Annotated in this window: 53 protein-coding genes and 1 riboswitch (2 of these 54 only partly in view); of the genes, 40 read left to right on the top strand and 13 right to left on the bottom strand. The window is 69.7% G+C overall.

The features are described 5' to 3' along the window. Window positions 1-661 carry the 5' end (the start) of an MFS transporter gene (locus ABZ348_RS16980; protein WP_358933696.1) on the bottom strand. The gene continues 935 nt to the left of window position 1, outside the view, so 661 of the gene's 1,596 nt are visible here — the first part of the coding sequence; the start codon lies at window positions 659-661; its stop codon lies beyond the left edge, outside the window. 189 nt (window positions 662-850) lie between these two features. On the opposite strand from ABZ348_RS16980, the gene ABZ348_RS16975 reads away from it, so the two are divergent. The 7 genes from ABZ348_RS16975 (at window position 851) to ABZ348_RS16945 (ending at window position 9,812) form a co-directional block, all read left to right on the top strand. Beyond that, a complete protein-coding gene (locus tag ABZ348_RS16975; RefSeq protein WP_358933694.1) occupies window positions 851-2,068 on the top strand; it encodes an MFS transporter in 1,218 nt (405 codons plus the stop codon). A gap of 319 nt (window positions 2,069-2,387) precedes the next feature. Continuing rightward, window positions 2,388-3,443, top strand: coding sequence for a ketoacyl-ACP synthase III family protein (locus ABZ348_RS16970; protein WP_358933692.1), 1,056 nt, complete (start codon window positions 2,388-2,390; stop codon window positions 3,441-3,443). Further along, window positions 3,440-5,023: a class I adenylate-forming enzyme family protein gene (locus tag ABZ348_RS16965; protein WP_358933690.1), complete on the top strand. Its 1,584-nt coding sequence runs from the start codon at window positions 3,440-3,442 to the stop codon at window positions 5,021-5,023. The genes ABZ348_RS16970 and ABZ348_RS16965 overlap by 4 nt, the downstream gene beginning before the upstream one ends. Next, window positions 5,013-6,611 (top strand): phosphopantetheine-binding protein, encoded by a 1,599-nt coding sequence (locus ABZ348_RS16960; protein WP_358933688.1) that lies wholly within the window; start codon window positions 5,013-5,015, stop codon window positions 6,609-6,611. Before ABZ348_RS16965 ends, ABZ348_RS16960 begins: the two co-directional genes overlap by 11 nt. Before the next feature lie 102 nt (window positions 6,612-6,713). Further along, window positions 6,714-7,757 (top strand): ketoacyl-ACP synthase III family protein, encoded by a 1,044-nt coding sequence (locus ABZ348_RS16955; protein ID WP_358933687.1) that lies wholly within the window; start codon window positions 6,714-6,716, stop codon window positions 7,755-7,757. 133 nt (window positions 7,758-7,890) lie between these two features. Beyond that, window positions 7,891-8,310: a hypothetical protein gene (locus ABZ348_RS16950; RefSeq protein ID WP_358933685.1), complete on the top strand. Its 420-nt coding sequence runs from the start codon at window positions 7,891-7,893 to the stop codon at window positions 8,308-8,310. A gap of 257 nt (window positions 8,311-8,567) precedes the next feature. Further along, window positions 8,568-9,812, top strand: a complete 1,245-nt coding sequence (locus ABZ348_RS16945; RefSeq protein WP_358933683.1) for a cytochrome P450 — start codon at window positions 8,568-8,570, stop codon at window positions 9,810-9,812. A 73-nt stretch (window positions 9,813-9,885) separates the two neighbouring features. On the opposite strand, the gene ABZ348_RS16940 is transcribed toward ABZ348_RS16945, so the two are convergent. Together ABZ348_RS16940 and ABZ348_RS16935 are read right to left on the bottom strand one after the other, a co-directional pair. Further along, the gene (locus tag ABZ348_RS16940; RefSeq protein WP_358933681.1) at window positions 9,886-11,148 is read right to left on the bottom strand and encodes an FAD-dependent oxidoreductase; all 1,263 of its coding nucleotides are present in this window, start codon (window positions 11,146-11,148) and stop codon (window positions 9,886-9,888) included. A gap of 93 nt (window positions 11,149-11,241) precedes the next feature. After that, window positions 11,242-11,697 (bottom strand): SRPBCC domain-containing protein, encoded by a 456-nt coding sequence (locus ABZ348_RS16935; RefSeq protein WP_358933679.1) that lies wholly within the window; start codon window positions 11,695-11,697, stop codon window positions 11,242-11,244. Window positions 11,698-12,265: 568 nt separating this feature from the next. Here ABZ348_RS16935 and ABZ348_RS16930 point away from each other — a divergent pair. The 4 genes from ABZ348_RS16930 (at window position 12,266) to ABZ348_RS16915 (ending at window position 20,004) form a co-directional block, all read left to right on the top strand. Further along, complete coding sequence (locus ABZ348_RS16930) at window positions 12,266-14,464, top strand: efflux RND transporter permease subunit (RefSeq protein WP_358933677.1); 2,199 nt, start codon at window positions 12,266-12,268, stop codon at window positions 14,462-14,464. Window positions 14,465-14,621: 157 nt separating this feature from the next. Beyond that, window positions 14,622-16,088, top strand: a complete 1,467-nt coding sequence (locus tag ABZ348_RS16925; protein WP_358933676.1) for a Gfo/Idh/MocA family oxidoreductase — start codon at window positions 14,622-14,624, stop codon at window positions 16,086-16,088. Between the two features lie 194 nt (window positions 16,089-16,282). Next, complete coding sequence (locus ABZ348_RS16920) at window positions 16,283-18,202, top strand: ABC transporter ATP-binding protein (protein WP_358933674.1); 1,920 nt, start codon at window positions 16,283-16,285, stop codon at window positions 18,200-18,202. Next, entirely contained in the window at window positions 18,199-20,004 is a 1,806-nt protein-coding gene (locus ABZ348_RS16915; protein WP_358933672.1) for an ABC transporter ATP-binding protein, read from the top strand. The genes ABZ348_RS16920 and ABZ348_RS16915 overlap by 4 nt, the downstream gene beginning before the upstream one ends. A gap of 172 nt (window positions 20,005-20,176) precedes the next feature. On the opposite strand, the gene ABZ348_RS16910 is transcribed toward ABZ348_RS16915, so the two are convergent. Further along, window positions 20,177-20,968, bottom strand: coding sequence for a metal-dependent hydrolase (locus ABZ348_RS16910; protein WP_358933670.1), 792 nt, complete (start codon window positions 20,966-20,968; stop codon window positions 20,177-20,179). A 99-nt stretch (window positions 20,969-21,067) separates the two neighbouring features. On the opposite strand from ABZ348_RS16910, the gene ABZ348_RS16905 reads away from it, so the two are divergent. The 4 genes from ABZ348_RS16905 (at window position 21,068) to ABZ348_RS16890 (ending at window position 25,456) form a co-directional block, all read left to right on the top strand. Beyond that, window positions 21,068-23,641: a DUF3516 domain-containing protein gene (locus ABZ348_RS16905; protein ID WP_358933668.1), complete on the top strand. Its 2,574-nt coding sequence runs from the start codon at window positions 21,068-21,070 to the stop codon at window positions 23,639-23,641. Between the two features lie 33 nt (window positions 23,642-23,674). Beyond that, window positions 23,675-24,553, top strand: a complete 879-nt coding sequence (locus tag ABZ348_RS16900) for an acyl-CoA thioesterase II (protein WP_358933666.1) — start codon at window positions 23,675-23,677, stop codon at window positions 24,551-24,553. 23 nt (window positions 24,554-24,576) lie between these two features. Then, complete coding sequence (locus tag ABZ348_RS16895) at window positions 24,577-25,068, top strand: glutathione peroxidase (RefSeq protein WP_358933664.1); 492 nt, start codon at window positions 24,577-24,579, stop codon at window positions 25,066-25,068. Between the two features lie 193 nt (window positions 25,069-25,261). Next, on the top strand, window positions 25,262-25,456 hold the full coding sequence (locus ABZ348_RS16890; protein ID WP_358933662.1) for a superinfection immunity protein: 195 nt from the start codon (window positions 25,262-25,264) through the stop codon (window positions 25,454-25,456). Window positions 25,457-25,468: 12 nt separating this feature from the next. On the opposite strand, the gene ABZ348_RS16885 is transcribed toward ABZ348_RS16890, so the two are convergent. Continuing rightward, window positions 25,469-26,695: an acyl-CoA dehydrogenase family protein gene (locus ABZ348_RS16885; RefSeq protein WP_358933660.1), complete on the bottom strand. Its 1,227-nt coding sequence runs from the start codon at window positions 26,693-26,695 to the stop codon at window positions 25,469-25,471. A 168-nt stretch (window positions 26,696-26,863) separates the two neighbouring features. On the opposite strand from ABZ348_RS16885, the gene ABZ348_RS16880 reads away from it, so the two are divergent. Next, window positions 26,864-27,511, top strand: a complete 648-nt coding sequence (locus tag ABZ348_RS16880) for a TetR family transcriptional regulator (protein WP_358933658.1) — start codon at window positions 26,864-26,866, stop codon at window positions 27,509-27,511. 160 nt (window positions 27,512-27,671) lie between these two features. Here ABZ348_RS16880 and def read toward each other — a convergent pair whose 3' ends face one another. Further along, a complete protein-coding gene (gene def / locus ABZ348_RS16875; RefSeq protein WP_358933656.1) occupies window positions 27,672-28,241 on the bottom strand; it encodes a peptide deformylase in 570 nt (189 codons plus the stop codon). A 115-nt stretch (window positions 28,242-28,356) separates the two neighbouring features. Between def and ABZ348_RS16870 the strand changes: the two genes are divergently transcribed. The 6 genes from ABZ348_RS16870 (at window position 28,357) to ABZ348_RS16845 (ending at window position 34,206) form a co-directional block, all read left to right on the top strand. Next, complete coding sequence (locus ABZ348_RS16870; protein WP_329015168.1) at window positions 28,357-29,595, top strand: MurT ligase domain-containing protein; 1,239 nt, start codon at window positions 28,357-28,359, stop codon at window positions 29,593-29,595. A gap of 63 nt (window positions 29,596-29,658) precedes the next feature. Beyond that, window positions 29,659-30,387, top strand: coding sequence for a glutamine amidotransferase (locus ABZ348_RS16865; protein ID WP_358933654.1), 729 nt, complete (start codon window positions 29,659-29,661; stop codon window positions 30,385-30,387). 229 nt (window positions 30,388-30,616) lie between these two features. Continuing rightward, the gene (locus ABZ348_RS16860) at window positions 30,617-31,642 is read left to right on the top strand and encodes a 6-phosphofructokinase (protein WP_358933652.1); all 1,026 of its coding nucleotides are present in this window, start codon (window positions 30,617-30,619) and stop codon (window positions 31,640-31,642) included. A gap of 104 nt (window positions 31,643-31,746) precedes the next feature. Continuing rightward, entirely contained in the window at window positions 31,747-32,757 is a 1,011-nt protein-coding gene (locus tag ABZ348_RS16855; protein ID WP_358933650.1) for a cytochrome c oxidase assembly protein, read from the top strand. 100 nt (window positions 32,758-32,857) lie between these two features. After that, on the top strand, window positions 32,858-33,025 hold the full coding sequence (locus ABZ348_RS16850) for a hypothetical protein (RefSeq protein ID WP_358933648.1): 168 nt from the start codon (window positions 32,858-32,860) through the stop codon (window positions 33,023-33,025). Between the two features lie 473 nt (window positions 33,026-33,498). Continuing rightward, on the top strand, window positions 33,499-34,206 hold the full coding sequence (locus ABZ348_RS16845; protein ID WP_358933715.1) for a lysophospholipid acyltransferase family protein: 708 nt from the start codon (window positions 33,499-33,501) through the stop codon (window positions 34,204-34,206). Between the two features lie 142 nt (window positions 34,207-34,348). Here the strand turns inward: ABZ348_RS16845 and ABZ348_RS16840 are convergent, their stop codons facing one another. Next, a complete protein-coding gene (locus ABZ348_RS16840) occupies window positions 34,349-34,639 on the bottom strand; it encodes a type II toxin-antitoxin system Phd/YefM family antitoxin (RefSeq protein WP_358933646.1) in 291 nt (96 codons plus the stop codon). 180 nt (window positions 34,640-34,819) lie between these two features. Here ABZ348_RS16840 and ABZ348_RS16835 point away from each other — a divergent pair, with 180 nt between their 5' ends. From ABZ348_RS16835 to ABZ348_RS16825, 3 genes are all read left to right on the top strand, one after another. Beyond that, the gene (locus ABZ348_RS16835; protein WP_358933644.1) at window positions 34,820-35,467 is read left to right on the top strand and encodes an ATP-dependent Clp protease proteolytic subunit; all 648 of its coding nucleotides are present in this window, start codon (window positions 34,820-34,822) and stop codon (window positions 35,465-35,467) included. Between the two features lie 5 nt (window positions 35,468-35,472). Next, complete coding sequence (locus ABZ348_RS16830) at window positions 35,473-35,784, top strand: hypothetical protein (protein WP_358933642.1); 312 nt, start codon at window positions 35,473-35,475, stop codon at window positions 35,782-35,784. Between the two features lie 371 nt (window positions 35,785-36,155). Beyond that, window positions 36,156-36,313: riboswitch (cyclic di-AMP (ydaO/yuaA leader) on the top strand. A 2-nt stretch (window positions 36,314-36,315) separates the two neighbouring features. Then, on the top strand, window positions 36,316-36,792 hold the full coding sequence (locus ABZ348_RS16825) for a C40 family peptidase (protein WP_358933640.1): 477 nt from the start codon (window positions 36,316-36,318) through the stop codon (window positions 36,790-36,792). Between the two features lie 138 nt (window positions 36,793-36,930). On the opposite strand, the gene ABZ348_RS16820 is transcribed toward ABZ348_RS16825, so the two are convergent. Continuing rightward, entirely contained in the window at window positions 36,931-37,362 is a 432-nt protein-coding gene (locus tag ABZ348_RS16820) for an ATP-binding protein (RefSeq protein WP_358933638.1), read from the bottom strand. Between the two features lie 250 nt (window positions 37,363-37,612). Between ABZ348_RS16820 and ABZ348_RS16815 the strand changes: the two genes are divergently transcribed. Together ABZ348_RS16815 and ABZ348_RS16810 are read left to right on the top strand one after the other, a co-directional pair. Then, window positions 37,613-38,470: a helix-turn-helix transcriptional regulator gene (locus ABZ348_RS16815; protein WP_358933636.1), complete on the top strand. Its 858-nt coding sequence runs from the start codon at window positions 37,613-37,615 to the stop codon at window positions 38,468-38,470. A 9-nt stretch (window positions 38,471-38,479) separates the two neighbouring features. Next, window positions 38,480-38,686: a DUF397 domain-containing protein gene (locus ABZ348_RS16810; RefSeq protein WP_358933634.1), complete on the top strand. Its 207-nt coding sequence runs from the start codon at window positions 38,480-38,482 to the stop codon at window positions 38,684-38,686. Here the strand turns inward: ABZ348_RS16810 and ABZ348_RS16805 are convergent. Beyond that, the gene (locus tag ABZ348_RS16805) at window positions 38,679-39,845 is read right to left on the bottom strand and encodes an 8-amino-7-oxononanoate synthase (RefSeq protein ID WP_358933633.1); all 1,167 of its coding nucleotides are present in this window, start codon (window positions 39,843-39,845) and stop codon (window positions 38,679-38,681) included. The two genes, ABZ348_RS16810 and ABZ348_RS16805, sit on opposite strands and share 8 nt — an antisense overlap. Window positions 39,846-40,284: 439 nt before the next feature. On the opposite strand from ABZ348_RS16805, the gene bioB reads away from it, so the two are divergent. From bioB to ABZ348_RS16780, 5 genes are all read left to right on the top strand, one after another. Then, window positions 40,285-41,481 carry a biotin synthase BioB gene (gene bioB, locus ABZ348_RS16800; protein WP_358933631.1) on the top strand — a complete coding sequence of 399 codons (1,197 nt, stop codon included), beginning with the start codon at window positions 40,285-40,287 and terminating at the stop codon, window positions 41,479-41,481. Further along, window positions 41,474-42,793: an adenosylmethionine--8-amino-7-oxononanoate transaminase gene (locus ABZ348_RS16795; protein WP_358933629.1), complete on the top strand. Its 1,320-nt coding sequence runs from the start codon at window positions 41,474-41,476 to the stop codon at window positions 42,791-42,793. The genes bioB and ABZ348_RS16795 overlap by 8 nt, the downstream gene beginning before the upstream one ends. A 137-nt stretch (window positions 42,794-42,930) precedes the next feature. Then, a complete protein-coding gene (bioD, locus tag ABZ348_RS16790) occupies window positions 42,931-43,644 on the top strand; it encodes a dethiobiotin synthase (protein WP_358933627.1) in 714 nt (237 codons plus the stop codon). 99 nt (window positions 43,645-43,743) lie between these two features. Next, window positions 43,744-44,097: a VOC family protein gene (locus ABZ348_RS16785; RefSeq protein ID WP_358933625.1), complete on the top strand. Its 354-nt coding sequence runs from the start codon at window positions 43,744-43,746 to the stop codon at window positions 44,095-44,097. 30 nt (window positions 44,098-44,127) lie between these two features. Next, complete coding sequence (locus tag ABZ348_RS16780) at window positions 44,128-44,790, top strand: class I SAM-dependent methyltransferase (protein ID WP_358933623.1); 663 nt, start codon at window positions 44,128-44,130, stop codon at window positions 44,788-44,790. Between the two features lie 45 nt (window positions 44,791-44,835). Here the strand turns inward: ABZ348_RS16780 and ABZ348_RS16775 are convergent, their stop codons facing one another. Both ABZ348_RS16775 and ABZ348_RS16770 read right to left on the bottom strand, forming a co-directional pair. Beyond that, window positions 44,836-45,207, bottom strand: coding sequence for a fic family toxin-antitoxin system, toxin component (locus tag ABZ348_RS16775; protein WP_358933621.1), 372 nt, complete (start codon window positions 45,205-45,207; stop codon window positions 44,836-44,838). Next, a complete protein-coding gene (locus ABZ348_RS16770; RefSeq protein WP_358933619.1) occupies window positions 45,204-45,575 on the bottom strand; it encodes a toxin-antitoxin system HicB family antitoxin in 372 nt (123 codons plus the stop codon). The genes ABZ348_RS16775 and ABZ348_RS16770 overlap by 4 nt, the downstream gene beginning before the upstream one ends. 422 nt (window positions 45,576-45,997) lie before the next feature. On the opposite strand from ABZ348_RS16770, the gene ABZ348_RS16765 reads away from it, so the two are divergent. From ABZ348_RS16765 to ABZ348_RS16735, 7 genes are all read left to right on the top strand, one after another. Next, window positions 45,998-46,465 (top strand): GNAT family N-acetyltransferase, encoded by a 468-nt coding sequence (locus ABZ348_RS16765; RefSeq protein WP_358933617.1) that lies wholly within the window; start codon window positions 45,998-46,000, stop codon window positions 46,463-46,465. A gap of 166 nt (window positions 46,466-46,631) precedes the next feature. Then, window positions 46,632-48,056, top strand: a complete 1,425-nt coding sequence (locus ABZ348_RS16760) for a hemolysin family protein (RefSeq protein WP_358933616.1) — start codon at window positions 46,632-46,634, stop codon at window positions 48,054-48,056. After that, entirely contained in the window at window positions 48,053-49,066 is a 1,014-nt protein-coding gene (locus tag ABZ348_RS16755; RefSeq protein WP_358933614.1) for a hemolysin family protein, read from the top strand. The genes ABZ348_RS16760 and ABZ348_RS16755 overlap by 4 nt, the downstream gene beginning before the upstream one ends. 143 nt (window positions 49,067-49,209) lie before the next feature. Next, window positions 49,210-49,989, top strand: a complete 780-nt coding sequence (locus tag ABZ348_RS16750; protein ID WP_358933612.1) for an SGNH/GDSL hydrolase family protein — start codon at window positions 49,210-49,212, stop codon at window positions 49,987-49,989. Window positions 49,990-50,084: 95 nt separating this feature from the next. Beyond that, entirely contained in the window at window positions 50,085-51,527 is a 1,443-nt protein-coding gene (purB, locus tag ABZ348_RS16745; RefSeq protein WP_358933610.1) for an adenylosuccinate lyase, read from the top strand. Continuing rightward, on the top strand, window positions 51,524-52,072 hold the full coding sequence (gene mug, locus ABZ348_RS16740) for a G/U mismatch-specific DNA glycosylase (RefSeq protein WP_358933713.1): 549 nt from the start codon (window positions 51,524-51,526) through the stop codon (window positions 52,070-52,072). Before purB ends, mug begins: the two co-directional genes overlap by 4 nt. A 341-nt stretch (window positions 52,073-52,413) precedes the next feature. After that, window positions 52,414-53,571, top strand: coding sequence for an ROK family transcriptional regulator (locus ABZ348_RS16735; RefSeq protein WP_358933711.1), 1,158 nt, complete (start codon window positions 52,414-52,416; stop codon window positions 53,569-53,571). 82 nt (window positions 53,572-53,653) lie between these two features. On the opposite strand, the gene ABZ348_RS16730 is transcribed toward ABZ348_RS16735, so the two are convergent. After that, entirely contained in the window at window positions 53,654-54,418 is a 765-nt protein-coding gene (locus ABZ348_RS16730; RefSeq protein ID WP_358933609.1) for a GntR family transcriptional regulator, read from the bottom strand. Between the two features lie 257 nt (window positions 54,419-54,675). Continuing rightward, window positions 54,676-55,578: an RNA polymerase sigma factor SigJ gene (sigJ, locus tag ABZ348_RS16725; RefSeq protein WP_358933607.1), complete on the bottom strand. Its 903-nt coding sequence runs from the start codon at window positions 55,576-55,578 to the stop codon at window positions 54,676-54,678. A 159-nt stretch (window positions 55,579-55,737) separates the two neighbouring features. Here sigJ and ABZ348_RS16720 point away from each other — a divergent pair, with 159 nt between their 5' ends. After that, window positions 55,738-56,232: the 5' portion of an alpha/beta fold hydrolase gene (locus ABZ348_RS16720; RefSeq protein WP_358933605.1), read on the top strand. It continues 339 nt past the right edge of the window; the window shows 495 of its 834 coding nt (coding positions 1-495); its start codon is at window positions 55,738-55,740; the stop codon falls past the right edge of the window.

Below are 56,232 nucleotides of genomic sequence, written 5' to 3'. Positions count from 1 at the left end.
AGACCAGGCCCACCATGGCCGCGGTGCCGAGCAGCGCGCCGATCGGGTCGGGCCGGCGGGGTGCGGCGTTGGACGACTCCGGCAGCAGTAGTGCGCCGGCCACCAACACGACCGCCACCGGCACCAGGTTCACCAGGAAGATCGACCCCCACCAGAAGTGGCCGACCAGGAATCCCCCGATGACCGGGCCTGCGGCGACTCCGAGGGCCGATGCACCGCTCCAGATGCCGATGGCGCGCGCCCGTTCGTCCGGCGGGAAGACGTGGACGAGTACGGCGAGGGTGCCCGGCATGATGAAGGCCGCGCCCAGGCCCATCAGCGCGCGGGCCGCGATGAGTTGTCCGGGACCGTCGGCGACAGTGCCCACCAGCGCCCCCGCACCGAACACGGTGGTGCCGGTCAGCGTGGCGAGCTTGTGGCCGTAGCGGTCGGAGAGCGTCCCCGCGGTCAGCAGGGCTCCGGCGAGGACCAGCGCATAGCTGTCCACGATGAACTGGACCTCGCTGATGTCCGCGTCCAGGCCGCGCATCATCTCGGGGATGGCCACGTTGAGCAGGCCGTTGTTGAGCACGATCGCGAACAGCGCGAGGGAGAGCACCCCGAGCATCCACCAACGGCGGGGGTCCTCGGGTCTCGTGCCGTCCTGGGCGGTCGGGTGCATCTGTCGGTCCTCCGTCGTTCCGGGACACGCTGGGCACCGCCAGATTTTCGGTCCGCGCTGTAGGGCTGCTTGTGCCCTCGCCCCGTACGAGGGGTTCGGGCCGGCCGCTCAAGCGGCGCTACAGCGGCGCTCCATACCTTCGCCCGGTGCCGTGCTCGTCCCGAGGCGGCGATGCCCGAAGGGGGTGCCATGGAGATCCCGCTGCGACTGCGGCAAGCCCGGTCAGCACTGTTGCTGATCTTCCTCGTCCACGGAGCGGTCTTCGCCCTGCTGGTCACCCGGATCCCCGCGATCCAGGACCGGTACGGGCTCAGCGACGCCGCGCTCCCCGCGTTCTTGGCCGCCGTGCCGATCCTCGCCGGAGTGGGCAGCCTCAGTGCCTCCCGACTGGTGCGGCGGGTGCCCGCGCCGATGGTGGTGCGGGTGCTGCAACCGGTGATCTGTCTGACGCTGGTGGGGGTGGGTGCCGGGCAGGCGGTGTGGCACCTCGCCCTGAGCCTGGCCGTGTTCGGGCTGATGGTGGGCGCGTTGGAAGCGACGATGAACATGACGGGCGTGGGCATCGAACGCGGCTACGGCCGCAGCATCATGCTGCGCTTCCACGGTTCCGCCAGCCTCGGTGGCATCGTCGGTGCGCTGCTCGCCTGGGCGGGTGCGCACTGGGACGTCTCGCTGTCGGTCCTCTACACGGTCTCGGTCGCGGTGTTGCTGCCGATCGGTGTGGCGGCGGGTCCGCGGATGTCCGCGGTGGAGCTCCGAGGGGAGGGCGGCGCAGCGCGGGCTTCGGCGACCGAGCGGCGTCCGGCCGTGCCGTGGAAACCGCTGCTGCCGCTCTGCCTGATCATGGGCGTGGCGGTGGTGGCCGACTCCACGGCCACCAACTGGAGCGCCAAGTTCCTCCAGGACACGCTGGGCAGCTCCGAGGCGCTGGCCACCCTTCCGTACGCGCTCTACATGGTCGCCACGCTGGTGGGTCGAGGTTTCGGCGACCAGTGGGTGCGGCGGTGGGGTGCGGCCAGTGTGATCCGTGCGGGCGCGGTCCTGTCGGCCGCCGGCTTCTCGGTGGTCGCCGCAGCGCCGGGCCCCTGGGCCGGGGTGTTCGGCTTCGGCATCCTCGGCGCCGGTCTCTCGGTGATCATCCCGCAGGTGTTCACGGTCGGCGCGCGGCTGCTGCCGGGGTCGTCGGACACGGCCATCGCCCGCGTCAACCTCTTCAACTACGTGGGGTTCCTCGTCGGTCCGCCGTTGATCGGGGCGGTGGGTGCGACGGTCTCCTACCGGGCCGCGATGTGCGTACCGCTCCTGCTGGTCCTCGGGGTGTTGTTGATGGCGCGTTCGCTGGTGGCGCCCGAACGGCCCGAGGCGACCGCGCCCCTGCCCCGACCCGCGCCGACGACCACCGGCTGAGCCCCGCGAAGCCGACCGGCCGTCGGCCGTTGGACGTCGGCCGTTGTCTGTGCCCGGGTTCCCCGACGACGGTCGGGGGAGCCGGGCACCGTCGCGTGTGCGAGGTGCGAGCCCGCCCGCAGTGAGACCGCGCATACGGCGGTCGCCGACAGGACGGCCCGTCCCCCGAGGGCGCCCTACCTCGCCTTTAGCAGGCCCAAAGCGCGAAAGCGGACGATCCACGCGAGGGCGGACCCGGGCCGTGACCGCGCACCGCATGTACGGCGGTGGCGCCGGTGAAGACCTGGTCGGGACAGAGCCCCCTGACGATGGGAGAACCATGCGCTGGGAAAGCGTTTATGTGGCGGGAACGGGTGCCTGGCTCCCCGAACCGTTCCCCGCCCGCGCCGCCGTGGAGGCGGGTGAGTACGACCCCGAGCAGTTCGAGGCGGACGGTCTGCTGACGGTCCGGATCGCGGGCGAGGACGTCGCACCGCCCGACATGGCGGTCCAGGCGGCCACCACCGCGCTCAAGCGGTCGCGGATCGACGCGGAGACCGTGCGGCTCCTGCTGCACAACTACGTCTGGTTCCAGGGCCAGACGATGTGGCCGGTGGCGTCCTACGTCGCCGATCACGCCGTCCACCGTGGCGTACCGGCCTTCGAGGTCAAGCAGGAGTGCAACGCGGCGGTCAGTTCGCTGGAGCTCGCCGCCCGCCATCTGAGCACCGAGCCGGGCGCGGCCGCGGCGGTGCTGACCACGGCGGACCGCTTCGCCGAGCCGCTGATCCACCGCTGGAGCGCCGAAGCCGGACTGGTCTACGGCGACGGCGGGACCGCGCTGGTGCTCTCCAACCGCGCCGGTTTCGCCCGGGTGGTGTCGACCGCGACCCGCGCTGACAACCGGATGGAGGCGCTCGCCCGGGGTGCTGGGCTCACACCGCTGCCCACCGACGAGCCCTACGACCACGCGGCGAGGTTCGCCCACTACATGCGCGCCCAGGGCAACATCCGGGAGGCGTCCGAGCGGCTGATCGCCATGGTCATGGGCGCGGTCGACGACGCCCTGACCGATGCCGACACTCGGCGCGAGGACCTCGCCTGGGCCGTCATCCCCACCGGGGGCCGCAGCAAGATGCAGTGGCAGGCGGAGCAGCTGTTGGGCGTGCCCGCCGAGCGCACCACCTGGGAGTTCGGCCGACGCACGGGACACCTGGGCGCCGGTGACCAGTTCGCAGCGCTCAACGACCTCGCCGAGCGGGGCGAACTGCACCCCGGTGACCGGGTGCTGATGCTCTCGGCCGGCCCGGGCACCGCGAGCTGTGCCGTACTGGAGATCACCGAGCAGCCGGCATGGGCCGTCCCGGCTGCGCTCCCGCAGGAGCCGCAGTCATGACCACCACGGCACCCCCTGCGTTCCCCGCCACGGCGCTGATCGACAACGCCGTCGGCACCGACAGCGCGCCCCTGGTCGAGAACGCCGCCGAGGTGTTCCTCACGGCCGCGGTCAGCGCCCATCCCGACTCCCCCGCCGTGCGCGACCGCTATGGAGCGTGGACCTATGCCGAACTCGACGCCGCGGCCGACTCCTTCAGCCGTGCGCTGGAGGGCTACGGCATCGAGGCGGGCGACCGGGTGCTGGCCCGGGTCGGCAGTCTCCGCGAGTTCACGGCCCTGCTGTACGGCACCTGGCGCCGAGGAGCCGTCCTGGTCCCGATCAACCCGGGGATGAAGGCGTACCACCTCGCGGCGGTACTCGCCGACTCCCGGCCTTCGCTGATCGTGGTGGAGGAGGGCGAACGACCGGGCGCCGACGGACTGGAGTGGCCGGCCGGGGTGCCGGTCGCCGTGCTGGGCGAGGTGGACCTGTCCGGTGCGGCCGACCCCGCGTCCCGTACGCAGCTCAAGGTGCCGGCCGATCGGCTCTCCCTGCTGATCTACACCTCCGGCAGCACATCGGCGCCCAAGGCGGTGGCCTGCCCCCATGGCCCGGTGGCGTTCGCGGCCCGGGCGATCGCGGCCCGGCTGGGCTACCGCGCGGACGACACGGTGCTCACCGCCGTACCGCTCTCCTTCGACTACGGGCTCTACCAGATCCTGCTCAGCGCCCTGGCCGGTGCCGAGTTGCTGCTGTCGGGCCCGTCCGACCATGCCCGGCTCCTCGGGTTCGCCCGCGATCACGGGGCGACGGTGGTTCCCCTCGTACCGTCGTTGGGAGAACTGCTGGTGCGACTGACGGCCCGCGACCGGCAGGCGACCGGGATCCGGCTGTTCACCAACACCGGCGCGGCACTCAACGCGCCGCTGATCGCGGCCCTGAGGGAGGCGTTCCCCGGTGCGGCAGTGGCCCCCATGTACGGCACCACCGAGTGCAAGCGGATCACCATCCTGGAACCGGACGGCGATCTGGCACGGCCGGGGTCCGTGGGGCCCGCGCTGCCCGGCACCGAGGTGCTGGTCCTCGACGAGGACGGTCGGGAACTGCCACCGCACGAGATCGGTGAACTGGTGGTGCGCGGCCCGCACGTGATGGCGGGCTACTGGCAGGCGCCCGAGCAGACCGCGCTGCGCTTTCGCCACTCGACCGAAACCGGGGTCACCCTGCACACGGGCGACTACGGCTGGCTGGACGAGGACGGCCACGTCTACTTCCAGGGCCGCAGGGACGACCTGTTCAAACGCCGTGGCGCCCGGATGAGTTCGGTGGAGATCGAGGCCGCCACGCTCGACATCGAGGGGGTGCGGGAAGCCGCGCTGCTCGTCCCCGAAGACGGTCGGGACATGGTCCTCTTCGTCGTCGGCGAGGACGACCGACTGACCGACGAACAGGTGCTGCTACGACTCGGGGACCGCCTCGAAGCCGCCAAGGTGCCCGACGTCTGCCATGTGCTGACCGCACTCCCCCTCACCCCCAACGGCAAGATCGACCGCAAGGAGCTGCGCAGGCGGCTCGTGGAGGGCATCCATGGCGACTGACAGGGACCTCGTCGAAGGGCTGGTCGAGCGGTACGGCAGCCCCCTGTACGTCTACGACCTGGCCCGCGTGCGCTCAGCCCTGGAGGACCTCCGGGCCGCGCTGCCGCAGCCGAGCCGCATCTACTACTCGCTCAAGGCCAATCCGCACCCCGGTCTCGTCGCCGAACTGCGCCGGGGCGGGGCGCGCGCCGAGGTCACATCGCGCGGAGAGCTCGCCGCCGCACTGGAGGCGGGACATCCGGCGGCCGAACTGATGTACTCCGGGCCCGGCAAGGTGCCGGCGGAACTGGACGAGGCCATCGCGGCGGGGATGCGCACGTTCTCCACCGAGTCGTTCGGCGATCTGGAACGGGTCGGCGCCGCTGCGGCTGCGCAGGGCGTGGTCGCCGACTGCGTCCTGCGCATCAACGCCGCGGGGGCGCCCGGGCAGGGCGGCCTGAGAATGACGGGCGGGCCCTCGCAGTTCGGGTTCGATCTGGACGGACTCACCCGGGACAAGGCCCGGCTGCTGGCCGAGGGCACCCGGATCGTGGGCATGCACTTCTTCCCGCTCACCAATGCCCGGGACGAAGAGGGCCTGCACGCGGAGCTGGCGAACAGCGTGCGTACGGCCGCCCGGCTGCGCGACGAACTCGGCATCCCGCTCCAACTGCTCGACCTCGGCGGCGGCTTCGCGGCCCCCTACGCGACACCGGGCGAGCGCCCCGTCTACGGCGGGCTGCGGAGCTCGCTGACCGCGGTCCTCGACGAACACCTGCCGGGCTGGCGCAACGGCGATCCGGTGATCGCCTTCGAGTCGGGTCGCTATCTCGTCGGGGACAGTGGCCGGCTGGTGACCACGGTCGTCGACGTGAAGCACAGCAAGGGCAGCGACTACGCGGTGCTCGACTCGGGGATCAACCACCTCGGCGGGCTGTCCGGTCTCGGCCGGCTGCTGCCGCTCTCGGCACAGCCCCTGTCACCCGCACCCGAGGACGGCTCGGACGAGGGCCCTGCGACCGTGACGCTGGCCGGGCCGCTGTGCACACCGGCGGACGTACTGGCCCGCGCGGCGAAGCTGCCGGGGGTGCAGCCGGGCGACCGGCTCGTCTTCCCGCACGTGGGCGCCTACGGGCTGTCGGCGAGCCTGCTCGGGTTCCTGGGCCATCCGGCGCCCGCCGAGGTCCTGGTGGACGGTGGCAAGGCCGTCTCCGTGACCCGGCTCGTGCTGCAACGCCACACCGTCTCCCCGCTCGTCGATCCCCACTCGAAGGACACGCCCACCATGCCCGACACCTCCCTCCCCACCGCTACGGACACCATCGCACCGGCGGACGCCCCGGACCACGGATGGGACGAGGAGTACGAGTCCGTCCTGCACGACGTACTCCCCCGGCTCGCCGCGAAGGGCCCGCTGCGGCCGGACAGCAGCCTCAAGGCGGCCGGTCTGGACTCCATGGCCATGGTGGAGGTGCTGGTGCGGGTGGAGTCGGCGTACGGCATCTCCATCCCCGACGACGCCTTGGTCGCGGACACCTTCGCCACGCCCGCCGCGCTCTGGCGCGTGGTGTCCACCCTGCGGGAACAGGCCGTCGGCCCGGCCGCCTGAGCGGACGGCCGATCCCGGCCGATCCCGGCCGGCACCGAAAACGCAGCACCAAAACCCGGCACCGAAAGCACCGGCACCGAAGAGAGATCAAGAGGAGACCTCATGCGTTGGGAAGGCGTGTTCGTCGCGGGGACCGGAGTGTGGTTGGGCGAGCCCGAACTCGCCCGGGCCGCTGTCGAGTCGGGAAGGTACGACGCGGAGCAGCACGCGCAGGACGACATCCTGTCGGTCTCCGTCGCCGATGAGTCCATGGCGCCCCCGGACATGGCCGTACATGCCGCGACGACCGCGCTGAAGCGCTCGGGGCTGGACGCTTCGGACGTGGATCTGCTGATCCACAGCAGCATCTGGTTCCAGGGCGTGGAGATGTGGCCCGCGGCCTCCTATGTCGCGGGCCACGCACTGGGCACGTCGGTGACGGCGTTCGGGCTGGAGCAGGAGTGCAACGGCGGGGTGGGCGCCCTGGAGGTGGCGGCCCGACAGGTCAGTGCGCGGCCCGGCACGGGTGCGGCGATGGTCACGACCGCCGACCGCTTCGGCGCCCCGCTGGTGCAGCGGTGGAGCAGTGAGCCCGGCTTTGTGTACGGCGACGCCGGTACGGCCCTGTTGCTGTCCGCGCGGGGCGGTTTCGCCCGGCTGCTGTCCACGGCCAGTGGATCGGACAACTCACTGGAGGCAGTGGTGCGGGGCCCGGCGCTGAAGCCGCTGCCGTCCGGTGGCCCGCTGGACCTGTTGGGTCGGGTCGGTCACTACGTGCGGACCCGGGGCAGTGTGCGGGAGGCGACGGAGAAGGTCGCGGCGGTCGTGAACACCGTCGTGGACACGGCCCTGGCCGATGCCGGCGTGGGCCGCGCGGACATCGACCGCGTGGTGACCCTGGCCAGCGGCCGGGCCCGGCTGGAGTGGCAGCTCCCGCAGCTGCTCGGACTTCCGGTGGAGCTGTCCACCTGGGAGTTCGCACGCCGGGCGGGCCACCTGGGCGCGGGCGACCAGTTCGCCGGCTTCAACGACCTCGTGGAGCGGGGTGAGTTGGGCGCGGGCGACCGGGTGCTGTTCGTCGGCGGCGGTTCGGGCTTCAGCTGCACCTGTGCGGTGCTGGAGATCGTGGACGCCCCCCAGTGGGAGCCGTCCGGCGCACTGCGCTGAAGGCGGGACACGCCGCCGCCTGCGGCTCCAGCGGCGCTTCAGTGCACTGGCGCATACTCCTGAGTTTGACCGCTGTTGTTCCCGCGCCAGGACCGCCGCCCTGGCCGCACGCCTCGAAGCTGAGGAGAAAAGCATGGTGATGATGACCGACCGAACCGGTGCCACCAGGAGTTCGACGTCCGGCTCGGTACGGGTCGCCTGGGGAGTGTTGGGAGGGCTGCTCCTCATCTGGGACGTCTTCGAGGTGGTGAAGCACACCGGCTGGGTGATCCCGGCCGCCGCGCTGGGCGCGGTGCTGCCCGACCTGTCCCGGCTCGTCGGGTTGGGGCAGGAGCACCAGCCGGGGCAACTCCCGCGCAGAGCAGTGCCGTTGTACAACCTGCTGCACCAGCCGCTGATCCCGTTCGCCATCATGGTCGTCTTCTCGTTCCTGGGCGATGCGCCCGAGGACATCGCGGCGCCCTTCACGTTCGGCATGTCCTGGCTGACGAACATCGCGCTCGCCCGGTCGATGGGCTTCGGCCAGCGCACGGCGGACGGCTGGGTGCGCTGACGGGCGGCGCACGACCCGTCCGGAACCACCTCCGTGGCCCGACCACAGCACAACAGGTCCGCACCCCTCCCCGGGTGCGGGCCTGTTGTGCGTCGCGCGCCACTGCACTGCACGGGCCGACGGGACTGCATGGGCCGACGGGTGACGAGCACTGGCGGTTCAGTGGCTCTTAATCCGTTCACAAGTCACCACTGGGACGCTCGCCTGACAGGGGCGCAGTCCCCGTTACGTCTACGAAATCCCGTGGAGGCCACACGATGGACACCGCCTCGCCTGCCTCGGCCCCGGTCGAGTCCGCGATCGAGACCGAAACCGAGCTCCAGTACCCCTTCCCGCGTCCCTCCGCGGTCGAGGTACCGCCCGTCTACCAGAAGCTGCGCGGCGAGTGCCCCGTGGCGAAGGTCCGGTTGCCCAGCGGCGATGACGGCTATGTGGTCAGCCGGTACGACGACGTCCGTACCGTCCTGTCCGATCTGCGGTTCAGCCGGGCGGCGATGCTCGCCGAGGGTGCTCCGCGGCTCACGGCCGCCCCGCCCATGGGCGGCAGCCTGTTCACCATGGACCCGCCCGAGCACACCCGGGTGCGCAAGCTGGTGTCGCGTGAATTCACCGCGCGCCGGGTGCACAACCTGCGCCCGCGCATCCAGGAGATGACGGACGAGCTGCTGGACCAGATGGAGAAGCTCGCGCCGCCCGTCGACCTCAACCCGACGTTCGCCTTCCCGTTGCCCGTGATGGTCATCTGCGAGCTGTTGGGCGTGCCCTTCGAGGACCGGGACCGCTTCCGCGGCTGGTCCGACGCGTTCGTCTCGCTGACCTCGCACACCGCCGAGGAGGTGATGGAGCAGCGGATGTCGATGGTGCAGTACCTGGGCGAGCTCGTGCAGCGCAAGCGCGAGGAGCCCTCGGACGACCTGATGGGCGCGCTGGTGTCGGTCCACGACGAGGACGGCGAGCGACTCAGCGAGATCGAGTTGATCACCATGGGGATCACGCTGCTGGTCGCGGGGCACGAGACCACCGTCAGCATGATCGGGACCTGTGTGCTGACCCTGCTGCGGCACCCGGAGTACCTGGCCGCGCTGCGGGCCAACCCCGAGACGATCGACCACGTGGTCGAGGAGTTGCTGCGGCTCAACCCCATCGGGGACGGCGGCCCGTTCCGCATCACCCTGGAGGACGTGGAGATAGCGGACACCACCATCCCCGCGGGCAGCGGTGTGATCGCCGCGGTCTGCTCGGCCAACCAGGACCCGGACCGCTTCGGTGTCGACCCCGGTGCCTTCGACCCGTCGAGGCCCACGGCCGCATCCCATCTGGCGTTCGGTCACGGCGCACACTTCTGCCTCGGCGCCGCACTCGCGCGGGCCGAGCTCCAGATCGCGATCTCGTCGCTGATCAAGAGGTTCCCGAACCTGGCGCTCGCGGACGACGTGAGCAGCCTCAAGATGACCAGCGGAATGATGGTCCACGCCCTGAGCGCCATGCCGGTCACCTGGTGACGTGCAGCCGGTGAACGCCGCTGCCCGGGTCCCTTCTGCGGGACCCGGGCAGTGGTGCGTTCGGCGCGGAACGTCAGACGCGGGGGCTCGGCCGCTCCGAGACCTTGCGGGCGACGATGGGGCCGGGCTGCTGGACCTGGAAGTAGGCCCTGGCCAGAACGCGGTGCTGGAGGGCCCGGTTGCGGTCGACGACGCGGTACAGCGTGCGGCGTAGCGCGCCTCCGAACGTGCCGTCGAGCGCGAACAGCTTCTCCTGGCGCAACTGGAGCCCGCGGGAGCGGCGCACCGCCTCCTCGCGAACGCGTTGGAACTCCTCCGCTGCCCTGGTGAGCTCGCCCGTCGAGCCGCCGGCGGCGAAGGCGCCCTCCACCAGGGGTGCCAGGGTGACGGCGTCGATGATGGCGTGGTTGACACCCTGTCCCAGGATCGGGGTGAGGGTGTGCGCGGCATCGCCCATCAGCACGAGCCCCGGCGTCGACCACCGGGGCACCACGGTGGTGAAGATGTCCAGCATGGAGGTCTCCGACCAGCTGCGCACCTGGCTGCGGACGGTGTCCGACAGTTCGGGGGCGAGCCGGTCGAGCCGCTCGTGGAGGGCGGTCAGGCCCTGTGCGCGAAGGTCGCGCAGCCCGCCCTTGGGGATGTTCAGACCGACGCGCACGCTGTCGGGATGGGTGGGGATGAACAGACCGTGCTCGCCGCCCCGGATGCGGATGCGGTAGGTGTTGCTGTCCCACTCGGCGGGGAAGGGCAGCCGCATCCAGATGACATCACGGTCCAACGGCAGTTTTTCATAAGGGAGTTGTGACATTTCCCGGACCTTGCTGAACCGGCCGTCGGCGGCCACCGTCAGTGCGGCGTTGACGGTGACCTCACCCCGGGGAGTACGGACGCGCACACCGGTCACCGGTCCGCTCTCGCCGTGCTCACGCAACAGCCCCACGGCGGTGGCCGACTGCAACAGGGTGAATCCCTCGTGTTCCCGGCCGGCGGCGGCGAGCGCGGACAGCAGCGCGGGCTGGGGAAGTTCCACCGGGTAGGGGTGGGGGTAGTGGTAGTCGGAGAAGTCGGTCCGCATCACCGTGTGGCCGGAGTCGATGATCTCCATGTGGTGCATCTGGGCGTACTCGCCGTCGAGCCGGTCGAGGAGCCCCAACTGGTCGAGCAGCCACACCGAGTCGGGTGAGACCGACTCGCCGCGGAACGACCGGTTGAAGTGCCCGCTCTGCTCCAGTACCACCACGGAAACGGAGCGTTTGGCCAGCTCCATGCCGAGCGTGAGCCCGGCCGGCCCTCCTCCGACCACGCACACCTGTGCGGTCAGCGCTGCTGTCATCGTTTTGCTGCCTCTCCAGCGGGAGTCATGGTCGATCGATCGTCGATCTGCGGGCTAAAGCTCTCCTTGCGGACGAAGGGCCGGGGCCCGGAATCACTCGACGGGGCGGACGGCTGCATGGATCGACTCCACGCGGGCCTTGAGGGCGTCCGTCAATGCGGTGAATCCGCGCTCCGACGGATTGATGATCGACCCGGACAGGGGCACGAGAACGCCGCTGAAGACCTCGCTCTGAAGGACCTGGGTGCCCTGGTGCTGTGCGCTCAGCTCAAAGGTGTGGACGCCGTCGAAGACGCCCGGCACTCCGAGCCTGCCGCGCCAGCGCAACAGCCGCCCGGGCAAGCTCTCCAGCACGGTCGGAGTGAACGTCATCTCCTTTCCGCTGTCGGGCAGTCGCAGCCGCAGGGTGAGTCGGGCACCGGGCACGGGCCGTCCCTCGGCGGCGATCAGGAAGGGGTTCCACTCGTGGAACCGTGTGAAGTCGGTGAGCACGTCCCACACCTGGTCGGGGGTGGCGGCAATGTGGACGGCGGACGAGATGCGGCGCATGGGAGCCCTTTCAGGAACGACGGGACTGAGCACATGGAACGGAACTGAACCGAACGGAGCACATGGAACGGAACTGAACCGGACTGACCATCTGGAACGGGGTGAACAGGACTGACCGAGCTGAACGGATACTGCTGTGCACGGGGTCGAACGGATGCCGTGCCCGGGCGGAAGACCGTACGGATGACCGGGCGGACAGCCGTACGGACGACGGACGTGGTCGTGCCCCGGAGTGGTCGTGCTCCGGGATTGCCGTGGTCGGGGATCGCCTGGTCCGGAGTTGCCATGGTCCGGCGGTCCGGTCCTCCACAGCACGCTACCTGCGCTTCGACGCCGACGCCGCCCTCTGAACGCCCCGCTACAGCGATCCCTTAGAACCACCACGCAGTCTCTCCCCGGCCGCTTCAGTGGAACTCCAGTGGCTTGCCGGACGATGGACGCTGCGCGGGCCGTATGCGCTCCGCCCATCGGTAGCGAAGTCTCCACGAGCCGTCTGCGCGCCCCTTTCGTCCCCACCCCCTCCTCCGTGCCGACCCCCGGTGGTCGGTCCGATGGAAGGAAGGAAGCCATGTTCTCCGCTCTGGGCTCGGCCCTCCACCGCCGAAGGATCGCCGTACTGTTATTGGCGCTCCTGGTCACCGTGCTGGCCACCGCCTACGGCGGCAGCGTCTCCGAGAAGCTCTCCAACGGCCTGTCCGACTACGACGATCCCGGCGGCGGCAACGTCGTGGCGCGCGAGACGATCGCGAAGGCCACCGGCGTCGACCCGCAGCAGGGCTATCTGCTGCTGGTGCGCACCGACGAGTCTCTGAAGCCCGGCGTCGCCCCGCCGGCAGCAGTGAAGGCGGCGGGCGAACTGCTGCGTGCCCGCTCCGAGGTCAAGGACGTCATCGACTACTCCTCCGCCGCCGGCTCCGGGCTGATCTCCAAGGACGGGCGCAGCACGGTCGTCGTGGGTGCCGTGCGCACCATGGAGTACCAGGAGAGCGTGGACGCCGAGAAGGCCATCCAGGAGGCCATCAAGGACGATCCCGTACTGAAGGACCGTACCTGGCTGGGTGGTTCCACCGCCGGTCATGTGCAAGTGGCGAAGGTGTCCGACGAGGACGTCTCCAATGCGGAGCTGATCGCGGCACCGATCATCCTGGTGGTGCTGTTCCTGGTCTTCCGCGGGTTGGTGGCGGCATTCGTTCCACTGCTGGGCGGCTTCGTCTCGCTGCTGCTGACCATGGCGGGACTGCGGCTGACGACCGACTTCATGAATGTGTCCGCCGGCGCGATGAGTCTGGCGTTCGCCCTCGGGCTCGGTCTGTCCATCGACTTCGGGCTACTGATCGTGTCGCGTTTCCGCGATGAGTTGGCAGCCAACAAGGACCGGGGGGAAGCGCTGCGGCAGACGGTCGCCACGGCCGGCCGGACCGTGTTGTTCAGCGCCCTGACCGTGGCCGCGGCCCTGGCCGCACTCACCGCCTTCCCCCACCCCTACCTGCGTTCGATGGGTCTGGCCGGTGTGATCACCGTACTGTCCGCGGCACTGTTCGCACTGGTGGGACTGCCGGCGCTGCTCGCCGTGCTCGGCCACCGCATCAACTCGCTGGCGCCGCGCCGCTGGCAGCGGTCCGCCGGTACCGCGGCGGCGACCGAGGGCCGTTGGCACCGGATGGCCTCGGCTGTGATGCGCCGCCCCGGGATCTTCGCCCTGGTCGCCACCGCGGTACTGCTGCTCATCGCCTCCCCCCTCGCCGGGGTGCGCTTCACCGGTGTGGACCCGGCCCTGCTGCCGAAGGAGACCAGCGCCGGCCAGGTGGCCGCGGTCCTGGAGAAGGAGTACGACGACGCGGGCACCGCTCCGCTCCAGATCGTGCTGGCCACCGGTGACGGCGCTCCCGACAGCTCCCGGCTGAACGACTACGTCGCACGGATCAAGGACGTGCCCGGTGTGGAGGCCGTGGCAGCGCCCTTCAAGCTGGACGCGCGCCACTGGGAGATCGACGCCGTGGTGGCGGGCAATCCGCTGGACGACACGGCGCAGGAGTCCGTGGATGCCGTGCAGGAGCTGAAGGCGCCCTACTCCGCCGCCTACACCGGGGTGACCGCCGACTTCCTGGCGCAGCGTTCGACGATCGGTGACAGTCTGCCGCTCGCCGCCGCCATCCTGGCCGGAGTGACCCTGCTGCTGCTGTTCGCGTTCTCCGGTGCCGTGGTGCTGCCGCTGATGGCCCTGGTGATGAACCTGCTGTCGACGGGAGCAGCGTTCGGATTCCTGGTCTGGGTGTTCCAGGACGGCAACCTCGGGTTCTCGGCACAGAACGGGCTGGAGGCCACCACTCCGCTGTTGGTCTTCGCGCTCGCCTTCGGTCTGTCGACCGACTACAACGTCTTCCTGCTGAGCCGGATCAAGGAGGCCCGGGCGCAGGGCATGGACGATCGGGCGGCGGTGGCGTACGGGCTGTCGCGGACCGGTTCCATCGTGACCTCCGCCGCGGTGTTGTTCTGCGTTCCGGTGGGCGCCCTGGCCCTGTCCCGGTTGGTGTTCATCCAGGAGTTGGGGTTGGGCGCCGCGTTCGCCGTGCTCCTCGACGCCACCCTGGTGCGGGCCCTGTTGGTGCCGTCGCTGATGGCGCTCCTCGGTGCCGCCGCCTGGTGGGCGCCGGCACCGTTGCGCAAGCTGCACCGTGCGCTGTTCCCGCACCGTTCGGCGGACGAAACCCCCGTCGTCAGCGAGGAGTCCGAGCCGCGCGAGCAGGCGGTCGCCCCGGTCGGCTGAACCGGGTGATCGTGCCGTTGAGGCAACGGCACAAGAGTCCATGGGTTGGTGCGCAAGAGTCCAAACGGTGCTCTTGCGCACCACGCGTCCCAACGGCGAGGGTCCTTCACGAGGTCGAGAAGACCGGCAGCGCACCATCAGCTCTCGTGGAGGCTCGATGAACGACGCAGCATCCTTCCCCGCCGACGGCGACCCCTCCGGCACCCAAGACGTCTCCGTCCCCACGGACGACGGATCGCCGAGCCGACGTTCCGTTCTGCGGACCTCGGCGGGGGTCGCCGGCGCGGGACTCGCCTTCGGCACCCTCGGTACGGGGACGGCTGCCGCAGCCGACCACCCGGCAGCCGTTCCCGACGCTGCGCCGACACCCGCCCGGCAGGGCCGCACCATGGTCGGCGTACCGTTTGAACGCCGCAGCACGGTCCGCGTGGGGATCATCGGCCTCGGCAACCGCGGCGACAGCATGATCGACCTCTTCCTCGCCCTGCCCGGCGTCCAGGTGCGGGCGTTGTGCGACCCGGTGCGGGAGAAGACGGAACGGGCAGCGGCCAAGGTGTTGGCGGCCGGCCAGCCGGCCCCTGCGGTCTACTCCCACGGCGACGAGGACTACGAGAACCTCTGTCGCCGCGGTGACCTCGACCTCGTCTATGTGGCCACGCCTTGGGAGAGCCACTTCGCGATGGCGCGGTCGGCGATGCTGAACGGCAAACACGTCGGCGTCGAGTGTCCCGTCGCCATGCGTCTCGACGAACTGTGGGCGCTCGTCGACCTGTCCGAACGGACCCGGCGACACTGCATGCAACTGGAGAACTGTTGCTACGGCAGGAACGAGATGCGGGTGCTGCGCATGGCACACGCGGGCACGTTCGGCGAGCTGCTCCACGCCGCGGGCGCCTACAACCACGATCTCCGCCAGTTGATGTTCGACCCGAACTACTACGAGGGCCCGTGGCGGCGCCGGTGGCACACACGGCTGCGCGGCGACCTCTACCCGAACCACGGCTTCGGCCCCGTGGCCAACTACCTGGACGTCAACCGCGGTGACCGGGTCGTGAGCATCTCCAGCTTCGGCACGCCGGCCCTGGGCCTCGCGGAGTACCGCGAGGCGAACGTGCCCGCGGATGACCCGAGTTGGAAGGAGTCGTACATCAGCAGTGATCGGACGATCAGCATGCTGCGCACGGCGCGGGGTCGGGTGATCCGGTTGGAGCACGACGTATCCACCCCGCACCCCTACAGTCGCATCAACAGCCTCGGCGGCACCAAGGGGGTCTTCGAGGACTATCCCGCGCGCATCTACGTCGAACCCGATCACACCAACCACCAGTGGGGCAGCTTCGCCCGGTACGCCGACTGGGACCACTGGCTCTGGAAGGAACACTCCAATCCGCCGGGCGGTCACGGCGGCATGGACTACCTGATGATCTTCCGCTTGATGCAGTGCATGCAGTTGGGCCTGGTGCCCGACTTCGATGTGTACGACGCCGCCACCTGGACGGCTCCCGTTCCCCTCAGTCACACATCGATCCGGGCCAAGGGTGCACCACTGCCTATTCCCGACTTCACGCGCGGGGAGTGGAAGAAGCCCCGCACCGGTGTGGATTCGGTCAAACCTTCGAGCTGACCCGATGGGTCAACCCACTCCGTGAGCGGCCGGAGATCGCCTACGTATCGGCCCCGTCGTCGAATGGACCCGGTGCTTCCGCGCACCGGGTTCTGGCGTGTTCTGACCCGTCAGTTAATGAACAGGTTTGCCTATTGGGCGTCAGTGCGGCGAGCCTTGCCGTGTGCACCAACCTCGACTTGTGCTGGGACGTCATGCAAATTCGCGACCTTCCGTATCTTGACCCAGGTGACCCAGACGTCCGGTCCGGTACCCGCTTGTTGATCTGGCTCGGACGTCGCCAGTGGCGCGGCCAACTCGCCGGCCTCGGCTGGGCGTTGGTCAATCAATTGGGCGTGGCCGCGCTGCCGTTGGGCGTGGGCTTCGCGGTCCAGGCCGTGGTGGACGGCTCCGGGAACAGACTGGCGTACGCCAGCGGACTGCTGCTGGTGCTGGGCGTGGTCATCGCGCTCGGCGACACCATGGTCCACCGGGCGACCATCACCAACTGGACCACCGCCGCCGCCCGCATCCAACAACTGCTCTCCCGCAGCACGGCGGAGCTCGGTTCGCTGCTCACCCGCCGGGTTCCGGCCGGCGAAGTGGTCGCGATCTCGACCTCGGACGCGGAGAAGATCGGTTGGTTCGTCGAAGCGCTCTCCCGATTCGCCGCGGCGACCATCGCCCTGCTCACCATCGGTACCGGACTGATCCTCTACCAACCCTCACTCGGCATCATCGTGGCGATCGGCCTGCCCGTGCTGGCCTTCGCCGTACTGCCCCTCCTGCCCATCGCCACCCGTCGGGCCGACCACCAACGGGAAAAGGCCGGCTACGCGACGGAGTTGGCCGCCGACACCGTCGCCGGACTGCGCGTGCTGCGCGGCATCGGCGGCGAGGACCTCTTCCTCACCCGCTACCGCAGGGCCTCCCAGGACGTCCGCGGTGCCTCGGTCCGCAGTGCCAGCATGTGGGCCCTGATCTCGGCGATCCAAGTCCTCCTCCCCGGCGCCCTGCTCTTGACGGTCGTCGTGTACGGAGCGCGGTTGGCCCTGGACGGGCGCATCGCGGTCGGCGAGTTGATCACGGTCTACAGCGCCGTACTGCTCACCGCCCATCCCCTGCGCAACTTCGTGGAGATGGCGATGGCGTACTCCTACTCCAAGCCCTCCGCCGAGCGGGCCGCGCGGGTGTTGGCGCTGCGCCGCAGCGTCGATGCCGCCCCGGCATCGACCTCCACCCTCGACCACATAGCCCCCACCACCTCGCAACCACCCCTCGGCGGCGACCTCCACGACCCCGTCAGCGGGATCCGCGCAGCGGAAGGACTGCTCACCGCCGTCGTCTGCGGCGACCCGGACCTCGCCGGGAGGCTCGCCGAACGGCTCGGCGGACATCCGACCACCGATGACACCACCGCGTCCGTACTGCTCGGTGGAGAAGCGTTGGACGCGATGCCCCTCGCCCGCACCCGGGCGAGCGTCCTGGTGCAGGACAAGGAGCCGGTGCTGTTGTCCGGCACCCTGCGGGAGTTGCTCGACGTCCCATCGTCCGGCCGGGTGTCAGCCGCCTCTGCGCTCGAAGCCGCCCACTGCGCCGATGCCCTCGCCGCACTCGCCCTCGCCGGCGGGGACACCGGTGGGGACCCCATGGAGGCACGCATCACCGAACGCGGCAGATCACTGTCCGGAGGTCAGCGCCAGCGGCTCGCACTCGCACGCTCACTGGTGGCCGATCCCGAGGTGCTCGTCCTGGACGAGCCGACGTCGGCAGTCGACTCCCACACCGAGTCCCGGGTCGCGGCCGGCATCAAGCGCCTGCGTGCCGGGCGTACGACCGTGCTCTTCGCCTCGTCGCCCCTCCTGCTGGACCTCGCTGACCGAGTGGTCCTGGTGGACGGGGGGCAGGCGGTGGCCAGCGGCACCCATCGTGAACTCCTGCGCGGCGAACCCCGCTACCGGGCCGTGGTCACCCGGGAGACACAGGACGAGATCGAACAACGACTGGCCGCAATGGGTACCGAAGGCTTCGCCGGAGCAGCGCCGAAGAACCGCGCCGGCACGGCCAACGGCCCCCTCGACAGCGGACCGTCGACGCAACACCGCGCCTACGGGGGGAACGTGGAATCCGGATGACCGATACGACAGGACCGACGATCTTTCGACCGGTGCCGCCGGAGTTCGACCCGGCAGCCCCCGAGTCGGCCGCCACCCTCCCGGTCGCCGGCCGGGCGACGGTGCTGACGTACTGCCGGCGCATGTTCGTCCGGCACCGAAGGGCCTTCGGTGCCCTGGTCCTCTTCAACACCCTCGCCGTGACCGCCTCCATGGTGGGCCCCTACCTCCTGGGCTCGTCCGTCCAGCAACTGACGGACGGGGTGCGGGAACTGCCCCTGGAGCGGACGATCGCCCTGTTCGCGCTCGCGCTGATCATCCAGGCCGTGTTCGTCCGGATGATGCAACTGCGCGGAGCGATGCTGGGTGAGGAGATGCTCGCCGATCTGCGCGAGGACTTCCTCGTACGGTCCGTGCGCCTGCCACCGGGAGTGCTGGAGCGGGCCGGTACCGGTGATCTGCTCTCCCGGATCACCACCGACGTCGACCGGCTCTCCAACGCCATGCGCGAGGCGGTCCCTCAGCTCGCCATCGGCGCGGTGTGGGCGGGCGTGCTGATCGGTGGCCTAGCGGTGACCGCGCCGCCGCTGGCCCTCGCCGTGGTGGTGGCGGCACCACTGCTGATCGTCACCTGCCGCTGGTACTTCCGCCGGGCACCAGCCGCCTACCGCTCGGAAGCCGCCGGGTACGGCGCGGTCACCGCCGCGCTGACCGAGACGGTCCACGCCGGCCGCACGGTGGAGGCGCACCGCCTGGGCGCCCGCCGGGTGGCCCTCTCCGACCGGAGGATCAAGGAGTGGGCAGCCTGGGAGCGCCACACGCTCCATCTGCGCTCGGTGCTCTTCCCGGTGATCACCCTGACCCACACCACGGTGTTGGTGTCCGTCCTGCTGATCGGCGGCGGCCTGGCGCTCCAGGGCTGGCTCACCATCGGCCAGCTGACGACGGGCGCCCTGCTGGCGCAGATGCTGGTCGACCCAGTCTCGCTGGTGCTGCGCTGGTACGACGAGCTCCAGGTGGCGCAGGTCTCCCTGGCCAGGCTGGTCGGGGTGCGGGAGATCGAACCGGACGCGGGCGACGGCGCGGTTTCGCCCGACGGACGGGCCGTCCACGCGCAGGGTGTGCACTTCGGCTACCGCGAGGGGGTGGACGTGCTGCGCGAGGTGTCCCTGTCGGTCACCCCGGGCACGCGTCTGGCGCTGGTGGGGCCCTCGGGCGCGGGCAAGTCGACACTCGGCCGGCTACTCGCGGGCATCTACGCACCACGCAAGGGGAGTGTGTCCCTCGGGGACGCGGAGTTGTCCCGGATGCCCGCCGAGCGGGTGCGCGAACACGTGGCGCTGGTCAACCAGGAGCACCATGTCTTCGTGGGTTCGCTCCGGGACAATCTGCTGCTGGCCAGGTCCGATGCGGGGGAGCCCGAACTCTGGGCGGCCCTGGCCGCCGTCGACGCCGACGGCTGGGCCGAAGCCCTGGAGGAGCGGCTCGACACGGTGGTCGGCTCCGGAGGGCTCGCGCTGACTCCGGCCCAGGCGCAGCAGATAGCCCTGGCCCGGTTGGTGCTCGCCGATCCGCACACCCTCGTCCTCGACGAGGCGACCTCGCTGCTGGACCCGCGGGCCGCCCGCGATCTGGAGCGTTCGCTCTCCCGCGTGCTGGAGGGCCGTACGGTCGTCGCGATCGCGCACCGGCTGCACACCGCCCATGACGCGGATGTGATCGCTGTGGTGGAGGAGGGCCGGATCAGTGAGCTGGGCAGCCATGACGAACTGGTGGCGGCCGATGGTGCGTACGCCGCGCTCTGGCGGTCCTGGCACGGCTGACCCGCGCACCGGTGGACGGGGAGGGCGCGGAAGGTGATCGTGGGGGCCGCTCGGATGTCGGGCGGCCCCTCCGCCGCGTGGCAGGAGCGGCACGGCCGAGCCTCGGGGGCACCCCGCTGCCGTACCCGCGCGACCCGACCGTTTGCCTTGCGCCTTGCGCCTTGCGCCAGCGTCAGATCACATTGAGTGCTGCCGCCCCGCCCACTCCCCCGAGCAGCATGAACACCGGCATCAACACCTTCAGCTCCACCCAGCTGCCCGCCCGGAACCGCATCGCCTTCGGCGGCCCGATCGGATACCAGCGCTTCCTGCCCACCGGGATGGGCCACAGGATGGGACAGCCCGAGACGGTCAGCGCATCGCCGATGTCGTGCACGAGGGCGCCGAGCACGATGGGCAGCCCCAGCCACAGGTACTCCTGCCCGGGGGCGCTGAACAGCCAGTCGGCTCCGTTGCCGGGCTGGTCCAGCAGCCCCGCCAGGATCCAGGCGCTGGTGGCTCCCAGCAGCCACACCAGAACGTCGCTGGAGACCCGGGCAGCCCGCCACAGCAGTCCCTCGACCGCCAGCACCAGATGGACGAAGAGCAGTGCCAGGACCGCCCAGCGCCCCCCGGTAACCGCCAGCGCCGAGGCGCCGCCACCGATCATCACCGCCCAGAGCCAGGTGTGCGTCAGCGTGCGGTGTCCCCCGGTCCTGCGCTTGTCACCGGGCTTCTTCGTCGCCTGGTAGACGGCGAAGGAGAGTTTGTCGACGATCTCGCACAGACCCTTGGAGATCGGTCCGAAGGCGCGGGATATCGTCGCCGCCTTGTGGTCCAGATCGGGGGCGAGCGCCGCTCCCGCACAGATCAGCGCGCCGACGACGAGCACCGGCCAGGGCATGGGATGACCCGCCGCAGCGGTCGCCGCGCCCACCCCCAGCCACGCCGCGGCTCCCGACAGTGAGTGCGCAGGCCCCATCATGATCTTTCCCCCGCCCCCGCCGCTCGCGCGCCGTTCCCACCGCCGCAGCGGTCATCGCTCCTGCTGGTCAAGCCCAGTTGACTGATCAGCGTATCGTTCGTGATCTTCCGGCCACCGGTCGGTTCCCTCATCGGGGCGGAAGACAGGCAAGATGGGGGCGTGACCCTTATCGATCAGCTGCCGCCGGATGCCGACCCCGATGCCCTCTTCGAGGCCTTCTCCTCCTGGGCCGAGGACCGGGGCATCTCGCTCTACCCGGCGCAGGAGGAGGCGCTGATCGAAGTGGTGTCCGGGGCGAACGTGATCCTCTCCACCCCCACGGGCTCGGGAAAGAGCCTGGTGGCCGCCGGGGCGCACTTCACCGCCCTGGCGAAGGACGAGGTCACCTTCTACACGGCCCCGATCAAGGCCCTGGTGTCGGAGAAGTTCTTCGACCTCTGCAAGATCTTCGGCACCGAGAACGTCGGGATGCTCACGGGCGACGCCTCCGTGAACGCGGACGCACCGGTGATCTGCTGCACCGCCGAGGTGCTGGCGTCCATCGCCCTGCGCGACGGCAAGGATGCCGACATCGGCCAGGTCGTGATGGACGAGTTCCACTTCTACGCCGAGCCCGACCGCGGCTGGGCGTGGCAGATCCCCCTGCTGGAGCTGCCGCAGGCCCAGTTCGTGCTGATGTCCGCCACCCTCGGTGATGTCTCCCGCTTCGAACAGGACCTCACCCGTCGTACGGGCCGCCCCACCGCGGTCGTGCGCTCGGCCACCCGACCGGTTCCGCTGTCGTACGAGTACCGGCGCACCCCGATCACCGAGACGCTGACGGAGCTGCTGGAGACCCGCCAGGCTCCCGTCTACATCGTCCACTTCACCCAGGCTGCGGCCGTGGAGCGGGCGCAGTCGTTGATGAGCATCAACATGTGTTCGCGGGAGGAGAAGGAACAGATCGCCGACATGATCGGCAGCTTCCGCTTCACCACCAAGTTCGGCCGGAACCTCTCGCGTTACGTACGGCACGGCATCGGTGTCCATCACGCCGGCATGCTCCCCAAGTACCGACGACTGGTGGAGAAGCTCGCCCAGGCCGGCCTGCTGAAGGTCATCTGCGGCACGGACACGCTGGGCGTCGGGGTCAACGTCCCGATCCGTACGGTGCTGTTCACCGCGCTCACCAAGTACGACGGCACCCGGGTGCGCACGCTGAGGGCGCGCGAATTCCATCAGATCGCGGGCCGAGCGGGCCGGGCGGGATTCGACACGGCGGGGTTCGTCGTCGCGCAGGCGCCCGAGCACGTCATCGAGAACGAGAAGGCGCTCTCCAAGGCGGGCGACGACCCCAAGAAGCGCCGCAAGGTGGTCCGGAAGAAGGCTCCCGAGGGTTTCGTCGCCTGGTCCGACACCACCTTCGACAAGCTCATCGAGTCCGATCCCGAGCCGCTGACCTCGCGCTTCCGCGTCACCCACACCATGTTGCTGTCCGTGATCGCCCGGCCCGGCAATGCCTTCGAAGCGATGCGCCGGCTCCTTGAGGACAATCACGAGCCGCGCCGCAATCAGTTGCGCCACATCCGTCGGGCCATCGCGATCTATCGCTCGCTGCTCGACGGCGGTGTGGTCGAGCGGCTCGACGAGCCGGACGAGCAGGGCCGCATCGTTCGGCTGACCGTCGACCTCCAGCAGAACTTCGCGCTGAACCAGCCGTTGTCCACGTTCGCCCTCGCGGCCTTCGAACTGCTGGACCCCGAGTCGCCCTCGTACGCGTTGGACATGGTCTCGGTGGTGGAGTCCACCCTGGACGATCCGCGCCAGATCCTCGCCGCGCAGCAGAACAAGGCGCGCGGCGAGGCGGTCGCGCTGATGAAGGCGGACGGCGTGGAGTACGAGGAGCGGATGGAACGGCTCCAGGAGGTGACCTACCCCAAGCCGCTCGAAGAGCTGCTGTGGCACGCGTACGACGTGTACCGCAAGAGTCACCCCTGGGTGGGTGACCATCCCGTGTCGCCGAAGTCCGTCATCCGGGACATGTACGAGCGGGCGCTGTCGTTCACCGAGTTCACCTCGTTCTATGAACTGGCGCGCACCGAGGGCATCGTGCTGCGCTATCTCGCGGGCGCCTACAAGGCCCTGGAGCACACCATCCCGGACGACCTCAAGTCCGAGGACCTGGAGGACCTGACGGCCTGGCTGGGCGAGATGGTGCGCCAGGTGGACTCCAGTCTGCTCGACGAGTGGGAGCAGCTGGCGAACCCGGAGGTGGAGACCGCGGAGGAGGCCCAGGAGAAGGCCGACCAGGTCCGCCCGGTGACCGCGAACGCCCGGGCCTTCCGGGTGCTGGTGCGCAATGCGATGTTCCGTCGGGTGGAGCTCGCGGCTCTCGACAAGGTCGCCGAACTCGGCGAGTTGGACGCCGAGTCGGGCTGGGACGCGGACGCGTGGGGCGAGGCGATGGACGCGTATTGGGAGGAGTACGAGGACCTCGGCACCGGCCCGGACGCCCGTGGGCCCAAGCTGCTCCTGATCGAGGAGGACGAACAGCACGGGCTGTGGCGCGTCCGGCAGATCTTCGCCGACCCGAACGGCGATCATGACTGGGGCATCAGCGCAGAGGTCGATCTGGCGGCCTCGGACGAGGAGGGTCGGGCGGTCGTCCGGGTCACCTCGGTCGGTCAGCTCTGAGCCGTCCCGGCACCTGACGAAGGAGAGCCCCCGATGACCAATGCGGCCGAGCGCCTGGTGGATCTGCTGGACCTGGAGCGGATCGAGGTGAACATCTTCCGCGGGCTGAGCCCGAACGAGTCCCTGCAAAGGGTCTTCGGCGGACAGGTCGCGGGCCAGGCGCTGGTCGCGGCGGGACGCACCACGGACGGCGAGCGCCCGGTGCATTCGCTGCATGCCTACTTCCTGCGGCCGGGGCGGCCGGGCGTGCCCATCGTCTACCAGGTGGAGCGGGTGCGGGACGGCAGGTCCTTCACCACGCGCCGGGTGACTGCGGTGCAGGAGGGACGGACGATCTTCAATCTGACGGCGTCCTTCCACCGGCCGGAGGAGGGTGGCATCGAGCACCAGTTGCCACCGCGGGCCGACTTCCCCGCCCCGGAGACCCTGCCGACCCTGCCCGACGAGATCCGCGCCCATCTGGGCGAGTTGCCGGAGGCGCTGGAGCGGATGGCGCGGCGGCAGCCGTTCGACATCCGCTATGTGGAGCGGCTGCGCTGGACGCCGGAGGAGATCGAGGAGAAGCGTTCGGATCCCCGGAGCGCGGTGTGGATGCGGGCGGTGGGTTCGTTGGGGGACGATCCGCTGGTCCACACCTGCGCCCTGACGTATGCGAGTGACATGACCCTGCTGGACGCGGTCCGCATTCCGGTGGAACCGTTGTGGGGGCAGCGGGGCTTTGACATGGCGTCCCTGGACCATGCGATGTGGTTCCACCGTCCGTTCCGTGCCGACGAGTGGTTCCTCTACGACCAGGAGTCCCCGATCTCCACCGGCGGCCGGGGGTTGGCGCGTGGACGGATCTACGATCGGGAAGGCAGGCTGCTGGTGTCGGTGGTGCAGGAGGGCCTGTTCCGCACATGGGGCGGCTGAGCCGCCAGTGAAGGAGATGAACGATGACAACGGTGCATGACATTCCTGTGAACACGCTCGCCGGTGAGTCGACCTCGCTCGCCGCCTACCGGGGTCGGGCGGTGCTGGTGGTGAACGTGGCCTCCAAGTGCGGTCTGACGCCCCAGTACACGGGTCTGGAACGTCTTCAGAAGACCTACGGCGACCAGGGGTTCACGGTGGTCGGCGTGCCGTGCAACCAGTTCGCCGGCCAGGAGCCGGGCAGTGCGGAGGAGATCCAGACCTTCTGCTCCACGACGTACGGCGTGAGCTTCCCGCTGTTGGAGAAGCTCGACGTCAACGGCGAGGGCCGGCACCCGCTGTACGCGGAGTTGACGAAGACGGCGGACGCGGACGGCGCCGCCGGGGACGTCCAGTGGAACTTCGAGAAGTTCCTCCTCGACGGGGACGGTGAGGTGGTGGCCCGCATCCGGCCCAGGACCGAGCCGGACGCCCCCGAGGTGGTCGCCGCGATCGAAGGTCTCCTCAAGTCCTGACGAACGGCCAGCCGGGCCTTCGGAGCGTGCTGACGGGTCCGTGGAGGCGCGTGGCGACCCGAGCGGCGAGGGCGGTACATCGCCCCACCGCCGCTCGGGGCGCCACGCCCTCTCACCGGTCGGACGGGCAGCAGCTCGATTCACCCGAACGGATAAGGTCGGCAACCCCGTTGACCTTCGAAGGGCCACAGCCGTGGATAACGTTCTGCTGACGATCCTCGCCCTGACCGGAGTGGTGATCTTCCTGGCTCCGGCCCTCATCGCCTTCAACCGCACCGCGCCCAACCGCTATCTGGTGCTGGTGATCAATCTGTTCTTCGGCGCCACGTTCATCGGCTGGGTCATCGCCCTGGCCCTCGCGTTGCGCTCCCCCCGGGCGCGGTTCTAGCCGGGTGGGCGGTCAGCGGATCGGCATCCCCGCCAGCGTTCGGGCGATGACCAGCCGTTGGATCTCGCTGGTCCCCTCGAAGATCGTGTAGATCGCCGCGTCCCGGTGCATCCGCTCCACCGGGTACTCGCGGGTGAAGCCGTTGCCGCCGAGGATCTGGATGGATCGGGCGGTGACCTGCTGGGCCGTCTCGCTGGCGTACAGCTTGGACATCGAACCCTCGGCCGCGGTGAAGGGCCGGCCGGTCGCGGCCATCCACGACGCGCGCCACACCAGCAGCCGCGCCGCGTCGATCCTGGTGCGCATGTCGGCGAGTTGGAAGGCGATGCCCTGGTTGTCGATGATGGGCCGGCCGAACTGGTGGCGGGTCCTGGCGTAGTCGAGGGCGACTTCGTACGCGGCCCTCGCGGTGCCCACGGCCATGGCGCCCACCGCCGGGCGCGACGCCTCGAAGGTGGCCATCGCCGCGTTCTTGACGCGCTCGGCGGGTCCGGCCGCCTTCTCTCGTGCCCGCGCGAGGCGCTCGTCCAGCTTCTCCTTGCCGCCGAGGAGACATGCGCCGGGGACGCGCACGTCGTCGAGCACCACTTCGGCGGTGTGGGACGCGCGGATGCCGTGCTTGCGGAACTTCTGCCCCTGGGTCAGCCCGGGCGTGCCGGGCGGGACGATGAACGAGGCATGGCCCTTGGAGCCGAGCGTGGGGTCGACGACCGCGACCACGACGTGCACATGCGCGATGCCCCCGTTGGTGACCCAGGTCTTGGTGCCGTTGAGGACCCATTCGTCCGTGGATCGGTCATGGACGGCGCGGGTGCGCAGCGCGGCGACGTCGGATCCCGCGTCCGGCTCCGAGGAGCAGAAGGCGGCGAGTCTGACGTCCTTCGCGTCGCCGTACATCTGGGGGATCCAGGTGCCGATCTGCTCGTCGGTGCCGTTGGCGAGCACGCCGACGGCGGCGAGTCCGGTACCGACGATGGAGAGCGCGATGCCCGCGTCGCCCCAGAAGAGCTCCTCCATTGCCACGGGTATGCCCAGGCCGGTGGGGTCGAGGTGCTGCTGGGCGTAGAAGTCGAGAGAGTAGATGCCCACTTCGGCCGCCTCTTGGATGATCGGCCAGGGAGTCTCCTCGCGCTCGTCCCATTCCGCCGCGGCGGGGCGCATCACTCGGGAGGCGAAGCCGTGCACCCAGTCACGCACCTGCTTCTGCTCGTCGTTGAGCTCCAGGGTGAACCCGGCCATGTGCCCTCCATCGCGCTGAAACCCGTCCCGGATGTTACTAGCGGTAACAGCAGTCTGTTACCGGGTGGTAGAGCGTGTCAACCACCGATGGACCGGGCCACCCGGGAGTGCTTGAAGGTGTTAGCTTTCGCAGGCGTCACGCAATCGCTCGGGCGGGGAGACACACGCATGGAGACCACACAGCAGTCCTTCGCGCAGGATCAGCCGGCACAACAGCGGCGCCGGGAACTGCTGGAGGCGGCGGACCGGGTGGTGCTCCGGGACGGCCCCCACGCGTCGATGAACGCCATCGCAGCGGAGGCCGGCATCACCAAACCCATCCTGTACCGGCACTTCGGCGACAAGGGCGGCCTCTACCGGGCGCTGGCCAAACGTCACACCGATGCGCTACTGGCCTCGCTACGGGCGGCCCTCGACGCGCCCGCGGAGCGGCGGGAGCGCGTCGAAGCGACGCTGGACACCTATCTGGCCGCGATCGAGCTCCGCCCCCAGGTGTACCGCTTCCTCATGCATCCCGCGGAGGACACCCAGATCCCCGAGGGCGGCTTCGACGTGGGCCGCCACTCGGCCCCGCTGCTGCGCAGACTGGGGGAGGAACTGGCGGAGGTTATCCACGAGCGGGTGGAACTCGGCCCGGACGGGGAACGGTTGGCCCGGGTGTGGGGCCATGGGATCGTCGGGATGATGCACGCTGCGGGTGACTGGTGGCTCGGCGAACGCCCCTGCTCGCGGGCGGAGTTGGTGCGTTGTCTCGCGGACCTGCTGTGGGGGAGGCTCGCGGCGGTGGCCGACCGTGCGGGCGGCCCGGGGTTCTGACGGGTGTTCCAACCGGGGCGTTTGCCCCAGCTCCCACGAGGCTTTGACCGGGTGGTGAACCCGCCCGCGGGCACCGACCCGCGCGGCTACGGAGCGTCGACCGGAACCGGACGCGAACCGGCACGGGCCGGCCCTCGGCGCACCCCTCGACAAGGGGCGCTCACGACAGCGGGGGCTGCGGCGGAAGCGTCGTCGGCGCCCACGGTGCCCGGCGCACCGAACGCAACAACCGCTGCCGACGCCACCCGGTGACCCGGTCCGCGTACACCACGCCCTCCAGGTGGTCGCACTCGTGCTGGAGACAGCGGGCGAAGAAGCCCGTACCCTCCACGCGTACCGGGGTGCCGTCCCAGGTCGTCCCCTCGACCACTGCGAGGTCGTAGCGCTCGGTGCCCGCCTCAAGACCCGGCAGCGACAGACAACCCTCGGGTCCGCGGAACAACATCCCGTCCACCGTCACGAGCGTGGGATTGACGACATGTCCGAGATGGCGTACATCGTCATCATCGGGGCAGTCATACACGAACACCCGCAGTCCGACCCCCACCTGATTCGCCGCAAGTCCCACTCCGCGGGCCGCGTACATCGTGGCGAACATGTCCTCGACGAGCCCCTTCAGCTCCGGACCGAAGTCGGTGACACTCTCGCAGGGCGTGTGCAACACCGAATCGCCGATGAGACTCATCGGCCTCACACGTCCGGTACTGCCGGGGATCAGCCGTTTTCGCATGGCGGTAAGCGTACGTTCGGCGGGAGTCGGCCTCACCACCGGCGGTGCCGCGGTAGGGCCGCCCGGCCGGACCTGGATAGGCTGGGCGGGACCAATGCAAGGAGGATCAAGGACGATGTCAGGCAACTCGGAGCCACTGACGCCGCGCGCCAAGCTCGCCGTGACGGCCGGTAGGGCCGCGGCTGCGGTCTCGCGCGCCGCTGGACGGGGCAGCGGTTCGGTGATCGGCGGCCGGGTCGCGCTCAAACTCGACCCCGATCTCCTGGGGCGGCTGGCGCAGCACCTGGACGTCGTTCTCGTGTCGGCGACCAACGGCAAGACCACCACCACCCGGCTGATCGCCGAAGCCCTCCGGGCCGCGGGACCGGTCGTCTCCAACGCGCTCGGCGCCAACATGCCCGCCGGCATCACCTCGGCACTCGCCGGCGGCACCGACTCCAAGTTCGGTGTGATCGAGGTCGACGAGAAGTACCTCGCCGGTGTCGCCCGGGACGTGACCCCCAAGGCGATCGCCCTCCTCAACCTCTCCCGCGACCAACTCGACCGCGCGGCCGAGACCCGGATGCTCGCCGAGAAGTGGCGCGAGGGCCTCGCCGGCTCCAAGGCGATCGTCATCGCCAACGCCGATGACCCGCTCATCGTCTGGGCCGCCTCCTCATCGCCCAATGTGGTGTGGGTGGCGGCGGGCCAGGAGTGGAAGGACGACGCCTGGTCCTGCCCGTCCTGCGGCGGCGTGATGCAGCGCCCCGGCGATGACTGGTTCTGCGGCGAGTGCGGCTTCCGCCGTCCCGCCCCGAGCTGGGTGCTCCGCGGCGACCACGTCCTGGACCCGCACGGGTCCGCCTGGCCGATCCGGCTCCAACTGCCCGGTCGCGCCAACAAGGCCAACGCAGCCACCTCCGCGGCGGTCGCCGCCTGCTTCGGCGTCCCGCCGCAGGTGGCCCTGGAGCGGATGTACTCGGTGCAGGCGGTCGCCGGCCGCTATGACGTGGTCACCTTCATGAACCGCGAACTGCGGCTGCTGCTCGCCAAGAACCCGGCCGGTTGGCTGGAGACGTTCTCGCTGATCGACCCGCCGCCGACCCCCGTGATCCTCTCCGTGAACGCACGCGGCGCGGACGGTACGGACACCTCCTGGCTCTGGGACGTCGACTACACCCGTCTCGCGGGGCACCCGATCTTCGTCATCGGTGACCGTCGGCTCGACCTCGCGGTCCGTCTTGAGGTCGCCGGTCTGGACTTCCGGGTGTGCGACACCGTCGACGACGCCGTGAACAGCGCCCCGCCCGGACGCATCGAGCTGATCGCCAACTACACCGCGTTCCAGGACGTGCGCCGCCGCGTCGGCAACTGATCGAGCAGGACCACGGCAGACCGGTAGCCGACCGGAGAAGGACCTCAGAGGACTCCCATGAGAATGAGCGACAACAGCCTGCGGCTGGTCTGGGTCTACCCGGACCTCCTCAGCACCTACGGCGACCAGGGCAACGCACTGGTCGTGGAGCGCCGGGCCCGGCAGCGCGGCCTCGACGTGATGCGCATCGACGTGCGCAGCGACCAGGCGATCCCCACCTCCGGCGACATCTATCTGATCGGCGGCGGCGAGGACCGTCCCCAGCGGCTGGCCGCGGAGCGGCTGCGACGCGACGGCGGGCTGTCCCGGGCCGCGTCCAACGGGGCGATCATCTTCTCCGTCTGTGCCGGGTACCAGATCCTGGGCCACGAGTTCATCAACGACCTCGGCGAGCGCGAGCCGGGCCTCGGGCTGATCGACGTGATCTCCACCCGGGGCGAGGGTGAGCGGTGCGTCGGTGACGTCCTCGCGGACATCGACCCCCGATTCGGCCTGCCGCAGCTCACCGGCTTCGAGAACCACCAGGGCATCACGCACCTCGGTCCCACCGCCCGGCCCTTCGCCCGTACGGTCATCGGCCGGGGCAACGGCACGGGTGACGGCACCGAAGGCGCGTACAACGACACGGTCTTCGGCACCTACATGCACGGCCCGGTCATGGCGCGCAATCCGCAGATCGCGGATCTGCTGCTGAAGCTGGCCCTCGATGTCAACGCCCTGCCGCCGACGGACGACCGATGGTTCGATGCTCTGCGGGCGGAGCGGATCGCGGCGGCGACCCAACCGGTGTGATCAGTACGAACCGCAGGATTTCCGTGCCCGGGGATGCGAACGCACCCCGGGCACTGTCGTGCCTCGCCGTACGAGTGGTACGTCCGCACTCGTACGCAAGTGGGATGTGAGCCGTCCATCACTCGGACGCTCGGTTCGATTCTCGCCACCTCCCGCCGGTAGGGTGGTGGTGATACAACCGGACGACGTGGTCCGGGAGTCGGCCCACGTTGCAAAGGTATCTCGGGCAATGCGCATTGGTGTACTCACCTCCGGCGGCGACTGCCCCGGTCTGAACGCCGTCATCCGCTCCGTCGTGCATCGCGCGGTCGTTGACCACGGTGACGAGGTCATCGGCTTCCACGACGGTTGGAAGGGCCTTCTGGAGTGTGACTACCGCAAGCTCGACCTCGATGCGGTGGGCGGCATTCTGGCCCGTGGCGGCACCATCCTCGGATCTTCCCGGGTTCGCCCGGAGCATCTGCGCGACGGTGTGGAACGCGCCAAGGGGCATGTCGCCGATCTTGGCTTGGACGCCATCATCCCGATCGGCGGCGAAGGCACCCTCAAGGCGGCGCATCTGCTCTCCGAGGGCGGACTCCCCATCGTCGGCGTGCCGAAGACGATCGACAACGACATCGCCTCGACCGACGTCACCTTCGGGTTCGACACCGCGGTCGGGGTGGCCACCGAAGCGCTCGACCGGCTGAAGACCACCGCCGAGTCCCACCAGCGGGTGCTGATCGTCGAGGTCATGGGCCGACACACGGGGTGGATCGCGCTCCACTCCGGCATGGCGGCCGGGGCACACGCCATCGTGGTTCCCGAGCGGCCCTTCGACATCGAGGAGCTCACCAAGCGGGTGTCGCAGCGCTTCGACGCCGGCAAGCGGTTCGCGATCGTCGTGGTCGCCGAGGGCGCCAAGCCTCGCGAGGGCTCGATGCGCTGGGACGAGGGCGGCAAGGACATCTACGGTCACGAGCGCTTCGCGGGCGTGGCCCGGCAGCTGTCGATCGAGCTGGAGCAGCGGCTCAACAAGGAAGCGCGTCCCGTCATCCTCGGTCACGTACAGCGCGGCGGTACGCCCACGGCGTACGACCGGGTGCTCGCGACCCGCTTCGGCTGGCACGCGGTGGAGGCGGCGCACCGGGGCGAGTTCGGGAACATGACCGCACTGCGGGGCACGGACATCGTCATGGTCCCCCTCAAGAGCGCCGTGGAGACCTTGAAGACCGTCCCCGACGACCGCTACGCCGAGGCTCCGGTCGTGCTGTGACCCGATCGCCGTGAGAGAACCGCCCCCGGTCGAAGCTCCGACCGGGGGCGGTTCTACTCTGGTGCAGGCGAACGGACAACCCAGTACGAATCAGGAGCCGGCGGATGGATCACAGCGGGCACGGCACGATGATGGATCTGCCGCCGTTCACGCTGGGGCGTGGCCTGGAGTTCTCACCGGACCTGTTCTTCCTCGTGGGCAGTGTGCTGGCGCTCGTCCTCTATGCCTGGGGTGTGCTGCGGCTGCGCAAGCGCGGTGACCGCTGGCCGGTGAGCCGAACCGTGTTCTTCGTCATCGGTGTGCTGAGCGTGGCCCTGGTGACGTGCACCAAGCTCAATGACTACGGCATGGTCATGTTTAGCGTGCACATGGTGCAGCACATGGTGATCAGCATGCTGTCGCCGATCGTGTTGCTGTTGGGGGCGCCGGTGACACTGGCGCTCCGGGCGCTACCGGTCGCGGGCAAGGGCCGCAAGGGCCCGCGCGAGCTGTTGCTCGCTCTGCTCCACAGCCGCTACATGCGGATCGTGACGCACCCCGTGTTCACCATCCCCCTCTTCATCGCGAGCCTCTACGGCCTCTACTTCACTCCACTGTTCGACTTCCTCATGGAGTCCAAGCCGGGGCACGTCGCGATGATGGTGCACTTCCTCGCCGTCGGTCTGATCTTCTTCTGGCCGATCATGGGAGTGGACCCGGGCCCGCACCGGCCGGGCTACCTCATGAGGATGCTGGAGCTGTTCGCGGGAATGCCGTTCCACGCCTTCTTCGGCATCGCCCTGATGATGGCGAGCGAGCCGATGATCAAGGCGTACGAGAACCCTCCGGCGTCGCTGGGCATCGAGGCGCTGGCTGATCAGAACGCTGCCGGTGGCATCGCGTGGGCGTTCAGTGAGATCCCGTCCGTGCTGGTGCTGATCGCGCTGGTGTTCCAGTGGTACCGCTCGGAGGAGCGCCAGGCGCGCCGTACGGACCGGGCGGCCGACCGTAACGGGGACAAGGAGCTGGAGGCGTACAACGCCTATCTCGCCTCGCTCCACGCACGAAGCGGTACGGGCCGTACCGCGAGCGGAACCGGCACGGCGGGCGATCGCGAGAACGCCACCTCTCCGTAGCACCGGGGCCCAGCGCCCCGGTGAGGGCGCCGGCGGTAGCGCGGAGCCCCTCCTTCGGGTGACGATGACGGGAGACCCCGCGGTCGTCGAAGGAGGGCGCATGTCCGGATCGGCGAAATCGACGAAATCCATGGCAGTGCTCACGGTCGTCGTGCTGGTGATCGTGACCGCCTACACCGCCGCGCTCGGCAGCAACGGCTGGCTCTGGTTCGGCTGGGTGGTGCTGGGGCTGGTGACCATCGGGATGGCGACGTCCAGGAGTGCATGAACCGCCCGCACCGACCCCACAGGGACGCACGACGCATCTCTGACGGTCGGGCCGTCGTCGGACAGCGACATCGGCACCCCGCCGCGGCCGTGTACCGAGGGGCAGCGCCCCTCACCTCCGCGTCACTGATCGGGGTGCCGTGGGGCATCACACCTCGCGGCTTCGCCGCTCCCGTGCAGGTTCGTGCCGATCACTCCGGGTGAGCGGCGCCTCGGGCCGGTCGAACCCGACCGGTACGTGTGCCGGAGTGTCCGCACGGGTGGTGCGGGGTACACATGAGCGGGCTACGATCGATCGCCGCAGTCGCCTGCGGACGCACGCCCGGCGCTCCTGGTCTGACTGCCCGTCACTCGTCTCGGCCCGCAACCGACCTGGGATGGCGACCCGGCCCGGAGCACCCGGGATCGAGCGGCCAGCACCCCATGACCTCGATGAACGCGGCTCCAGGGCCGATCCGGCAGATAGGGACTCCCGTGTTCTACTACGTGCTCAAGTACGTCATCGTCGGGCCGTTGCTGCGCCTGTTGTTCCGCCCCAGGATCGAGGGGCTTGAGCACGTGCCCGAAGAGGGTGCGGCCATCGTCGCGGGGAACCATCTGTCGTTCTCGGACCACTTCCTGATGCCCGCGATCCTCAAGCGCCGGATCACCTTTCTGGCGAAGGCCGAGTACTTCACAGGTCCCGGCCTCAGGGGGCGGCTGACCGCGGCGTTCTTCCACAGCGCGGGGCAGATTCCGGTCGACCGCTCCGGCAAGGAGGCCGGCCGCGCGGCGATCCGGGAGGGGCTCGGGGTGCTCGGCAAGGGGGAACTCCTCGGTATCTACCCGGAGGGAACCCGCTCGCACGACGGCCGCTTGTACAAGGGGAAGGTGGGGGTGGCGGTGATGGCTCTGACGGCCGGGGTCCCGGTCATCCCCTGCGCGATGGTGGGCACTTTCGAGATCCAGCCGCCCGGCCAGGTCCTCCCCAAGATCAAGCGGGTGACCGTGCGGTTCGGGGAGCCCCTGGACTTCTCGCGCTACGCCGGCCTGGAGAACCAGAAGGCAGCCATCCGCGCCATCACCGACGAGATCATGTACGCGATCCTGGAGCTGTCCGGGCAGGAGTACGTGGACCGGTACGCGGCCGACGTCAAGGCCGAGGCGGAAGAGGCGAAGAAGGCGGCGCGCCGGGGGGAGTGAGACGTCGGCTCGTTCGCGGGACGCACCACTGCGTGGGCGTCTCCGGGTACACCGCCGCATTCGATGGACGGGTTCCGGCAGCCCGCATAGTGGCGATCCGGGGCCGACGGGCGCTTAGTGGCGATCCGGGCCGACGGGCGCGTCAGCCGTGGACGCCCGGGCGGCGGTGCTCCGCAGTGAGGCCGTAGCTTCCGCGCTCTGACGAACGGGTCCCGGTGCCACCCACCGAGGACACCGAGCTGATCACCGGGGCCTCCTCGCCCTCCGCCTGCGCCGCTGGGGTTTCGAGACGCTCCAGATCCGCCGCTGACACCAGCGCCACGAGCGGTTTCCCGTGCCGGGTCACGACGACGCGCTCACCGCCGTAGACGACACGGTTGATCAGTTCAGCCAGCTCCGCGCGGGCTTGCGTCACCGGGATCTCGTAGGCCATGGGCCCAGCTTAGTCGGCGCGCCACGCCCTGCCATGAGAGACCAGGGCCGGTCGAAGTCCAGGTCAAGGGCTCCCCGGAAGCCTTTCCACTCATCTGGCCCGCAGTGAACCCTTCCGCAATAACGTACGTCCTGTACATTTTTCCAGGTCGAGACTCGTTGAGACCGGGAGAGGCATCCCATGGAGAGCCACCGCAACAGCCCCAACGCCCGTTACGTCCTGCCCGAGTTCACCGAGCGGTCCGACCGGGGCATCCGCACCCTGGACCCGTACGCAAAGCTGTTGGAGGAGCGCATCGTCTTCCTCGGGACCCGTGTCGACGACGCCGCGGCCAACGACGTCATCGCACAGTTCCTCCAACTGGAGCACGCCGATCCGGACCGCCACATCTCGCTGTACATCAACTCCCCCGGCGGCCCGCACAGTGCGATGACCGCGATCTACGACACGATCCAGACCGTGATCTGCGAAGTGGAGACCGTCTGCCTCGGCCAGGCGGTCTCCACCGCCGCCCTCCTGCTCGCCTCCGGCACGCCCGGCAGGCGTCTGGCCCTGCCCGGCGCCAGGGTCGTCCTGGAACAGCCGTCCACGGACGCCGGTTGGGAAGGCCAACCGTGCGACCTGGATCTCCGGGTACGGGAACTCCTGCGGTGGCGGGCGCAGTCCACCGCCTTGCTGGCACGCCACACCGGCCAGCCTGCGGAGCGGATCGCGCGGGACCTGGAGCGGGACGCCTTCTTCACGGCAGCAGCCGCCCGGGAGTACGGATTCGTCGACCAGATCATCAGTCAGCGCGGGGCCTCCCCGTCCCGGCCTGGAACCCGGTGATCGCGATGGTTCCTGAACTGCCGCCGCTGCCGGCCCTCACCCGCGCCGAGGGTGAGTTCATCGACGCCTATCTCGCCGCGGTGGACCAACTGGGACGCATCAACCCCGCCCGCTCCACCCATACCTATGGAGCGCTGCGGGCCGCACAAGCGCTGGTCAGCCGGGCGGTTGCGCTCAGGGACGCACTGACCCTGATGCACCAGCGCGGCGAGAGCGACGTCCATGCACGGACCTTGGCCCGCGCACTGCGGGTCCTGGACGGCGAACGCAGATCCCTCCGCGTGATCGTGCCCCCGCCGCGAGACCCGAAGACGTGACGACGACTGAGCGACCGAGGGGCTGACAGCTTCACTTCGAACCGTCAACCGCCAAAGGAGTAGTGGTTGAGCTACCCCATTTGATGTACGCGCCGGAGGGCCAGCGGTTACGGTCGAGTTGCGTCTAACGATGACGCGTCGAACGGAATGCCTTATTCCGGTGCTGGTACGGGCATCCTCACCTGTCGAGGGCCGTTCTCCCTTCGACCATGTCCACCCGATCAGACCAATGGTGTGAAAACTCACATATCGCCGTTTCCGCTCGGCAATTTGACAGGGCGTGGGTCAAGATCCCTGGGACGACAAGCCCCCGTCACCTCGGCGGGGCAGCCCGGGCGGACGCCGAGTCCTGCCGCCGCCGGGGCGACTGGTCGACAGGAGTGCTTCGGCAGGAGTGGAGGACCCAAGCAGTACGGGGCGCCCGGAAGTTCCGGACGTTCCTTGGGGTGAAGCCGCATCGTGCGGCCGGGCACCTTCGTCCGCCCGAACCCGACAGGTCATCCTTCACAGGCGGCTGACGAAGGGTTGCGCATGAGTGCGCAGAAAAACGTCCCGTTCCTGCTGGGTCGGGCGGGGGCGGTTTCCGCCCTCACCCTCGCCGCCCTCGGAGGTTCGCTGCTCGTACCGGGCGGCACACCCGAGGCACACGCCGCGTCGAGTCACGCGGGCAAGGCACTGAAGGTGGCGGCATCCAAGAAGGGCGCCCCCTACAAGTACGGCGCAGTAGGACCGTCCCGTTTCGACTGCTCGGGGCTGACGCTCTACTCGTACAAGAAGGCCGGCAAGAAGCTCCCCCGTACCGCACAACAGCAGTACAACAAGACGCGCCGCATCTCGGCGTCCGCGCGTCAGGTCGGCGACCTGGTGTTCTTCTACTCCGGAAGCAACGTCTACCACGTGGGCATCTATGCGGGTGCGGGGAAGATCTGGCACTCACCCAAGACCGGGTCCTGGGTGAAGTTGGACAAGATCTGGTCCAAGAAGGTCAAGTACGGCCGCGTGGGGTGACGATCTCGCGCTGAGTCCTGGTACTCGATCCGCGCCGGCCCCGGGTGTGGCCCCCGGCGGTCGGCGCGGAGCCCCATCGGGTCAACGACCCGACACGAACCCCGAACCACAGTCGAATTCAGCTGCCGCCGGACGGTGTCAACCGCGTACCGCAGCCGTCCAGGGAAGGGCGATCCACACGGTCTTGCCACCCTCGTCCGTCGGAGTGACGTGCAACTTTCCACCGAACTCCGCCATGAGCGTGCGCACGATCACCATGCCCCGGCCGTTGTCCTGGCGTACCGCGGCGGGCAGCCGTTGCGGCCAGCGCGGATGACTGTCCGTCACCCCGACCCTGAGCTCCTCCTCGCGCGCCAGCCTCAGATGCAGCGTGAAGGTGGGCGACTGACCGAACGTGTGCTGCACGGCGTTGGTGGCGAGCTCCGAGACGATCAGCCGGACCGTGTCCACTTCGCCGCTCCGGGCCGGCAGGCCCCATTCGGTGACGATGTCGATGGCGAACTTCCGCGCCACCGACACCGAGGCGGGATCGCTCGGCAGAGTGACGGATGCTTCCTGGTGATCTGCCATGGCGATGCTTCCCTTTCCCATCGCGGCCGGGCTCCGGCTCAAAGCGGAGGGATGCTTGAGCGGCCACGGATTGCGCTGCCGTCAGAGTGCCACTCATCGTGCCGCGAGGGGGGCCGATCCCCCAAGATATGCATATATCTGTCGCTCAAAGCGGTGAACTCTGCGACGCGAGACCGTATTTTGCGCCCCGCAGGCACTTTGATCTCGGGCGGACCACACGGCCCCGACAGATCAACCGGAAGGAACGGCCATGCGTCAAGGACCCGTGGTGCGCCGCCGTCAATTGGGCGAAGAGCTCCGCAAGCTGCGCCTGGCGTCCGGGCTCACCAGCCGTCGCGCCGGCGAGCTGGCCGACTGGCACCAGTCGAAGGTCAGCCGCATCGAGACGGGGGCCAGCGGCGTCAAACCGGACGACGTACGGCTCCTGCTCGACCTCTACGCGGTGACCGACCCTCAGTTGCGCACCCTCCTGGAGACCCTGGCGGGTGCGGCCGACGGGGGCGGCGGACGCTGGTGGCACGCCTACCGCAGCGTGCTTCCGCCCGAGTACCGCGACTTCATCAGTCTGGAGTCCCAGGCGAACCGCGTGCGGTCGATGGAGACCTCCGTGGTGCCAGGACTGCTCCAGACCGCCGAGTACGCCCGGGCGATCACCCGGGCGACCCTGGAAGAGCTGCCCGAGACCACCGTGGACCAACTGGTCCACGTGCGGATGACCCGTCAGGCGGTGCTACGGCGAGCGGATCCGCTCCAGCTGAGCGTGATCCTCGACGAGGCCGCGCTACGGCGTGAGATCGGCGGCACCCGGGTGATGAAGGCCCAACTGCGGGTGCTGGCGGACTGGGCCGCCCTCCCCCACATCCAGGTCCAGGTCATGCCGTTTTCGGCCGGGGAGTACGTGGGCCTGGCCGGTTCTTTCGTTATCTTCTCTTTCTCGACCACTTCTGATCTGGATGTGGTCGTTCTCGACCATCTCGCGAGTAGCCTTCACGTCGAACGGGCAGAGGATCTGGCGGTGTACGGGACCGCGTTCGCAACGATGCAGACGCTCGCCCTGTCGCCGGTCGAATCCTTGGATCTCATCGCCGGCATCCGTGCCGGTGCCTAGGGAGGCTCCATGTCCCATCACATCGACCACCCCGGCTTAGCCTGGCGACGCAGCAGTCACAGCACGGCGGCCAACAACTGCGTCGAAGCCGCCCGGCTGCCCGATCGCACCCTTTCCGTACGGGACTCCAAAGACGTGGCCCGTGAAGCACTGCACTTCTCCCCGCAGGCGTGGTACCGGTTCCTGATCGCCGTGGAGGCGGACAGCATCAACTGACGGCGGCCCGTGCGCGAAGCGGAGCGGTCCGCGCGATCGTGTCCACCGCCCAGGCGATCTGCTCATCGGTCAGATCGGCGCGAGCCGTCAGTCTGAGCCGAGAGACACCGTCCGGGACCGACGGCGGACGGAAGCAGCCCACCGCGAGACCCGCCCTTCGGCACTCGGCCGCCCACTCCACCGCCGACCGCGGCGACGGCGCCTTGATGGAGACCACGGCGGCGTCGGGGCGTACGGCCGTCAGACCCCGTTCCGTCAGCAGACGGTGCAGGGTCCCGGCGACCGTACGCACCCGACCCGCCAGTTGCGGCGTCCCCTCCAGCAGTCGCAGGGACGCCAGCGCGGCCCCGACCGCTGCGGGCGCGAGTCCCGTGTCGAAGATGAAGCTGCGTGCCGTGTTGACCAGATGGGCGATGACGTCGACGGGGCCGAGGACCGCACCGCCCTGGCTGCCGAGGGCCTTGGACAGGGTGACCGTGGCGACCACGCCGCGCTCACCCGCGAGCCCCGCGGCACTCACCGCTCCCTGACCGCCGGCGCCCAGTACGCCCAGACCGTGGGCGTCGTCGACGAGGAGGGCGGCACCACGCGGGCGGCAGACCGCTGCGAGGGCGGCGAGGGGTGCGGCGTCCCCGTCCACGGAGAACACGGCGTCGGTGACCACCAGGGCCCGCCCCGGTCCGTGCTCCGCCAGCGCCGTGCGCACCGCCGTGGGGTCCGCGTGGGGCACGACGACGGTATGCGCCCGTGAGAGTCGACAGCCGTCGACGATGGAGGCGTGGTTGCCAGCGTCCGAGACGACCAGCGAACCGCGTGCGGTCAGTGCCGTGAGCGCGGCCAGATTGGCGGCATAGCCGGAGGAGAGCACGAGCGCCGCCTCGAATCCGCAGAAGGTGGCGAGGGCGGCTTCGAGTTCGGCGTGGAGTTCGGTACTACCGGTGACCAGGCGCGACCCGGTGGCGCCCGCGCCCCAGCGGCGCGCCGCCGCCGCGGCGGCCCCGATGACCTCGGGGTGGCGGGTGAGGCCCAGGTAGTCGTTGCCCGCGAGGTCCACCAGGTCGGCGTCGACGGCCCGGGGGCGGAGCGTGCGGACCAGCCCCGCGCGCTCCCGGCCGAGCAACTCTTCTTCGATCCAGCCGAACGGGTCCTGAGTGGTCATGGCGGTCGGGTCCTTCGCTAGGGAGTGTCCGCAAAGTAGCGTTGTCCGCCCGGAGGGCGGGTCTGGCGGGGTCTGGTGCTCCCCCTCGGCCTTCGGCCGGGGAGGTACCCCCACGTCGCAAGGCGGAGGAAGGAGCCAATGCGGAGGGGGCACCTCCCGTGCCGTCAGGCACAGGGGGCCATTGGCGACTGACGACAACGCAGCGTGGGGGTACCTCCCGTGCCGTCAGGCACAGGGGGAGTGCGTGCCAGGGCACGATAGACAGGCGGGACTTTGCGGACACGACCTAGGCCGTTGCGTGGGCCCTTTTGTAGGCAGCGCACAGACCCTAACCGCGCTCCCACCAGGAACGAGTGTGGTCATGCACACACCTCGGCCAGGGTCTCTTGTGGGGTTCGGCCTTTCCCCCCGGCGCTCCCGTACGTCAGGATCTAACGCCATGGACCTGCTGAAGACGCTGGTGGACAAGGGGCTGCGGCGCGAGCTGCCGACCCGTGAAGAGGCCCTCGCCGTACTGTCGTCCACGGACGACGAGCTGCTCGACGTGGTGGCCGCAGCCGGCCATGTGCGCCGCCAGTGGTTCGGCCGCCGGGTGAAGCTGAACTACCTCGTCAACCTCAAGTCGGGGCTCTGCCCGGAGGACTGCTCGTACTGTTCGCAGCGGCTCGGGTCGAAGGCGGAGATCCTCAAGTACACCTGGCTGAAGCCGGACGAGGCGGCGGGGGCGGCGGCTGCCGGCGTCGCGGGCGGCGCCAAGCGGGTCTGTCTGGTCGCGAGCGGACGGGGTCCGACCGACCGGGACGTCGACCGCGTCTCCCGGACCATCGAGGCGATCAAGGAGCAGAACGAGGACGTCGAGGTCTGCGCCTGTCTCGGCCTGCTGTCGCAGGGCCAGGCGGAGCGGTTGCGGGACGCGGGGGCGGACGCCTACAACCACAACCTCAACACGTCCGAAGGCACATACGGACAGATCACCACCACCCACACCTATGAGGACCGGGTGGACACCGTGCAGCAGGCCCAGGCCGCGGGCCTGTCGGCGTGCTCCGGTCTCATCGCCGGCATGGGCGAGAGCGATCAGGACCTGGTCGACGTGGTCTTCGCACTGCGGGAACTCGACCCCGACTCGGTGCCGGTCAACTTCCTCATCCCGTTCGAGGGCACGCCCCTGGCGAAGGAGTGGAACCTCACCCCGCAGCGCTGCCTGCGCATCCTCGCCATGGTCCGTTTCGTCTGCCCCGACGTGGAGGTGCGCCTCGCGGGCGGACGTGAGGTCCATCTGCGGTCCCTCCAGCCGCTCGCCCTGCACCTGGTGAACTCGATCTTCCTCGGGGACTATCTGACGAGTGAGGGCCAGGCCGGCAAGGCGGATCTGGACATGATCGCGGACGCCGGCTTCGAGGTGGAGGGCGCGGGCACGACGACCCTGCCCGAGCACCGGGCGGGCGGCTGCGGTTCGGTCTGCGGCGACGCGGGGCCGCAGACCGAAGGGTCGGCCACGGGATGCGGCGGAACGCCGAGCGCGGCCGAGCCGCCGGCAGTCCAGGAGGATCCGGCCGGAGCACCGGCCCCGCGCACCGACCTGGTCACCGTCCGCCGACGCGGCGCCGGCACGGATCTCGCGCCCAATGCCTGAGCCCCTTCCGTTCGAACCCTCCTCCGGGCCGCTGTCGGCGAGCGACCTGGTGGCACTGGATCGGGCCCATGTCTGGCACCCGTACGGTCCCATGCCCGGAAGGACCGACCCCCTGGTCGTGGAATCGGCGTCCGGCGTGCGTCTTCGGCTGGCCGAACCCGCGCACGGCCGGCGCGAACTGATCGACGGCATGTCGTCGTGGTGGTCGGCGATCCACGGCTACAACCACCCCGACCTCAATGCGGCGGCCCAGGACCAACTGGGCCGGATGAGCCATGTGATGTTCGGCGGGCTGACCCACGAGCCCGCCGTCCGGCTGGCCACCCGGCTCGTCGAGATCACCCCCGAGCCGCTGCGGCACGTCTTCCTCTGCGACTCGGGCTCGGTCTCGGTCGAGGTCGCGGTGAAGATGTGCCTCCAGCACTGGCGTTCCGTGGGCCGACCCGCCAAGCGACGGCTGTTGACCTGGCGCGGGGGCTACCACGGCGACACCTGGCAGCCGATGTCGGTCTGCGATCCCGAGGGCGGAATGCACCACCTCTGGTCCGGTGCGCTGCCGGAGCAGATCTTCGCCAGCGCGCCACCGCAGGAGTTCCAGGAGGCGTACGCGGATGGCCTGCGCACGCTAATCGCCCGGCACGCCGATGAACTCGCCGCGGTGATCGTGGAGCCCGTGGTGCAGGGTGCCGGGGGCATGAGGTTCCACTCCCCCGAGTACCTACGGGTGCTGCGGGACGCCTGCGACGCGCATGACGTACTGCTGGTCTTCGATGAGATCGCCACCGGCTTCGGGCGGACGGGCGAACTCTTCGCGGCCGAGTGGGCAGGGGTTTCGCCGGATGTGATGTGCCTGGGCAAGGCCCTGACGGGCGGCTATCTGACGATGGCGGCCACCCTATGCACCGGCCGGGTCGCCGAAGGCATCTCCCAGGGAGAGGTTCCGGTCCTGGCACACGGCCCGACGTTCATGGGCAATCCGCTGGCCACCGCGGTGGCGAACGCCTCGATCGACCTGCTGCTCGCCCAGAACTGGCGGAGCGAGGTACGCCGGTTGGAATCGGGCCTGCGGGCGGGGCTGGCACCGGCCGAAGGAGCACCGGGCGTCAAGGACGTCCGGGTGCTCGGCGGCATCGGTGTGATCCAACTCGATCATGAGGTCGACATGGCCGCGGCCACCGCCGCCGCCGTCCGGGCGGGGGTGTGGCTGCGCCCCTTCCGCGATCTGGTGTACGCGATGCCGCCGTACGTCACGGGCGACGAGGACCTCGCCCGGGTGTGCACCGCCCTGTGCGAGGCGGCAGCAGCGGGATAGGACCGGCGGGGCACCCCGGGGGCCCGGGAGCGGTTCCCCAGCTCCGGGCTCCCCTCCCCACGGCACGCCCGGGTGCGCGCCGTATCGTTCGCACGGTCGTACGACCGCACCACCGAGAGAGAGCCACTGCCACCGCTATGGGCATCATCGTCGTCTCCGGCACGGGGACCGAGATCGGAAAGACCGTCGTCACCGCTGCACTGGTCGCCGTCGCACGGGCCCGGGGCCAACGCGTCGCCGTGGTCAAACCCGCCCAGACAGGCGTGTCGGCGACCGAGCCGGGCGATCTCGACGAGGTGAGCCGGCTCGGTGGCGGGGTCCACGGCATTGAGTTGGCGCGCTTCGCCGAACCACTGGCTCCGGCCACGGCCGCGCGGCGCGCCGGGGTGAAGGGCGTCCGGCCCGATGAGACGGTCGCGGCGGTGCGGCAGTTGGCCGACGACTTCGACCTGGTGTTGGTGGAGGGTGCCGGTGGGCTGCTGGTGCGCTTCGACGAGGACGGCGGAACGCTCGCCGATGCGGCGAAACTCCTCTCCGCGCCCGTGCTGGTCGTGGCGCCCGCGGGCCTCGGAACCCTCAACTCCGTGGCACTGACCGCTGAGGCCCTCGCGGCCCGCGGCATAGCGCAGCTGGGGGTCGTCGTGGGGAGTTGGCCGCACCGACCCGATCTGGCCGCGCGCTGCAATGTGCAGGACCTGCCGCAGGTGGCGGGCGCTCCGCTGCTCGGTGCGGTCCCGGAGCGGGCGGGGCAACTGCGGCCGGTGGACTTCCGTGCGCAGGCCACCCGCTGGCTGGCTCCCCGGCTCGGCGGGGTGTGGGACGAGAGGGCACTCGCGTCGACGGCGGGCTGACGTCCCTGCCTTCGTGAGAAGCCGAACCCCCGTCCGGAACCTCGGCACCGCGGTCGCGGCGAACATTCGGTCGGCGCGCCATGGTCCTACGCTGGCCGGATGCGAGCACGGATCGAAGAGATCGTCATCGACTGTCATGACCCGGCCCGGCTGGTGCGGTTCTGGGCCGCACTGCTCGGCGGTGACCCGGTGGACCGTGACCCGGGTTGGTCCTTCGTGGATCCGCCCGGCTCGCTGCGCGTCGCCTTCCAGCGGGTACCCGAGGGCAAGGCGGTCAAGAACCGGCTCCACCTCGATCTGTCGGCCGGGACCGTGGAGGCGGCTTCGGATGAGGCGGTCGCCCTGGGTGCGGTTCGGCTGGGTGAGGTCGTCGCCGATGCGGCGGGGCGGTTCCAGGTGCTGGCCGATCCGGAGGGGAACGAGTTCTGTTTCGTCCAGGGTGGAGGAGAATAGGGAGCGGGGACCTTTCACCGGGAGGCCGTGATGAGTCCGCGTACCGACGTATCCCCCATCACTGTCCATCACCCGCTGTTCGCTCGCTTCTACGCCCGGTTCAGCGTGGCCGCCGACAAGTCGGCAGGCATCGCGGGCATCCGTGCGGAGTTGCTGGCCTCCCTGTCGGGTCGGGTGATCGAGATCGGCGCCGGCAACGGACTGAACTTCCCGCACTATCCGGCCACCGTCGGTGAGGTGGTCGCGCTTGAACCGGAAGGCTCGTTGCGGGCCCTGGCGCTGCGGGCAGCGGACGGCACCGGGGTGCCGGTGGAGGTGGTGCCCGGAGTGGCCGAGGCGCTGCCCGTCGACAGCGAGTCCTTCGACGCGGCCGTGATGTCCCTGGTGCTCTGTTCGGTACGGGACGTTCCGCGGGCGCTCCGCGAGGTGCGTCGGGTCCTGCGCCCCGGCGGTGAACTGCGGTTCTTCGAGCACGGGCTGGCGAGGACGGCCGGGGCTGCACGGGTGCAGCGAGCGCTGGACCGTACGGTCTGGCCCCGCCTCTTCGGCGGTTGTCACACCGCACGGGACACGGTTGCCGCACTGGAGGACGCAGGCTTCAGGGGCATCCGGTACGAACGGTTGCGGGTGCCTGAGCGCGGGATCGCGGCTCCGACGTCGCCCTGTGTGCTGGGGGTCGCGCACAACCCGTGAGGCGAACGGCCGGCCGATGCCGCCCGGAGGGGGTCGCGGCGGCCGTCAACTGCTCCACAGGCGAAGCTCGTCGGCGATCACCCGGACGTCCGCCTTGCCCGACTTCACGAGCCGGGCCAGATCGCGCACCCGTTCGGGGGAGGCGTCGACCTGTTCCCCGCTGGCCACGAGATAGCCGTAGGCGACGGCGGATGCGTACAGCGCATTGGAGTGTTCCAGAGCCGGCACGTGGAGCAGCAGTTGGAGCAGGGAGGCGGCACGGGTGTGCGGGTCGCTGTACACGGGGATGCCGAAGATCTCGGCCTCATGGCGGCTGACGGCGGCGACGAGCGCGCCCCAGTCGGTGACTTGGGGGTCGCCCGGGGTCCGGTACTCGGCGACCATCAACAGCCAGGCGAGGTCGATCTGAAGGGTCAACGCGTGCCTTCGTCCGCGGTGGGGCCGTACCCGGTCGGGGTGCGCGTGGCGGCCGAACCGGGGGTGGTGGGTCTCGGGTGGGGATCGCTCCCTGTGGTGGGACGGCGATCGGAAGGCGGTTCCTCGAAGCCCTGGACGTCCTTGGTCGAGGCGGCGACGCCGTCGCCCGGGTCCTCCGCGAAGACGGCGGCATAGCGCTTCATGAAGTCGGCTGCGGCCTCCACGAAGGTGCGGCCCGCCTCCCCCGCGTCCTGCCGGACCAGCTCTTCGATGTAGCGGTTGACGCTCATCCCGCGCTGTTGGGCCCGGTCGCGGGCGGCCTGTGCGGTGGATTCGTCCACGCGCACGTTCAACTGGGTCTTGGCCATGACAAAAAGCTAGCGCGGTTCTGCTAGCACCCGCAAGCAGAACGGTCGACCCGAGCAGGTGCCCCCTACACCCGACCCCGCGTACGCGACCTCCGACGGACGTCCACCGACACCGTGGGCCACTTACTCTCCTCGAATCCATCGGCGTGAGGAACGGTCCTGGAACGGCTGAGGTCGTTCACCCGTACGGGCCACGCGTCCCAGCCGTACGAACACGGGTCGGACACACCCGGGGGAGACTGCCCCGTCCTGTCGTGAGCGGCCCCGCGGACGCACCGACCCCGGGACGGGGTCGCGGTGGAACCCACATGATCCGCGGCGACCGCACCGACCGCGCTGCTCAGGAGTGACTTGGTGTGACCAGCGGTGATCCGCGAAAAGGTGGTGGCAACCGGCGACCGTGCCGTGTTTGGCTCCTGCCCATGACTTCAGCGATCGACCGTGACGCCCCCACCGGGTTGGGGATACGAACCGCTCGGGCGGAGGATGCGGAGGCCGTGCTCGCCTTCTGGGCCGAAGCCGCCGAGGGCACGAGCATCACCGACGACGTGGCCGGAGTGACCCGGCTGATCACCCGGGACCCCGAGGCGCTGATCCTCGCCGAGTGGGACGGCGTCCTCGTGGGGTCGGTGATCGCCGGGTACGACGGCTGGCGCTGCTCGCTCTACCGGCTCGCCGTGCTCCCCGCCCACCGCCGCAGGGGAATCGCTTCCGCACTGCTGGAGGCGGCGGAGGTGCGTTTCCTGGCAGCGGGCGGGCGGCGCGGCGACGCTATGGTGTTGGAAGCCAATGAGCGGGCTCAGCATGCTTGGGCAGCGGCCGGGTACCAACGTGAGGACCACTGGCGACGCTGGGTGAAGCCCTACCCATGGTCCGCCAACGGCGACTGAGTCCGCCAGCCACCTATTCATCGAGCGGTTTTGCCGATCCTTTACCATGGGTGGACCATCAATCTCCTTAGGAAAGGTGTGAGCGTCCATCCATGGGCGAGCCTCCCAGTAGTAGACATCGAGCGTTCCTCCTGCCCCTGCCCGATCATGGGACGGAGGTGACCCGATGACCGAAGTGCTCCTCCTGTTCGTGGCAGTGCTGCTCTCGCTGGCCTGCGGAGTGTTCGTCGCGGCAGAGTTCTCCCTCACCACCGTCGAGCGCAGCGATCTGGAACGCGCCGTCGAGCGCAACGAGCGAGGCGCGGCCAGCGCCCTCAAGGCCGTACGCGGCCTCACCTTCCAGCTCTCCGGCGCACAGCTCGGCATCACCGTCACCAACCTGGTCGTCGGCATGCTCTCCGAGCCCTCCATCTCCAAGCTGATCCGCGGTCCGGTGGAGGACCTCGGCCTCTCCCCGTCCGTGGCGTCGTCCGTGGCCCTGGTCCTCGGTACCGCGCTCTCCACGGTCGTCCTGATGGTCGTCGGCGAGTTGGTCCCCAAGAACTGGGCGATCTCGTCCCCGCTGGCCGTGGCCAAGGTCGTCGCCCCGGCGCAGCGACTGTTCACGGCCGCCTTCAAGCCGCTCATCAGCCACCTCAACAACACCGCGAACCGCATCCTGCGGCGGCTCGGGATGGAACCGACCGAGGAACTGGCGTCGGCGCGCAGCCCCCAGGAGCTGGTGGCGCTCGCACGCCACTCCGCCAAGGAAGGCGCGCTGGAGGCGGACACCGCCGAACTGTTCGTGCGCACCCTGAACCTCGCCGACCTCACCGCGGAGAACGTGATGACCCCGCGGGTCCAGGTCACGGCGCTCGAGGTGCAGGCCACCGCCGAGGACGTGGCCAATGCCACCCGCGCCACCGGCCTCTCCCGCTTCCCCGTCTACCGCGGAAACCTGGACACGGTCGTCGGCATCGCACACATCAAGGACGTACTGGCCGTACCCGCCGACCAGCGTGCGCGGCGAAGCGTCTCCGAAGTGCTGCGGGAGCCCCTCCTCGTACCGGAGACACTCACCGTGGACCGACTGATGGACCGCTTGGGCGGCAAGTCGACCATGGCCGTCGTCATCGACGAGTACGGCGGTACGGCCGGCGTGGTCACCATGGAGGACATCGTCGAGGAGGTCGTCGGCGAAGTGCGGGACGAGCACGATCCGCACGAGACGCCGGACCTCGCCGCAGCCGGCCATGACGCGGACGGCAGATCGCTCTGGTCCGCGGACGGTGCCGCGCGCACCGACCAGTTGGAGCGCGTCGGTCTGCGGGTGCCCGAAGGCCCGTACGAGACCCTTGCCGGTCTCATCGCGACCGAGCTCGGTCGCATTCCGGCGGAGAACGACCGCATCGACCTCCAGGGCTGGCGGCTCGATGTGGTGGACGCCTCCGGACGACGGGCCGCTCGGGTGCTGATGCACGCCCCGCTGCCCTCATCGGACACCGAGGCCCCCGAAGACCCGCACGCCGTCGCTGGCGCTGACCGCAGGGAGAAGACCACCCACACCGTGGACGAATCGAACTCCCAGCGCCCCGAGGAGACCGGACGATGATCGCGATCCAACTCCTCATCGGCCTGGCGACCCTCGTGGTCAACGCGTTCTTCGTGGGTGCCGAGTTCGCCCTGATCTCGGTGCGCCGCAGCCAGATCGAGCCGGCCGCCGAGGCGGGCGACCGCAGGGCCCGCAGTGTGCTCTGGGGCCTTGAGCACGTGTCGGCACTGTTGGCGGCGGCACAGCTGGGCATCACCCTCTGTACGTTGATCCTCGGCATCGTGGCCGAGCCGGCCATCGCCCATCTGCTGGAGCCGGTGTTCGACTCGCTCGGGGTGCCCCACGGGGCCGTGCATCCGATCTCGTTCGTGATCGCACTATCGCTGGCGACGTACCTGCACATGCTGCTCGGCGAAATGGTGCCCAAGAACATCGCACTGGCCGAGCCCACGCGCAGCGCCCTCCTGCTGGGCCCGCCGCTCGTGGCCGTCGCCAAGGCGCTGCGCCCGGTGATCTTCACGATCAACGCCTTCGCCAACACCCTGCTCAAACTCCTGCGGGTGGAGGCCAAGGACGAGGTCGCGGCGACGTACTCGGATGCCGAGCTCGCCCGGATGGTGCGGGACGCCGGTGACGCCGGTCTGCTGGACGACCGCTCGGCCGAGCGGTTGCGGGACGCCCTGGAACTGGGCCGACGGCCGGTGCGCGATGTGATCATGCCGGTCGAGCAGGTCGTGTACGCACGGGTGGGCACCACGCCCGAACAGCTGGAGGCGCTCTCCGCCGAGTCGGGCTTCTCGCGCTTCCCGGTGATCGACACGGGGCGCAACATCCTGGGCTACCTCCATGTGAAGGACGCCCTGGACGCCACCCCGCGCGAGGTCGCGTTCCCGGTGACGGCGATGCGGCCGATCGCCCGGGTGCGGGGCACGACTCCGCTGGACGACGCCTTGACGGCGATGCGGCGCAGCCGCACCCATCTGGCGGCGGTCCTCGACGAGGACGGTCGGCCCGAGGGCCTGGTGACCATGGAGGACGTCCTCCGTGAGCTGGTGGGCGCCCAGGACTGACCGGGGGAGAACAGCGGCGACGGCCTCGATCCACAGGGATCGGGGCCGTTCCCGTGCCCGCTCCTCCGGACGCCCGGTGGAGCGGCAGCGTGGTGCGTTCGGTCAGCCGACCGCGCTCTACCGGACGGTAGTATTGCTGCGCCATGGAGATGAGTGCCCATTACACAAGTTTTGTCGCCATCGGTGACTCCTTCACCGAGGGCATGTCCGACCTCCAGCCGGATGGCAGCTACCGCGGCTGGGCGGACCTCCTCGCGGCCCGGCTCGCCCTGCGCAGGGACGGGTTCCGGTACGCCAACCTCGCCGTGCGCGGCAAGTTGATCGGCCAGATCGTCGACGAGCAGGTCGGGGTGGCCGCAGCCATGGGCGCGGACGTGGTGACCCTGGTCGGCGGCCTCAACGACACCCTGCGGCCGAAGTGCGACATGGGGCGGGTATGCGGACTGCTGGAGGAGGCCGTGGAGCGGCTCGCCCCGGCGTGTGGACGTCTGGTGCTGATGCACAGCCCGGGACGCCAGGGTCCCGTGCTGGCCAGATTCCGTCCGCGCATGGAGATGCTGTTCGCCCACATCGACACCCTGGCGGCCCGGCACGGCGCGCTGGTGGTGGACCTCTACGGCTCCGGCGCGCTCGGCGACCCACGGCTGTGGGACGTGGACCGGCTGCACCTGACGACGGAGGGACATCGCCGTGTGGCGGAGGCGGTCGCCCAGACCCTGGGTCTTGACCCCGAGGACGATTGGCGAACGCCCCTGGCACCCGTGCCGCCCACCCGCTGGGCAGTGCGCCGTACGGCTGATCTCCGCTTCGCCCAGCAGCACCTGGGGCCCTGGATCGGCCGCCGGCTGACCGGTCGCTCGTCCGGCGACGGGCGCTCCGCGAAGCGCCCCGATCTCCTGCCCTACGAACCGCCCCGGTCCTGAGCGGGGGCGCCCGAACAGGTGTGGGGGCGTTCGTAGCAACGTACAACCGAGGCCGGGGCGCTGGCCTGCACAAACCGCCAGTAGAATCAGGCCGTGTGACTGCTGTGTCTGCGAAGCCCCGCATCCCCAATGTCCTGGCCGGCCGCTATGCCTCGGTAGAGCTGGCCGCCCTGTGGTCCCCCGAACAGAAGGTGAAGCTGGAGCGTCAGCTCTGGCTCGCCGTGCTGCGCGCTCAGAAGGACCTCGGCATCGAGGTCCCCGACGCGGCCCTGACCGACTACGAACGCGTCCTCGACCAGGTCGACCTGGCGTCGATCGCCGAGCGGGAGAAGATCACCCGCCACGATGTGAAGGCGCGGATCGAGGAGTTCAACGCCCTCGCCGGCCATGAGCAGGTCCACAAGGGCATGACCTCGCGCGATCTCACCGAGAACGTGGAGCAGCTCCAGATCAGGCTGTCACTGGAGCTGATGCGCGACCGCACGGTCGCCGTCCTCGCCCGCCTCGGCAAGCTGTCCGCCGAGTACGCGGAGCTGGTGCTCGCCGGTCGTTCCCACAACGTCGCAGCGCAGGCCACCACGCTCGGGAAGCGTTTCGCCACGGCCGCCGATGAGCTGCTGGCGGCCTACGGGCGGCTGGAAGACCTGTTGGAGCGCTATCCGCTGCGCGGGATCAAGGGCCCGGTCGGCACCGCACAGGACATGCTCGACCTGCTCGGCGGCGATGCCGGCAAGCTCGCCGACCTGGAGCAGCGGATCGCCGGCCACCTGGGCTTCTCCCAGGCGTTCACCTCGGTCGGTCAGGTCTACCCGCGCTCGCTCGACTACGAGGTGGTCACGGCGCTGGTACAGCTGGCCGCTGCCCCCTCTTCGATGGCCAAGACGATTCGTCTGATGGCCGGCCACGAGTTGGTCACCGAGGGCTTCAAGCCGGGCCAGGTCGGTTCGTCGGCGATGCCGCACAAGATGAACACGCGCTCCTGCGAGCGGGTGAACGGTCTGATGGTGATCCTGCGCGGTTACGCCTCGATGACCGGGGAACTGGCGGGCGACCAGTGGAACGAGGGCGACGTGTCCTGTTCCGTGGTGCGTCGGGTGGCCCTGCCGGACGCCTTCTTCGCCTTCGACGGGCTGTTGGAGACCTTCCTGACCGTGCTGGACGAGTTCGGCGCCTTCCCGGCGGTCATCGCCCGGGAGCTGGACCGCTATCTGCCGTTCCTGGCCACCACCAAGGTGCTGATGGGTGCGGTGCGGGCCGGGGTGGGCCGGGAGGTCGCCCACGAGGCGATCAAGGAGAACGCGGTGGCCTCGGCACTCGCCATGCGCGAGCAGGGTGCGGAGCGCAATGAGCTCCTCGACAAGCTCGCCGCCGACGAGCGCATTCCGCTGAGCCGCAGCGAACTGGACGCGTTGATGGCGGACAAGCTGTCCTTCACGGGTGCCGCCGCCGACCAGGTGGCCCAGGTGGTCGCGCGGATCGAGGAGATCGTCAAGCGTCACCCGGAGGCCGCAGGCTACGCCCCGGGGTCGATCCTCTGACCCCCGACGAGTTGGAGGCCGCCCGCGACCGCGTCATCGACGACGTGGTCGCGGGCGGTCTGTCCGTTCTCTTCTGTGGCATCAACCCGGGACTGATGTCGGCGGCGACCGGTCATCACTTCGCCCGTCCCGGCAATCGGTTCTGGCCCGTGCTGCATCGCTCCGGATTCACTCCGCGCCAGTTGCAGCCGGCGGAGCAGCGGGAGTTGCTCGCCCACGGCCTCGGGATCACCAATGTGGTGGCGCGGGCGACCGCGCGGGCCGACGAGTTGACCCGTGAGGAGTACGTGGCGGGCGGACGGCTGCTGACGGCCAAGGTGGAGCGGCTGGAACCCCGCTGGCTCGCGGTGGTGGGGGTCATGGCGTACCGGACGGCCTTCGACGAGCGCTCCGCGCGGGTGGGGCGGCAGGACCGGACGATCGGCACCACCAGGATCTGGGTACTGCCCAACCCCAGTGGTCTCAACGCGCACTGGAGCACCGCGGCCATGGCCGACGAGTACGCCGTACTGCGCGAGGCCGCGGAGCTCGGGCCCGAGGACTGAACTCGAAGGAGTCGCCCCCTTGGAGTGCCCCTGCGCCGCCGGGGCACTCCTGCGGCCGGCGCAGCGTTCCGAGGTGGTAGCCGTCCTCCCGGATCGCTGCCGCCGGCAGGCGCCGGGGATCCGTGACGAAGGTGCGGACAGGCTTGCGGAGGTCGCCTCGCGCCCGGTCCGGTGCGGAGCTTCGACCCGGGACGACACCGCCCCGATGGTGTCCGTTGGTCAGGGAACGAACGCGCTGCGTTGCAGCCTGCGCAGCAATCGTGCACGTCGTTCGGCCAACGAGTACGATCCGGCAGACACACGCGCCCGAACTGCACGAGTGAGGGCTGGAAGGACACATGGTGGGGCGGCTGACCGGCGGTGATCCGTCGCTGCTGCGGCGGATCAACTCCGCGGTGGTACTCCATGCTCTGCGAGGCGCGGGCTCTCCGACGCTGACGGATCTCACGCGCGTCACCGGCCTGTCACGGCCGACGGTCGAGGGTGTGATCGAAGGGCTCATCGAAGCGGGACTGGTCGCCGAGTCGGTTCCCGAGGAGGGCGAGGCACGACGTCAGGGCAGGCCCGCGAGACGGTTCCGGTTCCGCGTCGAGGCCGGGCACCTCCTCGGTGTCGAGATCGGCCCCCACCGGGTGGCCGCGTTGGTCTCCGGGCTGGACGGCCGCATCATCGGTGCGGGTTCCCGAGAGGTCTCGGAGACGGCGTCCGCGGACGATCGGCTGGAGCGGGTGCGACTGGTGATCGCGGACGTGCTGCGTCGAACGGGGATCGCCCGCACCAGCTTGCGCGCGGTCGGTGTCGGCTCCCCCGGCATCGTGGAGGCGGACGGCACCGTACGACTGGGCACGGCGCTGCCCGGCTGGACCGGGCTGGCGTTGGGGCAGCGGCTCCAACGCTCGTTCCGCTGCCCGGTGCTGGTGGAGAACGATGCCAACGCCGCGGCGGTGGCCGAGCATTGGAAGGGCTCCGGCAAGGATTCGGACGACATCGTCTTCGTCCTCGCGGGCCTCAGCCCGGGTGCCGGATCGCTGATCGGCGGCCGGTTGCACCGCGGGTTCGGTGGTGCGGCCGGTGAGATCGGAGCTCTGCACCTATTGGGTCGCGAGGTCTCGCCGGAGAAACTGCTGTCGCCGACCGACGAGCCGTTGCACCCCCTGGACGAGCAGGCGGTGGCCAATGTGTTCGCGTTGGCGCGGCAGGGCGACTTCCGGGCTCAGGCGGCCGTGGAGCGCTTCATCCAGCGACTGGTCCACGATGTGGCGGCGCTGGTCCTGGCACTCGATCCCGAGGTCGTGGTGGTCGGGGGCTGGGCCGCGGGGTTGGACGGGGTGCTGGATCCGCTGCGCGACGAGTTGGCGCGCTACTGCCTCCGGCCCCCGCGGGTGACGCTCTCCCTCCTCGGTGAGGCGGCCGTGGCGACGGGGGCTCTCAGGCTCGCGCTCGACCACGTCGAGGAGGAGTTGTTCGCGGTGGAGGGAACGGTGACGGCCCGCCACTGAGCCGGAGCTCGGTGCGGGCCGTCAAGGTCCGGCTGTCCCCTCCGTGCCGCCAGGAGCGGCGCGGAGGGTGTGGAACGCCCACTCAGGAAGCGCGGCGCTCTTCCACGGGGTGGCTGATCTCCACGTCACCGGCGTCACCGAAGGTGAGCCGGCAGGTGTCTGCGCGGTAGGTAGCGACGGTCACGGCCGCGGTCCTGCCCTGGGACAGGTACCGGGTGGTGACCACCAACACGGGTGCACCGGGGAGTCGGTCGAGTTCCTTGGCGTCGTCGGCGCGGGCCGAACCCAACTCGACCGAACGGTCCTGGCCGTCGAGGTCGAGGCGCTGGAGTTCCCGCAGGACCGCGCGGGCCCGGGACGGACCGGACGGCGCGTCTATGGCCGACAGGTCGGGAACGGACGCCACCGGGACGTACAGCAGTTCCGCGGCGACCGGGTGGCCGTGGGAGACACGCAGCCTGCGCAGCGCGTAGGTCTCGTCTTCCGTGCCGGTGCCGAGCATCCGGGCGACCGCGGCCGGCGGAACCGCCTTGGCGCAGTCGAAGGACTGCCAGGCGTCCTGGGCGGCCCCGGGCCAGGCCGGGCGGCTGGTGGAGACGTCCACCCCGACGCGCGGTGGCGCGACGGTGGTACCGACTCCGCGCCGGCGCTGGAGTCGTCCTTCGAGTTCGAGTTGTTCGAGAGCTTGCCGGAGCGTGGCCCGGGCAACCCCGAAGCGAGCCGCGAGGTCACGCTCGTTGGGCAGGACCTCACCGACTGAGAAGTCAGAGTCGAGTGCTTCTCCGATCACGTTCTTCAGGTGCCAGTACTTCGGTTCCGGCACTGATTCCAGCTGCGTGGTCCCCACCCTGATCCTCCGCATTTCGCCGTGTCAGCGGCGGCTTTTCCGCGCCCTTGTTTATTAAAGGTTCCTGCACTATCTCAGCCGACGATAAGGCGACGCGGCACCTTGGTCAAGACCAATCCTGCCTCGCCACACCAGGAAAATCGGCTGCCTTATACAAGCGTTCATGGGGCGTTCGCACCGTGGAACGGTGCGCCTTATGCACAGTCCACGCGTTTTCGACTTTTCGGACCATGGCTTCCGACGTGCGAAGCCATGCATCAAAGCGAGGCGATCGCAGCGAATTTGTCGGGGTTGCGCACGATGTAGATGCACTGGACGAGCCCGTTTGCGATCTCCAGCTGGACGACGGTGTCCGGCTTCCCCGCGGAACGGAGGACGATGCCCGGTGCACCGTTGATCTCGGTGAGCTGGTAGTCGGCGGCCGGCACCGGCGTCTGCCCGACGGCCAGCAGGAACCGGCTGACCTTGTCGGCACCGACCATGATCCGGAGCGGCGCCTTGCTCTTGCCACCACTGTCGCCGACCAGCCGCACCTGGGGCGCCAGCAGTCCCAACAGGTCCTCCAGGTCACCTCCGGAGGCAGCCGCGAGGAAGCGCTCCGTCAGATCGCGACACTCCTCGGGGTTCGCGCGGTAGCGGGGTTTGCGCTCGTCGACCCGTCGACGGGCCCTGACCGCCAGTTGACGCACGGCGGCTTCGGAACGATCGAGCGTGGCGGCGATCTCTCCGTAGGGGAACCCGAACGCCTCGCGCAGCACGAACACTGCACGTTCCAGGGGCGAGAGCGACTCCAAGACCACAAGGACGGCAAAGGAGACCGATTCGGCCAGAATCGTACGCTCCGCGGCGTCGGCCGACGTGGCGGCGAAGTCCGTGGCGATCGGTTCCGGGAGCCATGGCCCGACGTACGACTCCCGGCGCGAGCGGATCTGACGGAGCCGGTCGATCGCGAGTCGGGCGGTGATGCGGACGAGATAGGCGCGCGGTTCCCGCACCTCTGGGGCGGCGGCGCCACCATCCGAACCCCGCGCTGACCAGCGCAGCCACGCCTCCTGCACCACGTCTTCGGCGTCGACCGCCCGACCCAGCATGCGGTACGCCACGCCGGTCAGGACTGGGCGGTGCTCTTCGAAGACGTCGGTGAGGGTATCGGTCGCCACTCGTCCATCCCAACCGAACCGGCCCCCGGGTGTCCAGCCGGGCCCGAACGCCCCGGCTGGAAGTGACGGTCCTCTTGAACCAAAAGCTACCGAAGGGTAATCATTGCTGACACCCCGTCTACAGCGCTCACGCAGGGGTGACACGAGGGAGTGGGAGACATGGTCGCAAGTATTTCGTTCTCCGTCGCATCACCCCAGGGCAGCCGAAAACTATCTGTTTCATATGAAAGGGCGGGAGCGGGAGAACCCCTCTTGCTTCTGCACGGCATAGGACATCACTGGCAGGCGTGGGAACCCGTGCTGGGGATCTTGGCCGCCGAACGGGATGTCATCGCCGTTGACCTGCCCGGATTCGGAATCTCGCCGCCATTGACTGGTGGGATTTCTTATGACTTGCCCACCATCAGTACCGCGCTCGGTGCCTTCTGTACGGCACTGGGCGTCGAGCGACCGCATGTTGCGGGTAATTCCCTGGGCGGACTGCTGGCCCTTGAGTTGGGACGGGGAAAGATCGTCCGATCGGTCACGGCGCTCTCGCCTGCGGGTTTCTGGAGCGAAGCCGAACGCCGATATGCGTTCGGCACCCTCAGGTCGATGCGGGCCGCTGCCCGTGCGCTACCGCTGCCGCTGATCGAGGGCCTGTCCAAGACCACG

Source organism: Streptomyces sp. NPDC005963 (assembly GCF_040638655.1).
In the GTDB taxonomy this organism is placed as follows: Bacteria; Actinomycetota; Actinomycetes; order Streptomycetales; family Streptomycetaceae; genus Streptomyces.
The sequence above is the reverse complement of the archived record's forward strand: the minus strand, read 5'-3'. Positions and strand labels throughout refer to the sequence as shown.

Excerpts from the sequence above, each read along its gene's own strand:
- ABZ348_RS16900 (WP_358933666.1), top strand. The coding sequence starts at position 23,675 with ATGACCAATGCGGCCGAGCGCCTGGTGGATCTGCTGGACCTGGAGCGG.
- ABZ348_RS16785 (WP_358933625.1), top strand. The coding sequence starts at position 43,744 with ATGCGAGCACGGATCGAAGAGATCGTCATCGACTGTCATGACCCGGCC.
- ABZ348_RS16820 (WP_358933638.1), bottom strand. The coding sequence starts at position 37,362 with ATGGCAGATCACCAGGAAGCATCCGTCACTCTGCCGAGCGATCCCGCC.
- ABZ348_RS16910 (WP_358933670.1), bottom strand. The coding sequence starts at position 20,968 with ATGATGGGGCCTGCGCACTCACTGTCGGGAGCCGCGGCGTGGCTGGGG.
- ABZ348_RS16895 (WP_358933664.1), top strand. The coding sequence starts at position 24,577 with ATGACAACGGTGCATGACATTCCTGTGAACACGCTCGCCGGTGAGTCG.
- ABZ348_RS16815 (WP_358933636.1), top strand. The coding sequence starts at position 37,613 with ATGCGTCAAGGACCCGTGGTGCGCCGCCGTCAATTGGGCGAAGAGCTC.
- ABZ348_RS16795 (WP_358933629.1), top strand. The coding sequence starts at position 41,474 with ATGCCTGAGCCCCTTCCGTTCGAACCCTCCTCCGGGCCGCTGTCGGCG.
- ABZ348_RS16835 (WP_358933644.1), top strand. The coding sequence starts at position 34,820 with ATGGAGAGCCACCGCAACAGCCCCAACGCCCGTTACGTCCTGCCCGAG.
- ABZ348_RS16770 (WP_358933619.1), bottom strand. The coding sequence starts at position 45,575 with ATGGCCAAGACCCAGTTGAACGTGCGCGTGGACGAATCCACCGCACAG.
- ABZ348_RS16930 (WP_358933677.1), top strand. The coding sequence starts at position 12,266 with ATGTTCTCCGCTCTGGGCTCGGCCCTCCACCGCCGAAGGATCGCCGTA.
- ABZ348_RS16960 (WP_358933688.1), top strand. The coding sequence starts at position 5,013 with ATGGCGACTGACAGGGACCTCGTCGAAGGGCTGGTCGAGCGGTACGGC.
- ABZ348_RS16965 (WP_358933690.1), top strand. The coding sequence starts at position 3,440 with ATGACCACCACGGCACCCCCTGCGTTCCCCGCCACGGCGCTGATCGAC.
- ABZ348_RS16880 (WP_358933658.1), top strand. The coding sequence starts at position 26,864 with ATGGAGACCACACAGCAGTCCTTCGCGCAGGATCAGCCGGCACAACAG.
- def (WP_358933656.1), bottom strand. The coding sequence starts at position 28,241 with ATGCGAAAACGGCTGATCCCCGGCAGTACCGGACGTGTGAGGCCGATG.
- ABZ348_RS16920 (WP_358933674.1), top strand. The coding sequence starts at position 16,283 with ATGCAAATTCGCGACCTTCCGTATCTTGACCCAGGTGACCCAGACGTC.
- ABZ348_RS16805 (WP_358933633.1), bottom strand. The coding sequence starts at position 39,845 with ATGACCACTCAGGACCCGTTCGGCTGGATCGAAGAAGAGTTGCTCGGC.
- ABZ348_RS16830 (WP_358933642.1), top strand. The coding sequence starts at position 35,473 with ATGGTTCCTGAACTGCCGCCGCTGCCGGCCCTCACCCGCGCCGAGGGT.
- bioD (WP_358933627.1), top strand. The coding sequence starts at position 42,931 with ATGGGCATCATCGTCGTCTCCGGCACGGGGACCGAGATCGGAAAGACC.
- ABZ348_RS16945 (WP_358933683.1), top strand. The coding sequence starts at position 8,568 with ATGGACACCGCCTCGCCTGCCTCGGCCCCGGTCGAGTCCGCGATCGAG.
- ABZ348_RS16760 (WP_358933616.1), top strand. The coding sequence starts at position 46,632 with ATGACCGAAGTGCTCCTCCTGTTCGTGGCAGTGCTGCTCTCGCTGGCC.
- ABZ348_RS16970 (WP_358933692.1), top strand. The coding sequence starts at position 2,388 with ATGCGCTGGGAAAGCGTTTATGTGGCGGGAACGGGTGCCTGGCTCCCC.
- ABZ348_RS16825 (WP_358933640.1), top strand. The coding sequence starts at position 36,316 with ATGAGTGCGCAGAAAAACGTCCCGTTCCTGCTGGGTCGGGCGGGGGCG.
- ABZ348_RS16810 (WP_358933634.1), top strand. The coding sequence starts at position 38,480 with ATGTCCCATCACATCGACCACCCCGGCTTAGCCTGGCGACGCAGCAGT.
- ABZ348_RS16750 (WP_358933612.1), top strand. The coding sequence starts at position 49,210 with ATGGAGATGAGTGCCCATTACACAAGTTTTGTCGCCATCGGTGACTCC.
- ABZ348_RS16860 (WP_358933652.1), top strand. The coding sequence starts at position 30,617 with ATGCGCATTGGTGTACTCACCTCCGGCGGCGACTGCCCCGGTCTGAAC.
- ABZ348_RS16955 (WP_358933687.1), top strand. The coding sequence starts at position 6,714 with ATGCGTTGGGAAGGCGTGTTCGTCGCGGGGACCGGAGTGTGGTTGGGC.
- ABZ348_RS16840 (WP_358933646.1), bottom strand. The coding sequence starts at position 34,639 with ATGGCCTACGAGATCCCGGTGACGCAAGCCCGCGCGGAGCTGGCTGAA.
- ABZ348_RS16950 (WP_358933685.1), top strand. The coding sequence starts at position 7,891 with ATGGTGATGATGACCGACCGAACCGGTGCCACCAGGAGTTCGACGTCC.
- ABZ348_RS16765 (WP_358933617.1), top strand. The coding sequence starts at position 45,998 with ATGACTTCAGCGATCGACCGTGACGCCCCCACCGGGTTGGGGATACGA.
- ABZ348_RS16855 (WP_358933650.1), top strand. The coding sequence starts at position 31,747 with ATGGATCACAGCGGGCACGGCACGATGATGGATCTGCCGCCGTTCACG.
- ABZ348_RS16915 (WP_358933672.1), top strand. The coding sequence starts at position 18,199 with ATGACCGATACGACAGGACCGACGATCTTTCGACCGGTGCCGCCGGAG.
- ABZ348_RS16780 (WP_358933623.1), top strand. The coding sequence starts at position 44,128 with ATGAGTCCGCGTACCGACGTATCCCCCATCACTGTCCATCACCCGCTG.
- ABZ348_RS16975 (WP_358933694.1), top strand. The coding sequence starts at position 851 with ATGGAGATCCCGCTGCGACTGCGGCAAGCCCGGTCAGCACTGTTGCTG.
- bioB (WP_358933631.1), top strand. The coding sequence starts at position 40,285 with ATGGACCTGCTGAAGACGCTGGTGGACAAGGGGCTGCGGCGCGAGCTG.
- ABZ348_RS16755 (WP_358933614.1), top strand. The coding sequence starts at position 48,053 with ATGATCGCGATCCAACTCCTCATCGGCCTGGCGACCCTCGTGGTCAAC.
- ABZ348_RS16870 (WP_329015168.1), top strand. The coding sequence starts at position 28,357 with ATGTCAGGCAACTCGGAGCCACTGACGCCGCGCGCCAAGCTCGCCGTG.
- ABZ348_RS16865 (WP_358933654.1), top strand. The coding sequence starts at position 29,659 with ATGAGCGACAACAGCCTGCGGCTGGTCTGGGTCTACCCGGACCTCCTC.
- ABZ348_RS16850 (WP_358933648.1), top strand. The coding sequence starts at position 32,858 with ATGTCCGGATCGGCGAAATCGACGAAATCCATGGCAGTGCTCACGGTC.
- ABZ348_RS16940 (WP_358933681.1), bottom strand. The coding sequence starts at position 11,148 with ATGACAGCAGCGCTGACCGCACAGGTGTGCGTGGTCGGAGGAGGGCCG.
- ABZ348_RS16885 (WP_358933660.1), bottom strand. The coding sequence starts at position 26,695 with ATGGCCGGGTTCACCCTGGAGCTCAACGACGAGCAGAAGCAGGTGCGT.
- ABZ348_RS16935 (WP_358933679.1), bottom strand. The coding sequence starts at position 11,697 with ATGCGCCGCATCTCGTCCGCCGTCCACATTGCCGCCACCCCCGACCAG.
- ABZ348_RS16925 (WP_358933676.1), top strand. The coding sequence starts at position 14,622 with ATGAACGACGCAGCATCCTTCCCCGCCGACGGCGACCCCTCCGGCACC.